Genomic DNA, 56,387 nt, shown 5'->3' on the forward strand with positions numbered 1-56,387 from the left:
CCCCTCGAGGGGGAGGGTCGACGGGCGAAGCCCGGCGGGGTGGGGTGCAGCCGGGGCCGCGTGCAATTGTGTCAGTGAGCGCTTCGCCCGGCGTCACCCCACCCCGCCGCTGCGCGGCGACCCTCCCCCTCAAGGGGAGGGTGTAGGCCGAGCCCTTCGCCAACCATCTGGATTGCTTCGCTGCGCTCGCAATGACGGGAGGGTGTCCGCACGCCCGCCGCTCGCGCCTTCTTCCCCGGAAGAAGAACAGCGCCCGACCAGCAAGGCGAGTGCCACCCGCCCCTCGCCGTCATTGCGAGCGACAGCGAAGCAATCCAGCTGATGGTGGGCGTCACGCTCGGCTCCGCCGCGTAAACATGCAGGAAAAACGCCGCAGCCCACCCTCCCCTTGAGGGGAGGGTCGACGGGCGAAGCCCGGCGGGGTGGGGTGCGGCCGGGGCAGCGCGCGATCTGCCAGGGAGCGCTTCGCCCGGCGTCACCCCGCCGCTGCGCGGCGACCCTCCCCCTCAAGGGGAGGGTGCAGACCGAGCCTCTCGCCAGCCATCTGGATTGCTTCGCTGCGCTCGCAATGACGGGAGGGTGTCCGCACGCCCGCCGCTCGCGCCTTCTTCCCCGGAAGAAGAACAGCGCCCGACCAGCAAGGCGAGTGCCACCCGCCCCTCGCCGTCATTGCGAGCGACAGCGAAGCAATCCAGCTGATGTTCGGAGGCACGCCCGGCTTTGCCGCGCAAAACATTCAGGAGAATCGCCGCAGCCCACCCTCCCCTTGGGGGGGAGGGTCGACGGGCGAAGCCCGGCGGGGTGGGGTCCAGCCGGGGCCGCGTGCAATGTGTCAGTGAGCGCTTCGCCCGGCGTCACCCCACCCCGCCGCTGCGCGGCGACCCTCCCCCTCAAGGGGAGGGTGTAGGCCGAGCCTCTCGCCAACCATCTGGATTGCTTCGCTGCGCTCGCAATGACGGGAGGGTGTCCGCACCCCCGCCGCTCGCGCCTTCTTCCCCGGAAGAAGAACAGCGCCCGACCAGCAAGGCGAGCGCCACCCGCCCCTCGCCGTCATTGCGAGCGACAGCGAAGCAATCCAGCTGATGGTAGGAGGCACGCTTGGCTCCGCCGCGTAAACATGCAGGAAAAACGCCGCAGCCCACCCTCCCCCTCAAGGGGGCGGTGTACGCCGAGCCTCTCGCCAGCCATCTGGATTGCTTCGCTGCGCTCGCAATGACGGGAGGGTGTCCGCAGCCGCCGCAACCTTCTCCCGGAGGGAGAAGGGTCCCGTTCCCCGCCCTACTCCGCCCGGCCTGTCATCTGCGCCCGGCCGGTCAGTTGCGCCCGTCCAGTCATTTGCGCGCGGCCCGTCATCTGGGCCCGGCCGGTGAGCTGGGCGCGGCCGGTCATCTGGGCGCGGGCCGAGAGGCTGTCGCCGCCGTCGGCGAGTTCGGGGGCGAGCAGGATTTCCTCGAAGGTGCCCGCCATGGCGTCGAGGCGGACCGAACGGTCCTTGGAGTCCACCGCCCACATCGAGACGTCCTTGGCGAAGACGTCGCTGGTCAGCTCCACGCCCGAGAGGCCGAGCTCGATCGGGCTCTGGCCGGCCGGAACCGCCGTTCCGGCGCCATGGACCTTGAAGATGCTGGGCGCGGCGAGCTTGTAGTATTGGCCCTCGAAGCTGAAGCCGTAGATCCGCGCCAGCACGGCGTCGGTCTCGACGGTCGGGCCGTCGAGCTTAAGGTCGGTCATCTTGCGCCCGAACAGGCGCACGACCGAGCCAGCCAGCACGGTCTCGTTCAGATCTGCCATTCGCCCCTCCTCTGGTGGTGGGTAGTCCCGCCGTTCGCCGGCCGGGCATGCTTGCAATCAACGCTCAAATCGCTGGAAGCCAGACACGCCCAAGGTTGCATGGTTGCAGTGCCCCCAATGTGAAGCGGTTCACACGAACCGCGTCGCACTCAATCCGGCCGACGATGTTCGGCGCGAATAATCTTGCCCAGCCCGAACGCCATCGCGCCCTCGTGGCGGCGCGCCGGCAGGCAGCAGGCCGCGTGCCGAAGCGCCCGGAACTGCCCGATCTGCTCCGCAAAGGGCACGCCCGCCCGAAACCGCCGCGAGGTCGCCAGCATCACGCCGGCCGTGACCCGGGCCGGAACAATCGGGTCGATCTCGCGCCAGCGCAGGTTTTCGGCCAGCATGCCGGCCGCATACGAGCCGACCAACTCGGCCGTGACCTCCAGCAGAACGCCCGCGACCTCGCCGAAGGTGAGGTCGTCGATGTCGACCCGGTCCACCATGGCGCCCAGCACGAAACCGACCGTGTCGCGCGCATCCACGAGCGCCTCGCGGAAGTCGCCGCGCAGGGTTTCGTAGCGATCGCCGAAGGTCGCCGCGAGCGTCGCCATGGCGGCGTCGACCTCGTCGCGGTCCCACCCGCGCGCGTCGTCGTCCGGCGCGATGATCCCGCGCGTCACCAGGTTGTCCTGGTAGAGATCCACCAGGAAATCAAACAGCGCGCCCGTGAGCGGCTGGGCAAGCGCATGCGCGTTGCGGCCCTGCCCGGACGGGTCGATCCAGTCCCCGCTGGCGGCGAGCCGCAGGCCGACGAGGTCGCTCATCCGGGTGATGTTGTCGGCGACGCGGATCTGCTGCGTGCTGGAGAGCTCGCCGATCTTGTTGCTGTCGTTGGCCACGTACATGTTGCCGTTGGTCTGCGTCAGCACGCGGTCGATCACGGTCTCGAAATGCAGCGCCGTAAGCAGCGCCGTCATGTCCGACAAGGATTCGTGGAAGGCCAGGAACTCGCCGGTGAGGCGGTCCTGCGCGGGCGTGCCCAGTTCGGCGAACAGCACCGTATGGCCCGTCTCGTGCGCGATAACGTCGGCGTTGAGGCAGAACAGGCGCATTTCGCCTTCATTGTTGACCTGGCAGCCCATCTCCATGAAGCCCGGCCCCGACTGGGCGTTGGCCCACTCCACCAGCGGCACGAGCTCGAGCCGCTCCCGGCCGATCAGGTCCATCCAGCGCACGGTGCGGCCGAGATATTTCTCCCAGACGTCCACCGACAGCCGCACGCAGCCATAGAGATGCGCCTGCAGGAACTGCTCCGTTTCCACCGGGATCCAGGCGAAGTCGCCGTTCTGGTCGGGCCAGGCCGGCGGCCGCACGGCGCCGCGAAACGGCGGCAGCGTCAGCGGCGGGTCATAGGGCTCCTTGTCGACCGCATCCACGACGATGAGGCGGTCGTCCGATGGTCCGGGCCCGACCGAGCCGGCGGGCCGCGACACCTCGATCAGCTCGGGCTCCGGATAGCTGTCCGTGGCCTGGGGAAACAACCTGAACAAGGTTCCGCGCATGGTCAGCCCCCGCTCCGCATGCCCTGCCCGCCCGGCCCGTCGGGACCGGCGAGGTCGAGATGGTACCTGCTCCACAGCGCCCGCGCAAAGGCGCCCTCGTCCGGATAGCAAAGCCTCTCCGCCACACGCGAAAGTGGTTCCAGCGCCAGCGCGTCGTCATCCACCAACCCGTATCGCCCGGCGATCGGCCGCATGTCGGCGGGAGGAGGCCGGCCGGCGTCCGGGATCGAGGCCAGGATGGCGGCGTTGCGCCGGGCCTGCTCCAGGGCGGCCGGAAACGCGCCCGTGAGGCGGAGATGGTCGACCACGTCGCGGGCGTCGGCGGCCGTGACATGCTGGCCGCCGCGACCGGCCACGCGCTCGAACAACGCCGCGAGCCCGGTATCGTCGAGGCCATTCGCCGCCATCCAGCGGTCGAGCGACGCGCGGGACGCCAGGCCCTGCGTGTCGCGCCAGGCGGCGAAGACGCGCCGTGTCTCTCCCGGATCGGAGGAGCCGCCCTCCCGCCCCGCCGCCCGGCAAAGCGCGGGCCAGCGTTCGAAGTCACGCTGCAGATCCGCGATGGCCAGCGCCTCGTCGGTCGTCAGGGCAGCGGCGCGACGCGCGTCCTCGGCGGCCACAAAGTTCGCCCACACGCCCGAGCGCTGGAAGGTGAAGGAGGGCGTCGGCGCGGTCTCGCCCTGCGCCAGGAAGGCGTCGACCCGGGCGATCAGCGCCAGCGCGTCGCGACGCTTCTGGGATTCGTAGGATCGCTCCCACCAGTCGCGCAGAGCCGCCGCGACAGGCGGCGCAAGGTGGGCGCTGGCCAGCAGCGCGTCGGCGCTGCGGTCCGGATAGAAGGTGGCGGCCATCTCGGCGCAGAGCGCGTCGCGAAGGGCCACGCTGATCACGCCCGCTTCCTGCGCCTCCGCGAGCCCCTGCCGCAGGTCCACCATGGCGTCGCTGAGCCTGAGGAAGTCGGTCTCCGGCGGCCCGTGCAGCACCGCGACCTCGTCGTCGTTCTCGAAATTATCCGCGAAGGGGCCGTAGCGCCCCGCCACGAAGCCCTCATAGACCCGGCCGATTCCCACCATCCCGAAGGCGTCCAGCTCGGCCGCCCGCAGCGCCCCCATGCTGGCGGCCCCGAACACCGCGACGCCCTCGCTCATCGCCCACAGGATCTCGCGGTGCCACACCGACGGGACCTGGTGGAAATAGCCGTCCACGATGCCGACCACGCTCGGCCTGTGCGCCAGCACGGCGCGATAGAGGTCGCCCTGCGCGGCCGGCGGCAGGATGGGCGTGTCCGTCAACGCCCGCGCCTCGGCGGCCGGCAGGCTGGGCCCGAGGAAGATGAGGCCGCCCGTCATGACCGCCCGCCCGCCTGGGCGCGGATTCGGGCTGCCCGCAGGCCGCCGGCGCCCCCCTCCTCGCCGGTGAGCGGGGATTCGAGCCCGGGGACCAGCACGCGCGCCACCGGGATGCCGATGTCCGGGCGCGTGAGGTCCACGCAAAGCGCCTGCCCGAGCCCGGCCGCGGCCAGGAGCCCGAGCGCGCGCCCGATGTCCGCGTCCACGCTCCCGGTCGACATGTCCGCGCGGGCGTCGGGCGAGGCCGTGGCCGCGCCCTCCATCCACACGCGGCTGATGCGGCTGCGCCTCGCGCGCGCGGCCGCGTCGTAGAGCTCGGGCGCGAAGTCGTCGCGCGAGCCCGCGATCCAGGTGGTGCGCGCCTGCGCGGCCTCGGTGAGCGCCTTCGCGATCGCGACCGCGGGCGCCGGGTGGCACGCGGCCCCGATCTCGGGGTCGGTCGCGCTCGTGCCCTCGTCCGCGGCCAGGCACAGATAGGCGGGCACGCCCACGTCCGAGGTCACGTCCCAGACGCGGATGCGCACCCCCGCGGCCGCGAAGCGCTCCAGCAGCCACGCGCAGGCGGGATCGCGGATGGCCGCGAGCGCGAGCGAGGGCTCCGTGCGCCCGTCGCGCAGGCGCCAGAGCGTGACCGCGTCGCGCTCCACGAGCTCGTACAGCGCGTGCGCGACCGCGTCCGCGAGCGTGGCGCCGGACGCGAGCCCGTTGGTGTGCGCCTCAAACACGCGCCCGAAGCGCGCCTCCGCGGCGGGCGTGTAGTCGGCGCTCACGCATTCGAGCGGGACCCAGGCGGGCGCGCCCGTCGCGAGGTCGCGCGCCTCTGCCCACGGGATGAGCGCGTCCGCGTCGAAGCGCGCGCCTTCGGCCAGGGGCAGACCCTCCCACACGCAGCGCTCGCCCGCCTCCCGCAGGTCCGCGGCGCGCGCCAGCCGGCACGGCGCCAGCACGCGCTCCGCGTGCCAGGTCTCGGCCGCCTCCATGAACGCGGACGCCTTCGCGGCCGCGAGCGTGCGCCCCTTCCCCTGGAAGACCGCGATCGAGCGCGAGTTGGGGCGCGCGGCCAGGCACACGGGGATGCCCAGCGTGTCCAGGCCCGTGAGCACGGCCACGCGGGTGATGCCCATGCGCGGGCCCAGCGGCGCGAAGCGCGCGTAGGCATCGGCCGGGGCGCTCACGCGTCGGCTCCCGCGCCGTGCAGCGCCCGCGCGGCCTGCACGTCCGCCTGCGCGAGCCACTCGGGCGCGCCCGTGAGATACGGGCGCAGGATGGCGCGCGCCTCCTCGCGGTCCCCCGCCCGCGTACGCACCCGCGCGAGGGAGAGCGCGGCCCGCACGCCCAGCGCCCGCGCGTCCTGCGCCACCGCGAGCGCCAGCGCCTCGCGCAGCGCCGCCTCCGCGTCGCGCCCGCCCGCGCCCGTCCCCGCCCGCAACTCCCCAATCCTCCTCAACACCTCCGGCATCCAGATGCGGAGGCCGGCGGCGTTGCAGACGTCGCGGACATATTCGAGCTCGACCAGGCCCTCGTCGGGGCGGCCGGCGAGCTCCAAGACTTCGGCGAGCATGCAGTAGTAGACCGGGAAATCCTCCGAGGTGCCGCTGTCCTTCTGCTGGGCGAGCCCTTCGCGCAGCATCGCGAGGCCGGCCAGCGGGTCGCCGCCGAGCGCGGCCGTCCAGCCCAGAAAAAGCCGGCCCTTGGACAGGTGGTCGGAAAAGCCCTTCTCCTCCGCCAGCCGCAGCATGGTGGCGGCCCGCTCGCGCACGGCCGGGATGTCGCGCCGATAGGCGCTGTGCATCACCGCGATGTCGATGCAGTGGCTGTAGGATCCGTCATGGCCGAGCTCGGCCGCCCACGCCATGGCGCGCCGCTCCTGCGCGAGGGCCTGCTCGGGCGCGCCCTGCAACCAGTAGACGAGAGCCCGCTCGCCGAGCGCGCAGACCTTCGCGTCATGGTTGCCATAGAGCGTGGCGTGGTGGCGGTAGTCGCCGGCCTCGTAGATCGCCAGCCCCTTGTCGATGTGCTCGCAGCAGGCGCCGAACTGCGCCAGCCCGAAATAGCTGCCCCAGCCGCAATGATGCGCCTGCAGCAGGAGCTCGGGATCGGAGCGCACCTGGGCGCGCTCCAGCAGCGCCTCGAAGCGCCGGGTTTTGTCCCGATAGTCCTCCGACATCCGCCACCAGCCCCAGAACACCGGGTAGTGGGTGCGCGATTCCGGCAGCAGCCGGCAGGTCTCGTACGCGCTGGTGTAGATGTCCTCGACCTCGCGCGAGCCAGGGCCCTTCAGCGAAATCAAGGCCGGCCCCAGCAGCACCAGCACGCGCAGCCGCTGCTCCAGGTGCTCGGGCTCGGGCGGCAGGTGGCCAAGCACCTCCAGGCACCGCCGCAGCTGCGTCACGGCCTCCGGCAGGGCCGACCGCTGCAGGTTGCGCTCGCCCGCCCGCAGCCAGAACGTCACCGCCTGGTCGTAGAGATTGGCCTCCGTCAGGTGGTGGGCCAGCATTTCGGGCTGCTCGCGCTCCACCTCGGGCGTCAGCCGACGAATCTCCTCGGCCGCGACCGCATGCAACCGCCAGCGTCGGTCCCGCAGCAGCGTCCGGTAGGCGGCGTCCTGCACCAGCGCGTGCTTGAAGGAGTAGTGCGCCTCGCCCTGTTCCTGCGTCTCGAACAGCAGCCCGGAGGCCAGCAGCGCCGCGATGCTCCCGTCGAAGCCCGCCCCTTCGCGGGCCGCCACGGCCTCGATCAGCGGCCTTGAGAACGAGCGCCCCAGCACCGCGCCGACCTGCGCCAGCGTCTTCGCCTCGCCGGCCTGGTCGAGCCGCGCCACCAGTATCTCATGCAGCGAGTCCGGGATCCGCGGCATCGCCGCCACGGCGAAGCGGTCGAGCCCGGTGGCCTGCTCCACGGCGTCCACCACCGTGCTGGTGAACTCCTCCAGGAACAGCGGATTGCCGTCCGTCTTGCTGACGATCTGCGCCGCGAAGGCGGGGTCGATGCGCCGGTCTCCGAGCACGGTCTGGATCAGCGCCCGGGCGTGCTCGGGGTCGAGCCTGCCCTGGCGCAGCACCGCCAACCCGGAGCGCTCGATCCAGTCCACCTGCTCCTCGTCCCGGCAGGTCGCGACCAGCAGGATGCGCTGGCGCTCCAGCCGCGGGATCAGTTGCTCCAGCAGCTCCAGCGAGGTGGGGTCGAGCCAGTGGATGTCCTCGACGATCAACAGCAGCGGGCTCGCGGCGGCCCGCCGCTCCATCTGGTCGATCACGAACGCGAAGGTCTGCTCGCGGATCTGCCGCGGCGAAAGCTCGCCGCTGGGGCGTTGATCGATGTCGACCGAAAGAAGCTCCGCCAGGATCGGCGTGCCGGCGCGTCGTGTCTCCTCGTCGCCCCAGACCAGGGCCTCGAGCTTGCGCCGGCGCGTGGCCGCGTCGTCGCCCCGCCGGATCGACGCCGCGCGCGTCATGAAGGCGATCAGCGGAAACAGCGGGCTCTGGGCCGAAAACGGCCCCGCCGTGTAGCGATGAACAACCGCCTCGGCGCCCTCGACGCTGTGGGCGAAGTGCTCCACGACGCGCGACTTGCCGATCCCGGCCTCGCCCACGATCACGAGGCCGCCGCCCTCCCCCACGAGGCTGCGCTTCCAGTGGGTGCGCAGCATTTCGAGCTCGGCCACGCGGTTGACCAGCGTCGCCGGGCGCCGGCCCCGGCGCGCCCGGAACCGCGTCGTCATGCGCTCGCCCTGCACGCGCCACAGCGCCGTCTCGTTCGAAAATCCGCGGAACACCCGCCGCCCAAGCGACTCGCAGGTGAACATCCCCCGCACGAGCCGATAGGTGCTTTCGGCCACCAGCACCTCGCCGGGGCGCGCGGCGGAGTGGATCCGCGCCGCCAGATTCGGGGTCGCGCCGACGATCTCCTGGCGCTCCGACCCGCCGGGCGCATAAAGGTCGCCGACGATCACCACGCCCGTGGTCAGCCCGATGCGCGCTTCCAGCACCGACCCGTCCGGCGTGGCGACGGCCCCGAGCCCGCGCGTGATTTCCAGCCCGGCCCGCACGGCCCGCTCGGCGTCGTTCTCATGGCCGATCGGGTAGCCAAAATAGCAGAGGATGCCGTCGCCGATAAACCGGGCCACGAAGCCCTCGTAGCGGTTCACGATCTGCGTGCAGAAAGCCCGGTAAGACTGTATGATCTCGAGATAATCCTCCGTGTCCATGCGGTCGGACAGTCGCGAGGACCCGACCAGGTCGCAGAACATCACGGTGAGATGGCGCCGCTCGGTGATCGTCTCGGCCTGCAGTTCCGGGTGCGGCGTCGCCACCGTCACGGCCCCGCCGAGCCGCTCGCCGATGGCCCGCATCAGCCGCTTGCGCTGGCCCAGCGTGAAGCCCAGATCCTTGAGGTCGGCCTCCGTGATGTCGCCCAGCGTGTCGAACCCGACATGCTGCGCCGCCAGCGCCGGGCCAAGCTCCGCCAGGCCGTGCAAGGCCAGCCAGTCGACAAAGCTTGTTTCGGGCTCGGACACTCGACGCGAACTCAGCGCAGCGCTCCCGCCAGAATGCCTCATCAGAGGTCCCGGCGGCAAGCGCGCGCGAGTTTTCGGCCTGAAAACAATCAGAACGCGCGATCGGTTGTTGCTGGGAGGTGTGATTCAGGTGCGCTTGGGTGACGAACCCGCGCCGTCATTGCGAGCGCAGCGAAGCAATCCAGAGGCCGGGGCCGCCCCGCTCAGGCGCCGTAATCGCGTCTCTGTAGAGGCGGTGTCGAGCCGCGCGTAACGCCCGGCGTCAGCTGGATTGCTTCGCTGCGCTCGCAATGACGGCAGGGTGGCGCCGCCGTCCCGCGTCCTCCCAGCGCGCCGCTTCGCCGCCGTCATCCCCGGCGACCTGCGCAGCCGGTCGGGACGGGCATTCGGAGCATAGGCGCTCACCCCTGGATCACCTTCCCGGCGCTGCGCGCCGCCGAGGATGACGAAAGAGTCGCGCGCGACGCGGCCGAGTTGATGACAGCAGGAAAGCTTTTTTGCCAGCGGACAACTCGATTCACCTCCAACGCCACCTGCCGGCCTCCGCGCCGTCATTGCGAGCGAAGCGAAGCAATCCAGAGGCCGGGGCCGCCCCGCTCAGCCCCACGATTTGCGCCCTGGGACAGGCAGGCGGTGTCGGCCCGTGCTTAAAGGCCGGCGTTAGCTGGATTGCTTCGCTGCGCTCGCAATGACGGCAGGGTGGCGCAGCCGTCCCGCGTCCTCCCAGCGCGCCGCTTCGCCGCCGTCATCCCCGGCGACCTACGCAGCCGGTCGGAACGGGGATCTAGAGCAAAAGCGCTCACCCCTTGGCTCCTCTTCCCGGCGCTTCGCGCCGCCGGGGATGACGGAGACTTTTGCGCCTGGAAACTGGGTTGAGGATGGTGGGCAGGTAGGACCCACCCTCACTCCGGGATGAGCTTGCCCGAGTAGATCACCGGGCCCGTGGGCCCGCCGGTGGGGGAGCCGCCGGGGGGTTCGACCGAGACCGCGAAGGTGATGGGGTTGCGGGCGTCGTTGCGCAGTTCGGCGGGGGCGGCGACCTGCTGGGCGCCGTCGTGGACGACGCCGAGGGAGCGCGGCGCGGCGCCGTCGCGGATGTACCAGAGTTCGAGGCTGCGGCCCGCGGGCGGCTCCATCGCGACGGGGCGCAGCGTCACCGCGCCGGTGGCGACGTCGACGCGCACGATCAGGGCCGGGAGGTCGCCGCTGCGGTTGATGACCGCGACGTAGCGCCCGGCCGCGGGCGGCGCGGCGGGGCGCAGCCAGGGGGCGATCGCCAGGCTTGCGGCCAGCGCGGCCGCGACGCCCGTGGCGACGCGCCAGCGCAGCACCTGGCGGCGCAGCTGCACCACAGGATCGGGGCCCATGGCCTGCGAGATGGCGCGCCAGAGGTCGGCGGTCGGGGTCACGGGCGCGACGGCCCGGTTCAGCGGCGACAGGCGGCGCTCCCAATCGGCCACCAGCGCCCGCAGCGCGGGGTCGCGCTCCAGCGCCCGCCCGAACGCCGCGCGCTCTTCGGCCCCGAGCGTGCCGAGCACATATTCGCCCGCCAGGGCGTCGGCGTCTTCGGGGGTCATGGGCATGGCGAATTCATGGGCATGGCGGATCCAGGCACACGCGCAGGGCCGCGAGGCCGCGGCGCAGCCACGTCTTGATGGTGTTCACATTGCGGCCGAAGCGGTCGGCCAGCTCCTCGCGGCTATAGCCCTCGCAATAGGCGAGCACGAGGCAGTGGCGCAGTTCGCCCTCGACCTGTCCGAGGCACTGCTGCAGCGCCTGGGCGTCGACCCGGTCTACGCCCTCCCCGGCCGGATCGGCCAGGCTTTCGAGCCAGCCGCCATCCTCGTCGCCGGCCGGAGCGGCCGCGATGGGCTCGGCTTTGCGGCTGCGGACCACGTCGATGGCGCGGTTGCGCGCGATGGTGGAGAGCCACGTCATCGGCGCGCCGGCCTCTGGCGAGTACCGGTTCGCATTGCGCCAGACGCGCAGGTAAACATCCTGAAGGATCTCCTCGGCCAAGGCCTTGTCCCTGAGGATACGCACCGCGATCCCAAGGAGTTTCGGAGACGTGGCGTCATAAAGATCGCGAAACGCGCGCCGGTCGCCGGCGGCGACGGACTGAAGCAGTACGGAAAGATCGGTCGCCGCCACTACGCGCACCCTTGCAGCCCCCCGGAGGCACATACTCCCGGAGGGCGCGCTTGGTTCACTTTCGCACGCGAATGTCGAGGGAGCGGGTTCAACCGCCCTGGATGAACGCGACCACGTCGTCAAGAACCGGCGCGCGTTCGCGCAGCGGCTTCGACAGCGCGAGCAGGATGCCCGCGTGGCTGACCCCCGGGTAAGCCCGCTCCACCACGCGCGTGCCCAGGCCGCGCAGCACCTCGGCGAGCTTGCGCGAGTTGCGCGGAAGGACGGTGGTGTCCTCGGTTCCGTAGGCGAGAAAGGCCGGCGGCGCGCCGCGCCGCGCGATCGAGACGGGCTGGGTCTCCTGCGGCCGCGGCCATTGGCCGAAAGCCTCGCGGCTCGCGCCGACGTCGAAGGGATAGAAGTCGTATGGGCCGGCGATGCCGACCAGCCCGCGATAAGGGGAGCCGCGCAGCCCTGCTTCGCGCGTGAACTGCGGGTTCAGCGCCAGCATGGCGGCGATATAGGCGCCGGCCGAGTGGCCCATGACGAAGATGCGGCCGGGATCGCCGCCATAGCGGCCGATCTCGCTCTTGACCCACCGGGTCGCGAGCGCGCCGTCCTCGACGAAGCCCGGATAGCGGACCTGCGGAACCAGCCTGTAGTCCATCACCACGGTGACGATCTCGCGAGCCGCGAGCGCCCTTCCGACAAACGCGTAGTCGGCCCGCGCGCCGCTGTTCCACGAGCCGCCATAAATGAAGAGCGCCACGGGCCGGCGCTTCACAGCGGCGGTGCTGGCGGCCTCGTCGGGCACGAACACGTCGAGCTTGTGCCGCGGGTCCGGGCCGTAGGCGACGCCTTCGGCGGCGAGCCGGGCGCCGGAATCGGCGGGCGTCACCGCGTTGAAGACGCCGAGCGCTGAGCAGGAGGACAAAACCGGGGCGATAAGGCCGGCCGTCAGGACGGCGCGGCGGGACGGCGATACGGGCATGCGGATCTCTGGCGCGATGGAACGGGAGCCGGGGGGCCACGACCAATACGCGCCAGCCCGCCGGTTGGTTGTGGCGAGGCCGGAGGAAACAGCAGCGCGCCCTTGTCGCACCCCCGGGCGGGCCGTGTGGGCGGAACACCGGCCGGGAGGCCACGTTTTCACCCGGCGGCGCACCGGCCGCGCTGGCAAACACGGAGAAGCCCCGCATGAGCGACACCCTGGACCGCCCTGCCGCTTATCGCTGGAGCCGCCGGGGATTGTTGCTGGCCGGAGGCGTCGGCGTGGGCGGCGTCGGACTGGCGGGGCTCGCCTCCCCGGTTCTCGCCCAGGCTCCCGCGCCCCGCGAGCCGCTCGATGTGGGCGGCGTGTCTGGCGGCAAGGTCCAGTTCGAGCCCATCGCGGCCGGAACCGAGCCTGCGCAGAAGCCCAAGCCCGCGCCGCTGCCTCCCGCCGAGCGCGTCGGCTTCGCGATTGCAGGGATCGGCCGCCTTGCGCTGGAGGAAGTGATCCCGGCCTTTGCGGAAACCCGCATGGCCAAGGTTATCGCGCTGGTGTCGGGCTCACCCGAGAAGGCCCGCACGGTGGGCCAGTCGCTCGGCGTCGCGGCGGGCTCGCTCTATGACTACGCCAGCTTTGACCGCATCGCGGACGACCCGGCCGTGCAGGTCGTCTACGTGATCACCCCGAATGCGCTGCACAAGGACCTGGTGATCCGCGCCGCCCGGGCCGGCAAGCACGTGCTGTGCGAAAAGCCGATGGCGGTGAACTCCGCCGAGGCGCGCGAGATGACGGAGGCCTGCGCCAGGGCCGGCGTGAAGCTGATGGTGGCGTATCGCTCGCAATACCAGAAGCACCACCGCGCGTTGCAGGACGCCATGCGCTCGGGCGTGCTGGGGACGATCCGCGGCATCGAGGCCGTGAACGTGCAGAACCAGGGCGACCCGCGCCAGTGGCGCCTGCGCAAGGCGTTGGCCGGCGGCGGATCGCTGCCTGACATCGGGCTCTACTGCCTCAACGAGGCGCGGTTCCTGCTGGGCGAGGAGCCCGTCGAGGTGACGGCGCGCATCCACACGCCGCCGGGCGACCCGCGCTTCGCCGAGGTGGAGGACAGCGTCGCGTTCACGCTGCTGTTCCCCTCCGGCGTGCTGGCCAACTGCTTCACGAGCTACAGCGCCCACAAGAGCCAGCACCTGCTGGTGAACGGCGCGGAGGGCTGGATGCGGATGGACAAGGCCTTCGCGTATCGCGGCCAGCAGCTGCATCACGGAACGCAGCAGGACGGCCAGGAGGTGCAGCGCACGCTGACGGTGGAGACCACCAACCAGTTCGCGGACGAGATCGACCACATGGCGCAATGCGTCCGCGAGAACCGCAAGCCGCGCACGCCCGGCGAGGAAGGCGTGCAGGACCACGTGCTGATGGAGGCGATCTACCAGTCCGCCGCCGCCGGCCGCACGGTGACGCTGCCGCCCTCGCAGGGGCTGGACGTCACGCGCGGTCCGGCGCTGCCGAAGGAGGGCTAGCGGCCGCGTCGGCGCGGGGGAAATACATCGACACCACGGTGCCGACGCCCGGCTGCGAGCGGGCCCGCACGAAGCCGCCGGACTGGCGCACATAGCCGAAGATCTGGCTGAGGCCGAGGCCCGTGCCCTTGCCTTCCGGCTTGGTGGTGAAGAACGGCTCGAACGCCCGCGCGAGCGTGGCCTCGTCCATGCCCGCGCCCTGGTCCTCCACCTCCACCAGCACGTGGTCGCGGTCCACCGCGCCGCCGCCCTCGGCGGGCGCGCTGCCTGCCGGCGCATTGCGGGCGCGCAGCTGGATGCGGCCGCCCTCCGGCATGGCGTCGCGCGCGTTCACGGCGAGGTTCAGCACGGCGTTCTCGAACTGGCTGCGATCGGCCAGCGTCGGCCAGACGGGCTCCGTCCGGATCTCGATCTGGAAGCGCGAGCCCAGCGTGCGGGTGAGCAATTCCTGCAGGTCCGCCAGCTCGGCCGCGAGGTCGAGCCGCTCGGGCTCCAGCGGCTGCTGGCGCGCGAAGGCGAGCAGGCGCTGGGTGAGCGCCGAGGCGCGCTTGGCGCCGTCCATCGCGCCCTCCACGAAGGCGCCAACGTCCGTGTCGCCGCGCGCCAGGCGCCGCTGCACAAGCTGCAGCCCGCTCAGCACCACGGCGAGCATGTTGTTGAAGTCGTGCGCGATGCCGCCCGCGAGCTGGCCGATGGCGTCCATCTTCTGCATCTGCCGCAGCGTGCGCTCGGCCACCATCAGCTTCTCGGTGCGGGCCTCGACCTCGCGCTCGAGCTGCGCGCGCGATTTCGCCAGCACCTCGCGGGCGTCGACGATGTCCTGGATGTCCGTGCAGGTGCCGAACCAGCGCGTGATCGCGCCCGACGCGTCGCGCACCGGCTGGGCCCGGCCGAGCACCCAGCGATACTCGCCCGAGGCATGCCGCAGCCGGTACTCGATATGGTAGGGGTCGCCCGTCGCGAGGCTGCGCTTCCAGGTGCGGGCGGCGCGGTCGCGGTCGTCGGGGTGGAACACGTTGTTCCACTTGTCCCCGTCCGTCGCCCCGCGCGGCAGGCCCGTGAAGCTGTACCAGCGGTCGTTGAAATAGTCGTGGTAGCCGTCCGGCCGGGTGGACCAGATCATCTGGTCGACCGAGTTGGCGATCGCCTGGAACCGCGCCTCGCTTTCGCGCAGCCGCTCCTCGCTCTCGCGCCGCTCGTCGATGTCGATCACCGAGCCGACATAGCCCAGAAACGTCCCGGCCGGATCGAAGCGCGGCGCCGCGGCGTCGATCACCAGGCGGTAGGCGCCGTCGCGGCGGCGCAGCCGGTATTCCACCCGAAACGGCGCCTGCGCGGCGTTGGCGCCCCGGAACGCGGCCTCGGCGGCGGCGCGGTCTTCCGGATGGATGGGATCGAGCCAGCCGAAGCCCGCCGCCTCGCCGGGGCTCTGGCCCGTGAACGCGTACCAGTTGAGGTTGAGGTACTCGCAATGGCCGGTGGGGTTCGTCACCCACACCATCACGGGCGCATGGTCCGCCATCTCGCGGAAGCGCGTCTCGCTCTCCTGCAGGCGGCGCTGGCTCAACACCCGCTCGGTGACGTCGAGCACGATCGCGAGCGCGCCGCAGAACCGGCCGTCCTCGTCCGCCACCGGCGAGTAGCGCAGGTCCATCCACACCTGCTCGGGCTCGCCGTTGCGGTTGAGCGACAGCTCCTGCTCGTCGAAGGCCAGCGGCTCGCCGGCGAGGCTGCGCTCCACCACGGAACGGTTGAAATCGCGGTAGTCCGGCCAGACATCGAGCACGGGCGCGCCCAGCGCGGCCGGGTGCCGCTTGCCGCACACGGCGGCATAGCCCGAATTGTAGATGAGAACGCCCGTCTCGCCCCACAGCAGCGTCATCGGCACGGTGGAGCGCAGCATCGTGCTCACCGTAACCTTCAGAACGGCCGGCCAGCCCGAGATCGGTCCAAGCGGGGTGCGCCCCCAGTCATGCGCCGCGATGAGGCTTCCCATGGGATCGGGAACCCGAAGAAAGAGAGGCGCGTCGACCACGTTCCAGGCGAACTCCCACGGTCGAAGACCGGCGCTGCGATGAGGCTTCTTCTCTGGGGCAAGACCCCGCCGCGGGTCAACCAGAACCATTGGTAGTAGGCGCATCACACGCCAAGGTTGCTTGCGCCCGGCGCTTGGCCAGCACGGCCGGGCCGGTCTCGCCCAGATCCCAAAACAATCCAGCCATGATCCGCAGCGCCTCCTCGGCGACCGAGCCGAGCAGGTGCTCGTCCGGCGCGTGCTGCGAACAGGCCGGGTAGGAGTGCGGAACCCAGATCGTCGGCAAACCAAGCGTTTCCGAGAAGGCGTCGTTGGGAATGGAGCCGCCCAGATTGGGCAGCAGCGCCGGCTTCTTGCCGCTGGTGCGCGCGAGAGACTGGAGCGCCCAACCCACCCAGGGGTCCTCCGGATCGAGCCGCGTTGCCGAGAACGTCTCCATCCTGCTGGCCGCGATCGTGACGGCGTCATAGCCGCTCGCATCGAAATGTCGCCGGATGGCGGCCAGCGCCTCCGTCGGGTCCGTGCCGACCACGAAACGCAGCTGCAGCGTCGCCTTGGCGAAGCCCGGCACCGCATTGGCGGGCGCGCTCGGGATGCCGGTCTCGTAAGCCAGCACCTCCAGCGCGTTCCAGCCGAAGACGCGCTCCTCCGGGGTGAGCCCGGGCTCGCCCCAGTCGCGGTCGATCGCCGGGTCGTTCGGCCCGCCGCCCACCGTCAGGTCCGCCAGCGCGGCGCGGACGGCCGGCGGGATCTCGCGCGGCCTGAGCGCGTCCAGCAGGATGCGCCCGTTGCGATCCACCAGCGACGCGATGGCGTTCGCCAGGATCGTGCCCGGATTGGCCAGCAGCCCGCCCCAGTTGCCCGAGTGATGCGCGCCGTCGCGCAGGTTCACGGTGAGGTCGAAATTCAGCGCGCCGCGCGACCCCAGGAAGATCGTCGGCCGCTCGGCGCTGAGCCTCGGCCCGTCGGAGGCGATCAGCACGTCCGCGGCGAGCGCCTGCCCGTGCGCGTCGGCGAGTTGGCGCAGGCCCGGCGAGCCGGTCTCCTCGCCCATCTCGATCAGCGCCTTGCAGTTGAAGCCCAGCGAACCGCCCCGCTCGGCCAGCACCAGCGCGAGCGCCGCGATGTTGATCGCGTGCTGGCCCTTGTTGTCCGCCGCCCCGCGCCCGTACCAGCGGTCGCCGTCCACCGTCACCGCCCAGGGGTCGCGGTTCTCGCGCCACCGCCCCTCGTGGCCGTTCACCACGTCGCCATGGCCATAGACCAGCACGGTCGGCAGGTCCGGCCCCTCATGCCGCTCGGCCAGCAGAAACGGCGGCCCGCCCGCCATGGGGTTGTCCACCACCGACGACATGAAGCCGAGCTTGGCCAGCGCCGGCGCAATCGCGTCCGTCAGGTAGCCCCGCAGCTCGGCGCCGCGCTCCCCCGACTGGCTCTCGGTGCGATGCGCCACGAGCCCCCGCAACTCGGCCAGAAACGCGCCCGACGCGAAATGCTCGGCCGCACGCCGGATGGCGCCGTCCCGGGAGGGTGTGGGTGTCATGGAAATTCTCCTGCCGGGCGCGTCCCTTCTCCCCCCGGGAGAAGGTGTCAGCGAAACTGACGGATGAGGGTCTGGCGGGCGATGAAAACGCGCTAGTCCCTCATCCGGTCCTTCGGACCACCTTCTCCCGACCGGGAGAAGGCGCCATTCCCCAACCGCCCCAGATACCTGGCCCAGGCGATCATTCCGGCTTCGTAGCTCGACAGGCGGAAGAACTCGTTGGGGGCGTGATAGTCCTCGTCCACGGTCGCGAACGAGAAGAACACCGTGTCGATGCCCAGCACGCGCTTGAAGATGTCGCCGATCGGGATCGTGGCGCCCATGCGGACGCGGACGGGGCGGCGGCCGAGGACGCCTTCGAGGACATCCTCGGAGAGCGCCAGGCCGGGGTGGTCGGCCGGGATCGCGTAGGCGGGGGCGCCGCCGGTTTCGCGCTTCACGGAGACGCGCACGCCGGGCGGGGCTGCGGCTTCGAGGTGGCGGGCGATGAGGTCGACGATGCGGGCCGGGTCCTGCCCGGGCACGAGCCGGCAGGTGATCTTGGCCGAAGCTTCCTGCGGGATCACGGTTTTCTTGCCCGCGCCCGTGTAGCCGCCATGCACGCCGTTGAACTCCAGCGTCGGGCGGATCCAGTTGCGCTGGAGCAGCGTGTAGCCCGCCTCCCCGGCCCCCTCGGGCGCGCCGACCTCCTTGAGATAGGCGGCTTCATCGAACGGGATCGCCGCGATGGCCGAGACCTCGGCGTCGCTCACCGGGTCGAGCCCGTCATAGAAGCCCGCGACCGCCACCGCGCCGCTGTCGTCATGCAGGCCGGCCATGAGCCGCGCCAACGCCTGGATGGGGTTGGCGACCGCGCCGCCGTGGCGGCCGGAATGAAGGTCCTTGCCGGGTCCGCGCACGGTGACTTCCAGCGCGCAGATGCCGCGGCTCGCCACCGTGACGCTGGGCAGGTCCGCCCGCCACTGCGCGCCGTCGGCCGAAAGGGTGAAGTCGGCTTTCAGCAGATCGCGATGCTCCGCCACGAAGGGCTCCAGATGAGCGCTCGAAACCTCCTCCTCGCCCTCGAACAGGAACACCATGTTGACCGGCAACCGACCATCCGCCTGCATGAAGGCTTCGGCGACCGCGATCGGGATCAGCATCGGGCCCTTGTCGTCGGAGGCGCCGCGCGCATAGAGCCGGCCGTCGCGGATCTCGGCCGCGAAGGGCGGCGAGCGCCAGGCCTCGGCCGGGTCCGGCGGCTGCACGTCGTAATGGCCATAGACCAGCACGGTCGGCGCGCCCGGCGCGCCGCGCCATGACGCCGTCACCACCGGGTGGCCCCCGGTGGGGTGGATCGCCACCTCCCCCATCCCGGCCTCGCGCAGGCGCTGCGCCACGAAGGCGGCCGCATCCGCGACGCCCTGCCGGTAGGCCGGGTCTGTGGAGACGCTCGGAATGGCGACGAAGCGCTTGAGGATCTCGATGTGGCGCGGCTGGTCGGCCTTCAGCTTCGCCTCGATGGCGGCGGTGTCGCTCATTTGCCGCCGTCCACCGGAAGCGTCTGGCCGGTGATCCAGGACGCTTGTTCGCTGGCCAGGAACAGCACCGCGTTGGAGATGTCCTCGACCTTGCCGAGGCGGCGGGTGGCGATGCGGCCCAGCATGGCTTTCTGCCCCTCGGCGCCGTAGCTCGCCCACTGCTTCTCGCTGCTCGGGTTGGAGCGCACGAAGCCGGGCGCGACGCTGTTCACCGTGACGCCGAACTGGCCGAGTTCATGCGCGAGCTGGCGCGTGAGCCCGATCTCGCCCGCCTTGGCGGACGCATAGGCCTGGATGCCCGTGAGGCTGACGCCGAGCCCGGCGCCGGACGAGATGAACACCATGCGGCCATAGCCCTTCGCCTTCATGGCCGGGGCGGTCGCCTGCGCGAGCAGGAAGGCGGCCTTCATGTTGATGTTGACGATGGCGTCCCAGTCCGCCTCCTCGATCTCCTCCAGCGGCCGGCCGACCTGCCCGCAGACGCCGCCGGCGCTGTGCACCAGGATGTCGAATGGGCCGTGCTGCGCGCTCAGCGCCTGGATGTCGGCCTTGCGGCTCAAATCCGCGACCGCGGTGGCGATCCGCCCGGACGCATGCGAGGCGACGGGGGCGAGCTCGGCGGCCAGGATGTCGGCCGCGACTACAGTGGCGCCAGCCTCCGCCAGGGCTTCCGCGATGGCGCGCCCGATGCCGTGGGCCGCGCCGGTGACGAGCGCCCGGCGCCCTTCGAACAGGATCTGCATGGGGGTTCTCTCAGGCTTTGGGGGGCAATGCGGCTTCGAGCTCGGCAAGGTTCTCCCAGGCAAGCGGGCGCTTCCCGTCCTCGATCTCGTGGATCATCGCGATGACGCCCTGCGTGGCGGGGGTCGGCACGCCGACCTCGGCGCCGAAGCTCACGATGGGGCCGAGCTGGGCGTCCGCCTCGGTCTTGCGCTTGCGCACCGCAAGGTCGCGCCAGATGCCCGAATGCGTTTTCGCCGACTTGGCGTTGTGCGCCACCATGGCGTCGAACGAGGCGTCCGCCGCCGCATCCGGCGCGCCCGGCGCGAAGGCCTCGGGCGTGTAGCCGTTGAAGCCGAGCGCGTTGACGCCGAGCTTCATCGCGACCTCCGTCGCCTCCCCGGCCACGCGCCGGAAGAGTTCGCGCGGCTCGCGTGCGTCCAGCGCCTCGCAGATGGACGCGTTTGTGAGCGCTGTGCCGAACAGCAGCGCGCCATAGCCGAGCTTGCCCCAGAGGTAGCCCATGATGTTGTCGGTGATCACGGCGTTGGGCTCGAACAGCAGCATGGTCTCGTGCAGCGCCTTGGCGCGCGGCGTGAGGGCGCCGTCGATCTCGCCGATCACCACGGCGCCGCGGCCGCTGTATTGCACGAGGCCCGGCGCCATGTAGTCGGCGCCGAAATTCACGAAAGCCCCGACCGTGTTCTCGCGCCCGACCACGTCCGCGATCTCGAGTTCGTTGAGCCCGTTCTGGAAGGAGGCGACATAGCCGCCCGGCGCCAGATGCGGCTTCAGCTGCTCGGCCGCGCCGCGCGTGTGGTGCGCCTTCACGCACAGGAGGATGCAGCCGAACTGGCCCTGCACGGCGTCCGGCGTGAAGGCCTTGGCCTGCACGGTGAACTGCTCGATCGGCCCCTCGATCTCAAGCCCACGGCTGTTGATGGCCTCCACATGGGCGGCGTCGATATCGACGAAGACCACCGGCAGGCCGGCGCGGATGAGATAGGCCCCGACCACGCCGCCGATCGCGCCGGCGCCCCAGATCAGGATGGATCCCTGGACGCCGCTCACGCTCCGAGCCCTTCGATCAGCGCGCGCGTTTCCGCGACCGCGATGTCCCAGATGGCCTGCATGTCCGCGTCCGAGCGGTGGTAGAGGCCGCCGAAATTTCCGTCGCCCAGGATCTCGCGCACGCCGGCCGGGTTCTTGGTGCGCATGCGGTCGAGATCCGCCATGGGCTTCTGCTCCTCCGGGCCGCGGATGTTGGCGAGCCGCGTCCAGGGGAAGTTCTCCATCCAGGACGCATGCGAGGCGACCGTGTCGGTCTCCTGCACCTTGGCGAAGGTCTTCGGCGCGTTCCACCAATTGTGGAAGCAGACGGAGACATCCGGGTTGTCGCCCATCCATTCGACGCTGACGGTCTGGGCCGGCGAGTTGCCGCCATGGCCGTTGCACAGAAGGATGCGTTTGAATCCCGCGATCTTCAGCGAATCCAGGATGTCGCGGATCACCGCCGCGTAGGTGGTCGCCCGCAGCGACACGGTGCCCGGATAGGCCATGAAATAGGGCGTGATGCCGTAGGCCTGCACGGGAAACACCGGCACGCCCAGCGGCTCGGCGGCCTCCAGGGCGACGCGCTCGGACAGGATCGAGTCCACCGACAGGCTCAGATAGGCGTGCTGCTCGGTGGAGCCGAGCGGCACCACGGCGCGGTCGTCGCCCTTGAGGTAGTCCTCGACCTGCATCCAGTTCATGTCGCTGATCCTCATGGGACAGCCTCCTTGAGCATCGGGCGCACCGGGGCGCCGTTTCGTAGGGTTTCGATGAGCGGCAGCAGGGAGCCCTGCACCGCGTGGGGATCGGGCGTGTGGCGATACTCGATCGCGTTGGCGGAGCCTTCCGGCGGCGCGCCGGCGGCCGTGAGCGCGGCCTCCGCGCCGGTGGCGTACACCACCACGTCGACGCGCTGCAGGAAGGCCGGCAGCTCGGCGTCGTCCGCCACGATGGCGTCCACCGCGCGCACATGCGGGGCGAAGCGCAGCACGCCGGGCTTCATCAGCGCCAGGAACTCGGGGAACACGGAGACCAGCCCGACATGCGCCAGCGGATCCAGCGCGGCGAGCCGGGCGCGGGTCGCCTCCGCGGGGAGGAAGCTGACGCTCGCCACCGGGGCGACGCCGGCCGCGATCTGCTCGGCCTCGCTCTTGCGGTTGGCCAACGTGACGATGAGGTCCGGCGGCGCGCCGGGCCAGCCCTTGGCCGCGAGTTCCTCGAAGGTGAGCGGCGCGATGCTGTCGCCAGGCTTCAGCTGCCGGGCGATCTCCCCCGCATAGGCCTTTGTGGCCTCGGGGAAAACGCCCAGCATCACCAGCCGCATCGGCCGGCCGTCGCGGACGCGGCCGCGCGTGATCGCGGCGGTGAGCAGCGAGGCGACCTGCGCGGTGGAGAGCCCGGCCGCCTCGGCGGCGGCCAGCGCGGCGTCGAGATGCGCCTGCACTCGGGCCAGCGCCTCCGGGCTCTCGGCCCGGGCGTCGTCCGCCACATAGGTGCCGGCGCCGGGACGCGTCGCGATGAGCCCGCTCGCCTGCAGCTCGCGATACACCGCCACGGCCGTCATGGGGGCGATGCCGCCCGCCTCGGCGAGCTCGCGCACGGAGGGCAAGCGCGTGCCGGGCGGCAGCTCCCCGCAGGTGATGCCGTATTCAATCAGCCCCTTGAGTTGCACGCTGAGCGGCACCGGAAGCGTCCGGTCCAGCGCGGCGGCAAGGTTGCTGAGAAGAGAGGCGCCTGGCATCTGTTCTAGGCAGTTAGCACAAAGGACGGGCGCGTCATCGGAATCTGCAACTCCAGAGCCTCTTTCCGAGACGTTCCTGTTGACGTCCGATTGTCGACCCTTCTAGCATCCTAGGACAGAACACCAGACGGCGTGAAGCCGCTGAGGGGAGAAAAAGATGAGAAGGACGTTTCTGAAGGCGAGCGCCGCCGCGCTCGCGCTCGCCGCCGGCCTGATCCACCTGCCCTCCGCCGCCGATGCGGCGACGCGTGGCGGCAAGATGATCTACGCCCGCTACGCCGACAGCCTGTTCCTCGACCCGGTGCTGAACGACGCCAACGTGGACATCTGGGTTCTGACGAACCTCTATGACACGCTGCTCGCCCCCACGGCCGACGGCGTCGGCGTGCAGCCGGGCCTCGCCACCAAATGGGACATGGCGGCCGACGGCAAGTCGCTCGCCGTGACGCTGCGCCCGGGCGTGAAGTTCGCGGACGGCTCGGCGCTTACCGCCGAGGACGTGAAGTGGTCGCTGGACCGCGCCCGCGATCCCAAGGCCGGCGCGTGGTCGTCCTCGCTCGCCTCAATCGAGTCGATCGCGGTAACGTCCCCCGAGGTCGTGACGCTGACGCTGAAGCATCCCGACCCGACGCTGATCCCGGCGCTCGCGACCTTCAACGCCGCCATCCTGCCGCAAAAGCTGTTCGAGGCCTCGGCCGGCGCCACGCCGGAGGAGAAGGCCAAGGCCTTCGCCGAGAAGCCGATCGGCACCGGCCCGTTCATCATGACGGCCTGGAAGCGCGGCGTCTCGATGACGCTGAAGCGCAACCCCTATTACTGGAAGCAGGGCGAGGACGGGAAGGCGCTGCCTTACCTCGACGAGCTCGAGTTCCAGATCATCCCGGACGACGCCACGCGCCTCCTGAAGCTCAAGGCCGGCGAGATCGACGGCACCGAGTTCATCCCGTATTCGCGGGTGAAGGAGCTGCAGGGCGACGCGAACCTGCGCATGGAGCTCTGGCCCGCCACGCGCGTGCGCTACCTCACCTTCTACAGCGGCCCGACCATGAAGGACGGCAAGCCGAACCCCTTCAGCAACCCGAAGGTCCGGCAGGCGCTGAACTACGCCGTCAACAAGGACGCGATCATCCAGATCACCACGCTCGGCCTCGGCAAGCCGATGCGCTCCTACATGTCGTCCACGACGCCGCTCTTCTATGGCCAGGACCTGTACAAATACGATCTCGCCAAGGCCAAGGCGCTGCTCGCCGAGGCCGGCTTCGCCAACGGCTTCGAGACCTCCATCTACTCGCTCTCCGGCAATGGCGACGACGCCAACGACCTCGCGGCCGTGCAGCAGATGTGGGGCCAGGTCGGCGTGAAGCTGCGCATCGACCAGGTCGACAACGCCACCCGCACGGCCCGCTACCGCGAGGAGAACTTCGCCATGCGGACGTCGGCGTGGACCAACGACATCTCCGACCCGAGCCAGATCACGTCGTATTTCGCCTATTGGCCGAACATCCACTCCCTCCATTCCAACTGGCAGGACAAGCGGGTGGACGAGCTCTTCGAGAAGAGCCAGCAGGAGATCGACCCCAAGGAACGCGCCGAGCAGTACAAGGAAATCCAGCAGCGCTACACGGAGGCCGCCCCCATCCTGTTCCTGTACGAGACGCCCTACCCGGTCGCCTTCCGCAAGAACGCCAAGGGCTTCGTGCAGATCCCGCTGGGCAACAACCTGTTCGAGGCGGCCTACAAGGACAAGTGAGGCTGGCTTTTCTTGTAGTGACGCGGGGTCGTCGTACCCCACCCCGTCATTGCGAGCGCAGCGAAGCAATCCAGAGGCCGGGCCTGGAGCGCAGCGCCCAGCCTCAGACTGGATTGCTTCGCCTCCGGCTCGCAATGACGGCGAGGCGCTCCACGGTGGCTACACCCTCCCGTCATTGCGAGCGGAGCGAAGCAATCCAGAGGCCGGGCTTGGAGCGCAGCGCCCAGCCTCTAGACTGGATTGCTTCGCCTTCGGCTCGCAATGACGGCGAGGCGCTCTGGCTTTCCGCCCGCCCAGGGCTCCCACCCCTCCCCGACAAAGGACACGCATGAGCAAGGCCGGACTGATCGCCGCGCGGTTGCTGCAGATCCTGCCGACCTTTCTGCTGATTGGCGTGGTGGTGTTCGTGCTGGCGCGGCTGCTGCCGGGCGACCCCGTGAGCGCCGCGCTGGGCGATCGCGCCACCGACGAGGCCGTGAACCGGCTGCGCGAGCAGATGGGGCTCGACCGCTCCATCCTGGAGCAGTTCCTCCTCTTTCTGCGCAGCGCCCTGCAGGGCGATTTCGGCCAGTCCATCGCGTTCCGCACGCCAGTCACGACCGTGATCGCCGAACGCCTGCCCGTGACGCTGGTGCTGACAGGTCTCGCCACCCTGATCGCGCTGGCGCTCGCCGTGCCGCTCGCCTTCGTGGCGGCCGTGAACGCCAATCGCTGGCCGGATTTCCTGATTCGCGGCGTGTTCCAGGTCGGGCTGTCGTCGCCGGTGTTCTATGTCGGGCTGATCCTCCTAACCGTGTTTGCCGCCTGGTTCCGCTGGTTTCCGGTAGGCGGCTATGGCGAGGGCTTCGCCGACATCCTGTGGCACCTGCTGCTGCCCTCCACCACGCTGGCGCTGAGCTTCTCGGCCGTGATCATGCGCAACCTGCGCGCCTCCATCCTCGAGGTGCTGAACGCCGAATTCGTCGACTTCGCCCGCGCCAAGGGGCTGTCCCGCCGGGTGGTGATGATCCGCCACGTGCTGCGCAACGCGCTGATCTCCACCGTCACGCTGGTCGGCCTCCATGCCGGCTCGCTGCTGGGCGGCGCGGTGATCACCGAGAGCGTCTTCGCGGTGCCGGGCGTCGGCCGGCTCATGGTCGACAGCATCTTCGCCCGCGACTACCCGATGATCCAGGCGCTGACGCTCATCCTCGCGGTCGTGGTGTCGCTGGCCTTCCTCGTCACCGACCTGATCCAGATGGCGCTCGACCCGCGGGTGGCCCGATGACGGCCCTCGCGCTCACTTTCCGCCGCGCCCCGGCTTCGCTAATCGCTGGCGCGGCCGTGCTGCTCGTGGTGCTGCTGTGCGCCGTCGCGCCCGGCCTGATCGCCCCCTACGACCCGCTGGCCTTCGACTACGGCGCGCTGCTGCAGCCGCCCTCGGCCGCGCATCCCTTCGGCACCGACCAGTTCGGCCGCGACATTCTCTCGCGCACCATCGCGGCCTCCACCATCGACCTCCAGATTGCGATCTTCGCCACCGTCGGCACGCTCGTCATCGGCACGATTATCGGCCTGCTGGTCGGCTACTACGGCGGGATCGCGGATGCGATCTTCGGGCGGCTGGTGGACCTCGTCGTCACCTTCCCGTTTCTGGTGCTGGTGATCGCCATCGTGGCGGTGCTCGGGCCCGGGCTCTCCAACATGTATATCGCTATCGGGGTGGTCGGCTGGGTGTTCTACGCCCGGCTGATGCGAGGCGAGGTGCAGGTGCTGCGGGGCCAGGACTACGTGTCGGCCGCCAAGGTGCTGGGCTATGGCGAGGCGCGCATTCTCCTGCGCCACATCCTCCCCAACGCGGCGCGGCCGATCCTGGTCTACTGGATGACCGACATGGCGCTCGCCATCCTGCTTGGCTCCAGCCTCGGCTATCTCGGCCTCGGCGCACAGCCGCCGGCGGCCGAATGGGGCGTCTTGATCGCGGACGGCAAGAACTTCTTCTCGCAGGCCTGGTGGATCACGGTGTTTCCGGGCTTCGCCATCGTGTTCTGCGGCATCGGCTTCAGCCTGTTCGGCGATGGCCTCGCCGACCTCATGGATGTGAGGCGCTGATGGCCGCCCCCGCTCCCGCGCCCTCCTCCGCCCTGCTGGACGTTCGCGACCTCCATGTCCGCTTCGCCACCAAGCGCGGCCAGATCCGCGCCGTGGACGGCGTCAATCTCTCGGTCGCGCCTGGCGAGACGCTGGGGCTCGTCGGCGAATCCGGCTCCGGCAAGAGCGTGACGCTGCGCGCCATCCTGCGGCTGCTGCGCTCCAACGCCACCATCACCGGAGAGGTGCGCTGGCAGGGCGAGAACCTGCTCGCTCTTCCCGAGAAGCGCCTGCGCGACATCCGCGGCAAGGACATCGCGGTGATTTTCCAGGAGCCCATGTCGGCCCTGAACCCGGTGATTTCCATCGGCCGCCAGATCGACGAGAGCCTCGTCGCCCACACGACGCTGGACGCCGCCGGGCGCCGGCGCCGCGCTGTCGAGCTGCTCGATCTCGTCGGCATCGCGTCGCCCGAGCAGCGGCTCGCCGGCTTCCCGCACGAGTTCTCGGGCGGCATGCGCCAGCGCGCCATGATCGCCATCGCGCTCGCGGCCGAGCCGAAGCTACTGCTGGCCGACGAGCCCACCACGGCGCTGGACGTCACCATCCAGGACCAGATCCTCAAGCTGCTGCTGCGGCTCAACCGCGAGCTCGGCATGGGGCTGATCCTGGTGACGCACGACCTCGGCGTCGTCGCCGAAACCTGCGACCGCGTCAGCGTCATGTATGCCGGGCGCGTGGTGGAGAGCGGCCCGGTGGACCAGGTTTTCACCGCGCCGCGCCATGCCTATACGGATGCGCTGCTGCGCAGCATGCCGCATGGCGGCGCGGCGCGCGCGCCCTTGCGGCCCATCCCCGGCCAGCCGCCCCGGCTCGACCGCGCCATCGCGGGTTGCCCCTTCGCGCCGCGCTGCGCCTATGTGGAGGACCGCTGCACCGTGGAGGCGCCGCCCTTCGCGCCCGTCGCGCCGGACCAGCGCGCCGCCTGCTGGGCGAGCGACCGCCTTGCCGCGCGGGAGGGCGTCGCGTGAGCGAAACCATCCTGACACCCGCGCCGATGGCCGGCGCCCCCATCATGACCGTGGACGGGCTGGTGAAGACCTTCCCGCTCGGCCGCGGCCTCGCCGACATCCTCGCCCGCCGCCCGGTGCGGGCCGTCCAGGCGCTGAGCGGCGTGTCGCTCACGGTGCGCAAGGGCGAGACCCTGGGCGTGGTGGGTGAATCCGGCTGCGGCAAGTCCACCCTGGCGCGCTGCCTCGTGCGGCTGCACGAGCCGGACGCCGGCGCGGTGCGGTTCGAGGGCGCAAACGTGCTCGAACTCTCGGGCGACGCGCGCCGGGCCTATAACCGCAGCGTCCAGATGGTGTTCCAGGACCCCTACGGTTCGTTGAACCCGCGCCTGTCGGTGGGCGACGCGCTGGCCGAGGCGCTGACCGTGCACCGCATCGTCGAAGGCGGCGCGGTGCGCGACCGGGTCGGCGAGTTGTTGGATCTCGTCCACCTCCCCCGCGACGCCGCCGACCGATACCCGCATGAATTCTCGGGCGGCCAGCGCCAGCGCATCGGCATCGCGCGGGCGCTCGCGGTGGAGCCCTCCGTGATCATCGCGGACGAGCCCGTCTCGGCGCTGGACGTGTCCGTGCAGGCGCAGGTCGTGAACCTGTTTCTGGAGCTGCAGGAGCGGCTCGGCCTCACGCTCATATTCATAACGCACGACCTGCGGCTGGTGCGGCACATCTCGCACCGCATCGCCGTTATGTATCTCGGCAAGGTGGTGGAGACCGGCGACACCGAGGCGGTGTTCACCGCGCCGCGTCACCCCTACACGCGCGCGCTGATCGCCGCGGTGCCGCAGGTGGACCCGCATGCGCGCTCGGCCCGCGAGGCGGTGCGCGGCGAGCTGCCGAGCCCCATCGCGCCGCCGCCCGGCTGCCCCTTCCACCCGCGCTGCCCCATTGCGGAGCCGCAATGCCGGACCGTCGTTCCCGCGCTCGTTCCGCGCGGCGGGCCATGGCCGGTCGCCTGTCACCTCGCCGGCCCGGCCGACGCGCCCGCAGCCTGATCGCCAGCAAGAAAGCCCCCTCATGAGCCTCTCCGCCCTGCGCCAGCGGATCGCGACCGTGTCCGACCTGCTTTGCACCCTGAACCTCATCGTCTGGGACAGCCGCACCATGATGCCGCCCGGCGGCGCCACCGCGCGCGGCCATCAGATCGCGACGCTCACCCGCATGGCGCGCGACACGCTGGCGGCCGACGCGACGGTGGACCTCCTCGCCCGCGCCGAGGACGAGGCCGCCGGCCTGCCGGCTGGCGACCTCGCGCATGAGGAGCTGCGCCAGATCCGCCGCGCCGCCGAGCTGCACCGGCGCGTGCCCGCCGCCTTGATCGAGCGCCGCGCCGCCGTGCGGGCCGCCGCCAACGCGGCCTGGATCGAGGCCCGCGCCAAAAGCGACTTCAGCCTGTTCGCGCCGCTGCTGGAGGAGACGGTCGCCAACACCCGCGCCTATGCGGACGCGATCGGCTGGGAGGCGCACCCCTATGACGCGATGATCGGCCTCTACGAGCCCGGCGAAACGCTGGCGAGCCTGCAGCGGCTCTTTGGCGCGCTGCGCGACGGCTTCCGGCCCATCCTGGACGCCGCCTTGGCGCGCCCGCAGGCGCCGGCGGCCTTCGTGCCCGGCGCGTATCCGGCGGAACGGCAATGGGAGGCAGCCAAGGTCTTCTCGGCGCGCTTCGGCTTCGATTTCAAGCGTGGGCGACTGGACACGACCGTCCACCCCTTCGAGATCTCGTTCACGCGCGATGATGTCCGCATCACAACCCGCTACAACCCCGTCGACCTGCGCCCTGCCCTGTTCGGCGCCTTTCACGAGACCGGCCACGGCCTCTACGAGCAGAACGTCGACCCGGCCTTCACCCGCACGGTCTTCGCGAGCGATCTCGTCGGGCTCTACGCGGTGGGCGGGACGAGCTTCGGCGCGCATGAATCGCAGTCGCGGCTGTGGGAGAACCATGTCGGCCGCAGCCGCCGCTTCTGGGAGCTGAACTTCGCCGAGCTGCAGGGCTTCTTCCCGGACGCGCTGGCGGGCGTGACGCCCGAAGCCTTCTACGCCGGCGTCACTGGCGTGCGCCCCAGCCTGATCCGCGTGGAGGCCGACGAGCTCACCTACGACCTCCACATCATGCTGCGCGTGGAGCTCGAGGCCGCGCTGATGGATGGCAGCCTCAAGGTCGCCGACCTCCCCGCCGCCTGGGCGGACGCGATGCAGCGCCATCTCGGCTTGACGCCGCCCGGCGACCGCGAGGGCGTGCTGCAGGACATCCACTGGTCCTCAGGCATGATCGGCTCGTTCTGCACCTACACGGTGGGCAACGTCATGGCGGCGCAGCTCTACGCAGCCGCCAAGGCCGACCCCGTCGTGGCGGCCGGCGTCGCGGCGGGCGATTACGCCCCCCTCGCCGACTGGCTGCGGGCTCATTGCTGGACGCACGGGCGGAGCAAGACGCGCGACGCCATTTTGCAGGACGCGTGCGGGAGCGGCCTGGACGCGGGCGCCTACCTCGCGCATCTGCGCGAGAGGTATGTCGGCTGATGAAGTCCTGCCGTCATTGCGAGGAGCGCAGCGACGAAGCAATCCAGAAGCCGGGCGAAGGCTCGGGGCCCACTGGCCCGGCATCAGCTGGATTGCTTCGCTGTCGCTCGCAATGACGAGAGGGCAGCCCGGGCGTTCGAACGAACGTTTCCAGTGTAGCGTCACCTCTCAGCCGTCATCCCCGGCGACCTGCGAAGCAGGTCGGGAAGGGGATCCAGAGCAAAGGCGCTCACCCCTGGGTCCTCTTCCCGGCGCTATGCGCCGCCGGGGATGACGGAGAGAGTCGAGGCTGCTGGCCTGAGGCGAAAAAGCCGCCGCGCCCACGAGACGCGGCGGCGATGCCTCAGCCCTTGATGAAGGCCAGCAGGTCGGCGTTGATCACGTCGGCATGCGTGGTCGCCATGCCGTGCGGGAAGCCCGGATAGGTCTTCAGCACGCCGTTCTTCAGGAGCTTGATCGCCAGCCGGGCCGAGTCGTCGATCGGCACGATCTGGTCGTCCTCGCCATGCATCACCAGGGTGGGGACCTCGATGGCCTTAAGGTCCTCGGTGAAATCGGTTTCCGAGAACACCTTGATGCACTCGTAGTGGTCCAGCGCCGAGCCCATCATGCCCTGGCGCCACCAGTTGTCGATGGTTCCCTGCGAGACCTTCGCGCCCGGGCGGTTGAAGCCGAAGAACGGTCCTGCCGGCACGTCGACATAGAACTGCGCGCGGTTCGCCGCGAGCGCCTGGCGGAAGCCGTCGAACACCTCCATCGGCAGGCCGCCCGGGTTGGCGTCGGTCTTCAGCATGATCGGCGGCACGGCGCCCAGCAGCGCCGCCTTGGCGACCCGCCCCTTGCCGTGCTTGGCGACATAGCGCGCCACCTCGCCGCCGCCGGTGGAATGGCCCACATGCACGGCGTCCCGCAGGTCGAGATGCGCCGCCAGCGCGGCGACGTCGGCCGCGTAGGTGTCCATGTCGTTGCCCTTGCCGGGCTGGCTGGAGCGGCCATGCCCGCGCCGGTCATGCGCGATGACGCGGAAGCCATGCCGGGCGAAGAACAGCATCTGGGCGTCCCAGTCGTCCGCCGACAGCGGCCAGCCATGGTGAAACACGATCGGCTGCCCGTGGCCCCAATCCTTGTAGAAAATGTCGACGCCGTCGGGGGTCTTGATGAATGCCATGGTGATGTCTCCTTGGGGGTGGGAGGAGGATTGCGGCCTGCACGCACGCGTAAGCGCGGGGTGTGACGGGCGCGTGTCTATAATCAAGGTTGCGCGCCCGGCCGTCGAGCCCGAGAAAAAGGCGCCACTCTTTTGAGTTGCGTACCTCAGAAACTGAGTTAAGTTCGTCCCACAGGTGGGGTAACGCCACCACGAGGGAGGAACCGGATGAGCATTCTGAAGCGCGCTGCGCTGGCCGCGGCGGCACTCGCGATGACGGCCGGCATGGCCGCCGCGCAAACCACCGTGAAGTGGCTCCACATCGAGGTGAACCCCAACCAGGTGAAGATCTGGGAGGAGGTCGCGCGCGACTTCGAGGCCAAGAATCCCGGCGTCAAGATCGAGATGCAGTTCCTCGAGAACGAGGCCTACAAGGCCAAGCTGCCGACCATCCTGCAGTCCAAGGACCGCCCGCACATCATCTACAGCTGGGCCGGCGGCGTGCTGAAGTCGCAGGTCGAGGCCGGCGTGCTGGAAGACCTCACCCCGGCGATGCAGGGCTACAAGGACAACCTCGCCCCGGCGGCGGTCGCGGCCTTCACGGTGGATGGCAAGATCTACGGCGTGCCGCATGCGCAGTCGCAGGTCGGCTTCATGGTCAACAAGGAGTTGATGGCTAAGGGCGGCGTCGACCCGGCCTCGGTCAAGACCTGGGACGACCTGCTGGGCGCCGTGAAGAAGCTCAAGGCCGCGGGCGTCACCCCGATCGTGGCGGGCGGCGCGGACAAGTGGCCGCTGCATTTCTACTGGACCAACCTCGCCGTCCGCCTCGGCGGCAAGCCGGCCTTCCAGGCCGCGCTGAAGGGCGAGAACGGCGGCTTCGCCGGGCCGGTGTTCCTGAAGTCGGGCGAGCTCTTCAAGCAGCTCGTCGACCTGCAGCCCTTCCAGAACGGCTTCCTGGGCTTCAAGAACCCGCAGGCGGTCGGCGCCTTCGGCGACGGCAAGGCCGCGATGATCCTGGCGATCAGCTCGTTCTACCACACGCAAAAGGCGCTCGCGGCCGACAAGAAGGGCATCGCGGACGACAATATCGGCTGGTTCGACTTCCCCGTAGTGCCGGGCGGCCAGGGCGACCCCTCCGATACGCTCGGCGGCATCAACGGCTGGCTCGTCACCAAGGGCGCGCCCAAGGAGGCGTCCGCCTTCCTGAAGCACTTCGTCTCGCTCGACGTGCAGAAGCGCCTCGCGGCCGGCAACTTCCTGATCCCGACTTACAAGGGCGCCGAGGAAGGGCTCGCCAGCCCGTTCATGCGCCAGATCGCCGCGAACCTGGCCAAGTCGAAGTACCACCAGAACTTCTATGACCAGGACCTCGGGCCCAACGTGGGACGCGTCGTGAACGACGCCACCACCGAAATGGCCGGCGGCTCCATGGACGCCAAGCAGGTCGCGCAGGCGATCCAGGACGCCGTGAAGCAGGGCAATTGAGCGCGTCGTGGGAGGCGCTGCCTCCCGAGGAGGCGGCGACCCCGCCAACACGGGCGACCCCTCCCCGGGAGGCTCCGCCTCCTCGCCTCCCACGACAACTGCCAGGGACCAAACCCATGCTCGCCACCGCGGCGCGCCGTTCCATGCGGTCCGGCAAGCTCACCGCCATCGCGCTGTTCCTCCCTCCGGCGCTGCTGCTGTTCACGATCTTCGTGGTGCTGCCGATCGCCGAGGCGGCCTGGTACAGCGGCTACAACTGGAACGGCTTCGGCAGCCCGAAGAACTGGGTCGGCTGGGACAACTACCGCTTCGTGTTCGAGACGCGCGCCTTCGGGCTCGCGTTGCGCAACAACCTGCTGATCATCGCCGTGTCGCTGATCATCCAGCTGCCGCTCGCGCTCACGCTGGCGCTGCTGCTGGCGGAGAAATTTCGCGGCGCGGTGGCGCTGCGCATGCTGTTCTTCATGCCCTACATCCTGGCCGAGATCGCCACGGGCCTGATCTTCAGCTTCGTCTATGACGGCGACTACGGCTTGCTGGCCGCCATCTACCGCCAGTTCGGGGCCGAGGCGCCGCATCTGCTGGCGAGCCCGCAGACCTCCATGCTGGCCGTGCTGATCGTGGTGGTGTGGAAGTATTTCGGCTTCCACATGATGCTGTTCATCGCCGCCCTCCAGGGCATGGACCGCAACCTCATCGAGGCCGCGCGCATCGACGGCGCCACGCGCTGGCAAACCGTGCGGCTGATCATCATCCCGCTGCTCTATCCCACCATCCGCCTCTCGGCCTTTTTCGCCGTGGTGGGCTCGCTGCAGCTCTTCGATCTCGTGATGCCGCTGACGCGCGGCGGCCCGGCCGACTCGTCGCAGACGCTGGTGAGCTTTCTCTACAGCTTCGGAGTGATGCGCATGCGGGTGGGCTTCGGCAGCGCGGTGGGCGTCATTCTCTTCGTGATCTGCGTCACCTTCGCGTTCACGTACAAGCGTTGGTTCATGCGCGATGAATAGCTCCTCGCCGGTCGTCGGAAAGGGTTTCGATCCCGCCGCGCTCTACAAGGGCCTGTTCCTGGCCGTCGTGGTGGTTTTCGTCGCCACGCCGCTGGTCGCCACGCTGCTCGGCGGCTTCAAGTCGCTCGGCGAGTTGCGCACCAACCCGTTCGGCCTGCCGCAGGTGTGGGAGTGGGAGAACTACGCCGGCATTCTGCGCTCGCCGCGCTACTGGATCCTGCTGCGCAACTCGCTGGTGATCTCCAGCCTCACGGTGGTGCTCACCCTGATCGTCGCCTCCATGGCGGCCTTCGTGTTCGCGCATATCCGCTTCTTCGGAAGCGCCATGCTGCTGAACTACATCACGCTCGGGCTGCTGTTTCCCGCCGCCACCGCGATCCTGCCGCTGTTCATCAAGGTGCGGGATCTCGGCCTGCTCGACAGCTATTTCGGCGTCGTGCTGCCGCAGGTCGCCTTCGCGCTGGCGATGAGCATCCTGCTGCTGCGGCGCTTTTTCCGCGACCTGCCGGTGGAGCTGCTGGAGGCCGCGCTCGTGGATGGCTGCAGCTACATCAACTACTTCCGCTACGTCACGCTGCCGCTGTCCCGGCCCATCCTGGCCACCGTCGGCACCATCGCGTTTGTGAATTCCTGGAACGCCTACCTGGTGCCGCTCGTAATGCTGAACAGCGACGAGCGCTATCCCTGGCCGCTCGGCATCATGATCTACCAGGGCGAATACTCGTCCGAGTGGCACCTGATCCTGGCCTTCATCACCCTCACGATCCTGCCCACCATCCTGCTGTTCCTGCTCGCCCAAAAGCACATCGTCGCCGGTCTCACGGCCGGCGCGGTGAAGGGCTGAGCGGGCGCCGCGATACGAGAAACCAACCGGAGCGACCCATGAGCAAGACCGGGATCGGCGTCATCGGCTGTGGCAACATCAGCCAGAAATACATGACCGCCATGCAGCAATTCCCCAATATCGAGCTGCGCGCCGTGGCCGACATGCGCCAGTCCGTGGCGGATGTCCGCGGCCGCGAGTTCAATGTGCCCGCGATGCGGGTCGACCAGCTCCTGAAGCGCGACGACGTCGAGATCGTCGTGAACCTCACGGTGCCGCTGGCCCACACGGACGTCAGCCTCGCGGTGCTGAACGCCGGCAAGCACGTGCACTCGGAAAAGCCGCTCGGCGTGAACGTCGCCGAAGCCCGCAAGGTCATGGACCTCGCGGCGCAAAAGAACCTGCGCGTCGGCTGCGCGCCCGACACCTTTTTGGGCGGCGGCCACCAGACGGCCCGCAAGCTCATCGACGACGGCGCCATCGGGACGCCGGTGGCGGGCTCGGCCTTCTTCATGTGCCCCGGCCATGAGCGCTGGCACCCGGCGCCGGGCTTCTACTACCTGCGCGGCGGCGGCCCGATGCTCGACATGGGGCCCTACTACATCACCGACCTGATCCAGCTGCTCGGCCCCATCGCGTCCGTGATGGGCTCGGTGTCGACGCCCCGCAAGGAGCGGCTCGTCACCAGCGAGCCCATGAATGGCGAGATGATCCCCGTGGAGGTCGCCACCCACGTGGCCGGCACGCTGGAGTTCGCCTCGGGCGCGCTCGTCACCATCGCGATGAGCTTCGACGTGCCCAAGCACCGGCACACGCCCATCGAGATCTACGGCACAAAGGGCAGCATCCTGGTGCCCGACCCCAACCGCTTCGGCGGCGAGGTCATGGTCGCCAAGCTCGGCGGCGACTTCGAGGCCATGCCGACCACGCACGGCAATGCGGAAGGCGAATACCGCTCCATCGGCGTCGCCGACATGGCGGCCGCCATCCAGAACAACCGCCCCCACCGCGCCAGCGGCGCGCTCGCCTTGCACGCGCTGGAAGCCATGGAGGCGTTTCAGACCTCGTCCGACGAGGGACGGCGCGTGAAGCTCGAAACCACCGTGGAGCGCCCGGCCATGCTGCCGCCGGGCCTGCCCACCGGCCAGCTCGACTGAGGACATGACCATGCGGACTGCAATGATCGTCTGGGGCGGATGGGCCGGGCATGATCCCGACCTCTGCGCCTCCATGATCCGGGGCTGGCTGAAGCGCGAAGGCTTCGATGTGCGGGTCGAGACCAAGACCGACGTCTTTCTCGACCCGGCCATCAAGGACTACTCGCTGATCGTCCCGATCTACACGATGGCGAAGATCGAGAAGCCCGAGGCGGCCGCGCTGTGCGAGGCCGTGAAGGGTGGCGTTGGGCTCGCCGGCCACCATGGCGGCATGGGCGACGCCTTCCGGGACGCCGTGGATTATCAGTTCATGTGCGGCGGCCAGTGGGTCGCGCATCCGGGCAACATCATCGACTACAAGGTCGACGTGACCCGGCCGGACGATCCCATCATGGCCGGCATCGAGAGCTTCGAGCACCGCTCGGAGCAATATTACATGCATGTCGACCCGGCGAACGAAGTGCTGGCGACCACCACCTTCACGGGCGAGCATGCGCCCTGGATCGACGGCGTCGTGATGCCGGTGGTCTGGAAGAAGCGCTTCGGCCAGGGCCGCGTGTTCTATTCAGCGCTCGGCCACCGGGCCTATGAACTTGACGTGCCGGAGATTCGCACGCTCATGACGCGCGGTTTCCTGTGGGCCGCACGCTGACGCCATGACCGAACACCGCCTTCTCCGTCGATCGACCCTCGAAGACGTCGCCCGCGAGGCCGGCGTCTCGCTGGCGACGGCCGACCGGGTGGTGCATCGGCGCGACGGCGTGCGTGAGAAGACGATCCGCCGCGTCGAGGCCGCGATCGCCAAGCTGGGCTACCGGCCCAACGCGGCGGCCGCGAGCCTGTCGCGCAACAAGACCTGGCGTTTCGCGTTCATGCTGCCGGCCAATTCCAACGCCTTCATCGCCAACCTAGCCGAGCAGGTGGAGCGCACCTCGGATTGGCTGACCCAGCAGAACGGCTTCATCGACGTGATGCGGGTCGACGTGTTCGATCCCGTCACGCTCGCCAGGGCGCTGTGGGACCTGCCGGCCGTCTACGAGGGCGTCGCCGTGGTGGCGCTAGACGACGCCCGGGTGCGGGCCGCCATGGACGACCTCGTGGCGCGCGGCGTCCACGTCGTCACGCTGGTGTCGGATGCGCCGGGATCGCGCCGGGCGAACTATGTGGGGATCGACAACCCCGCCGCCGGACGCACCGCCGGCTCGCTAATGGGAAGATTCCTGCGCGGTCAGAAGGGCTCCGTCGGCATCATCACCGGCTCGCTCTCACTGCGCGACCATGCCGAGCGGCACTTCGGCTTCCGGCAGGTGCTCTCGGCCGAATACCCGGACCTCGTCGGCCTGGCGCCCACCGAAGGGCGCGACGACAGCGCCCGCAACCACGAGATCGCCCGCGCCATGCTGGCGCAACATCCGGACCTCGTCGGAATCTACAACGCCGGCGCGGGCAACGAGGGCATCGCGGCGGCGCTGCGGGAAGCTGGCGCGGGCCGCAACATCGTCTGGATCGCGCACGAGCTCACGGCCGACACCCGCCGGCTGCTGCTGGAGGGCACGATCGCGGCCATCATCAACCAGGATCCCGGCCACGAGGCCCGCTCGGCCGCCCGCATCCTGCTGGCCCTGTGCACCGGGCAACTGATCTATCCCGACCAGGAACGCATCCGGATCGAGATCTTCCTCCGGGACAATTTGAACTGACGTTTTGCCGTTTTTCGGAACGCGCCTGAATTCAACAACACCTCATCCTGAGGAGCGTCGCCTCTTGGCGATGCGTCTCGAAGGACGAGGGACTCCAGAGCGCCCGACCGTGCGGCCTGCTGGATCCCTCGTCCTTCGAGACGCAGGCCCAAGCGGGCCTGCTCCTCAGGATGAGGGATGTTGGAGGTTTGGCCCTGCGCTTTTCCCTCCCTGCGCTGTCATTGCGAGCCCGAAGGCGAAGCAATCCAGCCTAAAAGGCTGGCGTTAGGCTGGATTGCTTCGCTGCGCTCGCAATGACGGGGACGATGGCCCCAACCGATGGGCGTTCGGAGGCTCGGCTATACCGCCGGCGCCGTTGGAGCCGCGCCCGGCCCGGCCAGCGCGGCTGAAATCTCCGCCATGGTGGCCTTTTCGGCGTCGCTCACCTTCACGCCGCCAAAGCCCAGGAAACCGCCTTCGTTGCCGGCTTCCGCCGCCTTCTGGGCGACGTGGTTCAGCCAGGCCTTGAACGCGGGCGCGTCCTCCGGGGCCTTGGCGTCGAGGATCTGGGCGACCGAGCGGATCTCCTGAAGCGCCCTGTTCTTGTAGTCGGCCATTTGCGCGCCCTTGAACTGCGCCTGCAGCCAGTCGCGCGCCGCCGTCCGCGTGTCGGAATTCGCGATGTCGTCCGCCACCGCCTTCACGAGCGGGTTGGCGTTGGCGTCCTGCTTGGCTTCCAGCAGCGCCCAGCCGCCGGACATGGCCTCCTTCAGGAGCCCCCAAAGCCCGCTCGGCTCGGCCGCCGTGATTGCGAGGCCGGTCAGCATCGGGCTGGCGACGACGCGGGCCCATTCCTCAGGTGTGAAGCTTGCCTTGCTGGCCATGACGTCCTCCCTCGAACCCGCCTCAATGGCCCGATCGCGGCATGGTTCCACGCGGGCCGGTCACGGGCGACGCGGAGGGAAGCGACGCCTTAGTGGACCGTCTGAGCCGGCTGGGCGCTGGCCATCGGGCCGGCGGTCGTCGCGGCGTCCGCGATCACGCCCGCCAGCTTCTGCGCCAGGCAGGCGTAGCCGGCGTCGTTCATGTGGAAGCGATCAGGCGCAAGGGCGGCGTCGAGGCGCTCCTCGCCGCCGGCGTCCACCCAGGCCTGCATCATGTCGTGGCGATGAAACACAGGCACGCGCGCGGCGGCGGCCTCTTCGCGCACGGCGGCCACGAAGGCGCGGTAGCGGCGGCCGTCCTTGATGGCGGGGAAATATTGTTGGTCGATGATCATCAGCCCGAGCCCGGCGCTGCGCACGGTCGCGATGCCGTCGCGCAGCATGTCGCGGAACGGGGCGACGTCGCCGCCCGCGAGGGCGTCGTTGGTGCCGACCTGCCAGAGCACGAGATCGTAGCCGCCATCGGCCACGGCCGACCGAAGCCGCGCCAGCGTGGCGTCGGCCTTCTCGCCGCCGATACCGGCGTTCACGACCGTGACAGGCGCGCCCGGGATGCGGCGCGCGAGCTCGGCCTGGAGCTGCGCTGGATAGCTGAACTGCGGCGACGTCGCGCCGACGCCCTCCGTCGAGGAGGAGCCGATGGCCAGCACGCGCAGGGGGGAGCCGGCGGCGCGATCGGCCTGCACGCGGGAGAGCCGCAACGGATCGGAGAAGTTCTGCGCGCCGCAGGGAATCGACCCGGCCTCGGCCGCTCCGCAGAGCGCCAGGCACATCAGAACCACCGTCGTCGCGAGCTTCAAAACTGCGCCCCCAGCCGTTTAACCGAGTGTGACTTAAACACACGGACCTGAACGCCTGCTGAACAAAGCGCCGGGCCTTAGGGAATCGGTAACCACCCTATGACGAGGAATTGATCGCACGGGCCGCAAGCCCGACGCAATTTTCACGCACTCATACGTTGAGCCGCGTCGCCCCCTCGAACGGCCCGCCCGGACAGGCACGAAGATGCAGAGCCCCGACCGTTTCCTCGCCATCGACGCCCTGCGCGGCTTCGCGCTGGTGACGATCTTCATCAACCACGTGCCGGGGACGATCTTCGAGCGGTTGACGCACAAGAATTTCGGGCTTTCGGATTCCGCCGAGGTGTTCGTGCTGCTGGCCGGCGTGGGCGCCGCGCTGGCCTATCTGCGCCCGTTCCGGGCCGGCGACGCTGCGCGCCAGATGTTCCGGATGGTGGTGCGGGCCGTGCAGATCTACGCCGCGCATCTCGTGGTGCTGGTGGTCTGCGGCGCGATCGTGGCGGCGGCGGCGCTCTCCTACCATGACCCGCGCATCCTCGAGGCCATGAACTTCGAGACCGTGGCGTCCGCCCCGATCGAGAGCCTGCTCGGCATCGCCACCTTGGGTCTGCAACCGTCCTACCTCAACATCCTGCCGCTCTACGTGGTGCTGCTGCTGATGGCCCCGGCCCTGATCGCCCTGGTGGCGCACAGGCCGCGCCTCGCTCTGCTGTTCTCGGCGGGCGTCTATTTGGCGGCCCAGTTCGGCGCGGTTCCGCCGAGCTACCCGCAGGAGAACGCCTGGTTCTTCAACCCCTTCGCGTGGCAATTGCTGTTCGTGATCGGCCTGTGCGCCGGCGCGGCGCTGGTCGAGCGCCGGCCCATCCGCCGCCCCGCCTGGGTGCTGCCGCTCTGCGTGGCCTATCTGGCCGCCGGCCTAGCCTGGAAGCAGCTGGAGTTTTATCCGGAAGGCGTGCCCGGCCTGCCGCGCTTCCTGTGGGACGACGACAAGCACCTCCTCTCGGTCCCGCGCCTCGTGCATGTGCTCGCGCTGGCCTGGGTGGTGACCGCCCTGCCGCTGGAGCGCTGGCTGCGCCAGGCCCCTGCGCTGGCCCCCCTCGGATGGATGGGCCGCAATTCTTTGGTTGTTTTCTCGATCGGCACTATCCTGGCCATCGGCGGGCAGGTCCTGCGCATCATCGGCGCCGGCGACCCCAGCCTCGACGTGGCGATCATCGGCCTGGGCCTCGCGCTGCAGGTTGGTTTGGCATGGGCTCTGGAATGGAACCGTTCGGGTCTGAAGCCGCAACGCGAGCGCGCGGAAGCCGGCGCGCCGGTCTCGGCGCAGCGCTAGCCGCCGCGGCGCTCGCCGCCGCGTTGCTGCTCGGCGGCGCTTCCGCGCGGGCCGAGGTTTCGCCCCGGTGCCGCGTGCCGGACGTCTACCTGTCCATGGCGGCCGACCTGAAGCGCACCGAGCGCCTGATCGACCGCGCCACGCCGGTGCGCGTCATGGTGCTGGGCCCCGAGATCGGCGGCGCGGCCATGCCGGAACGCCGCCGCGCCCGCCTGCATCAGGAACTGGCGCGCCGGTTGCCGGCCACGAACTTCGAGTTCGTTGACGACAGCGCCCCCTCCGGCCTCGTGGAGGACGACTTCAACGCCATCCGGTCGGCCGCCGCCCGGGTGGAGCCCGACCTCGTGATCTGGCAGGTCGGCGGCGCCGACGCGCTCGCGTCCACGGACGCCGAGGAATTCGGCAAGCGCCTCGCCGACGCCGCCAAGTGGATGAAGGAGCGCAACATCGACCTGATCCTGGTCGATCCGCCCTTCGTGCCCCGCGTGCGCCACGAGCAGCTCTACTGGCGCATCGTCGGCAAGATCCGCGAAGTGACGGACCGCGCCCGCCTCAACCTGTTCCAGCGCTACGCGGCCATGCAGTTCCTCGATTTCGAGCGCCAGAAGCTCAAGGAAGAGCCCAGCGACGCCAATTCCCGCCGGGTCTGCATGGCCGAACTCGTCGCCGAAGCCATCGCCAAGGCGGCGACGCGCTAGGGCGGCCACCGCTCAGGCGCGCCGGATCACCACTTCGAGATACTCGGACTCCACCACCACCGTGCCGTCCGTGGCGCGGTTGAACGTCCCGATCAGCGCCATGATGTCGGCCGCCAGCGCCTCCTGGCCGGCCGCGTCCAGCGCCCCGAAGGCCTTCAGCACCGGCCCGTACCAGGTGCGGAACACCTCCAGCCAATGGGCCGGCGAGCGGTAGCGGAACGCAAAGGTCCGGGGCGTGGCCCGGATCTCGGCCGCGCCGGCGCCGAACTGCTCTTCCAGCCACGCGACCCGGCCCCAGTTCACCGGCGGGCGCGACCCGGGCGGCGGCGCGACGCGCTTGCCGACCGTCGAGAACAGGCGCCCGATGAACCCGTCGGGCGTCCAGTTGGCCATGCCGATCCGCCCGCCGGGGCGAACGACGCGCAGGAGCTCCGCGGCCGCGGCGGCGTGGTCGGCCGTGAACATCACCCCGAAGGTGGACAGGACGACATCGAACGAGGCGTCGTCGAACGGCAGCGCCTCGGCGTCGGCGGTCTCGACGCGCAGCGCAAGCCCATCCGCAGCCGCGCGGGCCTGGGCGCGTTGGAGCAGGGCCGGCACGTAGTCGGTCGCGGTCACGTCCGCGAAGCGGCGCGCCGCCGCCAGCGAGGCGTTGCCGTTGCCGGCCGCCACGTCCAGCACGCGCTCGCCGGCGCGCAGGTCCACGGCTTCGCAGAGCGTCTCGCCGACGATCTGCAGGGTGGTTCCGACGATCGCGTAATCGCCCGAAGCCCAGGTCGCCTGCTGCCGCGCCTTCAAGGCCGAAAGGTCAACCGGCGGAGCCGCGGGGGTCATCGCCGGAGTGGGAGCTGTGAGCGTCGACATGAAGACCTCCTGTGGTGAAAGCCTCCCAAGCGTGCCTTTCGCCACAGCGCGGCGCCATCGGGCCGGTGCAGTATTCTGCATCCTGCAATTGATGTAGTTTGGGCCTGCAACGACGGTCGGAACGGAGAGCGATGGACGCGCTGAGCCGACGTGAGGCTGAAATCGCCCGCGCCTATGCGGACGGGGCGAGCCATCGAGCGATCGGCGAGAAGCTGTTCATCGCGCCCTCGACGGTGCGGACCCACGTTGCGACGATCTACCAGAAGCTGGGCGTTTCCTCGAAGCTCGAGCTCGCCCGGGCGCTTGGCTCACTGGGCGGAGCCGCCCCGGCGGACGCGCCGGCAGCCGCCGGCGAGCACCGGCGCGCACTCGCGATCATGCCCTTCCGGGCGCAGCAGCCGGCCGAGCGCACGGTGGCGGCCGGCCTCGTGCAGGACGTGATCACGCGCATCTCCAAGCTGCGCTGCATCCACGTCATCGCGCGCGGGACATGCTTCGCCCTGGACGAACGAGGCGTGCGCGGCCGCGAGGCCGCCGAACTGCTGGGGGTTGACTACCTCGCGTCCGGCGAACTCACGCGGGTGGGAGGCGCGCTGCGGGTGTCGGTGGAGCTCAGCGACTGCTCGCGCGACGAGGCGATCTGGGCCGAAAGCTTCGAATTCCCGGCCGACGAGACGCTGCTCGCGCTGGAGCGGATCGGCGACAGCATCGTCGGCGCCGTCACGGCCGGCATCGAGATGGCCGAGCGCAACCGGGCGCTGCTGAAGAGCCCCCAGTCGCTCGACGCGTGGGAGAGCTTCCACCGCGGCGTCTGGCACATGTTCCGCTTCACGGCGGCGCACAATGCCCGCGCGCAGGAGCTGTTTCGCCGATCGGTGACGCTCGACCCCACCTTCGCGCGCGCCCATGCGGGCCTCTCCTTCACGCATTTCCAGAACGCGTTCCTGCTGCGGCCCGAGCACCGCGAGGACGAGGTCGCCCGCGCGCTGGAAGCCGCCGGCGAAAGCATCATCGCGGACAACCGCGATCCCACCGCGCATTGGGCCCTTGGCCGGGCGCTCTGGCTGAAAGGCGAGAACGGCGAGGCCGCGGCTGCGCTCGACGCCTCCGTCGAGCTCAGCCCCAACTTCGCCATGGGGCACTACTCGCTCGCCTTCGTGAACAGCCAGTCCGGGAACCCCGAGGACGCGATCCGGTCAGCCGACCAATCGCACCGGCTCAGCCCGTTCGACCCGCTGCTGTTCGGCTTCCTGGGCGCACGCGCAATGGCGCTGTTTCGCCTCGGCGACTACGGGCAGGCCGCCGACGCGGCGCTGCGGGCCGCGGCCAGGCCGAACGCCCATGTGCACATCCAGGCGATCGCGGCGCTGTGCCTCGCGGGGGCCGGACGCCTCGAGGAAGGCCGCCGCAAGGTGGCGGACATCCGGGCCGTGTCACCCTCCTATGGGTGCGACGATTTCCTGGTCGCGTTCCGCTTCCCGCCGGCCGACGGCGTCGCGTTCAGCCGCGCCGCGGCCCGCATCGCGTTCACGTGACGCGCCGGCGTCCCGTCACCACCCCTGCGTGCCTGGCCCGCCCTTGAACGGCCCGACCACGTCGTCCGTGATCCAGCCGCCATAGAAGCCGCCCTCCTGAGGCCGCACGGGGGCTCCGTCAATCGTGCAGCTGTCCATGCGGCCGGGATACACCGCGATGAACCCCGCGATGGGCGCGAAGCCGGGCGTGGGCCGCGGATAGCACCAGGCGGCCGAGCGCGCCACCGCGCCGGCTCGCCCCTCCCCGGCAGGAACCACGATGTCGAAATAGCTCGCCGGGCCCTTCCACTCGCACACGCTGCCGACGCCCGGCAGCGAGACCAGCCAGTCCATCCGCACGTCCTCGGGCGGCAGGTACCAGGTGGGCGGATGGCTCGTTTCCAGCGCCCGCCAGGCCCGCCGCGTATCGGCCAGCACGCCGCCGCCGAAGCGCACCACGACGTGCCGGTCGGACGGGCGCAGAATTGCGGGCCTTGGATAGTCCCAGACCGACTCCTGGCCGGGGCCGGGCGGCAAGGGTTGGGGACGTAACGCCATGGCGTGCTCCGTGATGAACCGGCTTGGCCGCCGCCCTGCGTGCAACGATCAGGCAGCAGCCACGTTCGCAGTATGAGCCAGATGGGCCGGAAGGCCCGCTGTTCATTCCGTCGCAGGCCTGCGCGTCAACGTCGCGATCCGGTTACCGGGCGGGCGTTCTGGCGCGCGCTTGTGCAAGGTGAACGGTCTTTGTTCGGCCTTTCGACGCAATCGACATGGCGTTGCCTGTCATTACCCGCGAGGATGGACGCCGACGCAAAGTCTGGCGCCCCGCCCCCGCCCGAGGAGTTCACCATGCGCCTGCACGTTGGCTGTGACCTGGGATACGAGTTCGTGCAGCCGACGCCGCTGATCGCGATGCTGAACGTGCACGCGTCGCGGGTTTCGGATCTCGAGCAGCCCGACCTCCTGATCACCGATCCGCCCGTTCCCGTGGAGGGCTACCGCGACACGTTCGGCAATTGGTGCAACCGCATGGTTGCGCCCGCCGGGGCGTTCAAGCTCAGCATCCGGGGGATCATCCGGGACGACGGGCAGTGGGACGAGGTTTCACCGGACGCCCAGCAAGCCGAGGTGCAGCTGCTGCCGCATGACGCGTTGCTGTTTCTGCTCGGCAGCCGCTACTGCGAGACGGACGTGATGTCCGGCGTCGCGTGGGAGTTGTTCGGCCAGACCCAGCCGGGCTGGACCCGCGTCAAGGCGATCGTGGACTATGTGCACAACCACCTCACCTTCAGCTATCCGCAGTCGCGCCCGACGCGCACGGCCGCGGAGGCCTATCGCGAGCAGATCGGCGTGTGCCGCGACTTCGCTCACCTCGCGATCACGTTCTGCCGCAGCCTCAACATCCCGGCGCGCTACTGCACGGGTTACATCAGCGATGTCGGCCTGCCGCCGCCACATGCGCCGCAGGATTTCGCCGCCTGGATGGAAGTCTATCTCGACGGCCGCTGGCACGTGTTCGACCCGCGCAATAACGACCCGCGCATCGGCCGTATTCTGGTCGCCTATGGCCGTGACGCCGCGGACGTGCCCATGACGATGACGTTCGGGCCGAACATCCTGACCTCGTTCGAAGTCATCACCGAAGAGCTTGCGCCGTTACCGGCCTAGTAGAACCGCCGACAGCGGCTTTGCCGTCGCGGTCCGATCTTTCCTCACCCCCGAACACCGCTCTCTGTTTCACAATGGGACAGAAAGCGCGCGCCTGAACTTTGCAACCTCCGATTGTAACGCGAGCGACCAGTGTCGCTCCGGGACATTCGGAGCCCAAAGATGCGCGCACTCACACCGATCGGCCTCTTCATCGTGGCGCTTGGCGCGTCCGCGACCACGGCCTCTGCCGACACCTGCGATCCTTTCTCGAGCGGCTTCGTCCAGCTGTGCCAGCTCTATGAGCTGAACACCGGCACGCTCGCCAATGCCGGCCCGATCTCCTTCGGCTCGTCCCCTGCGCGAAGCGGCATCCGCAGCGGCGGCGCCGGCCAGGGCTCCGTCAGCAAGGCAGCAGCGCGGTCGGGCGGCGCGGGAGCCGCCGCGGGCGTCGGCGGCTCTGAGGGCGGCACAGGCGGCGCGGGCGCAGGAGCGGGAGTCGGCGCTGGAACGGGCGCAGGGGCAGGAGCAGGTGCGGGCGCCGGAACTGGCGCAGGAGCCGGCGACGGCGGCACGGGCCCGGCGGCCGGCGGCGGCAAGGGCAAGAACGGCCTCGGTCACCAGGGCGGCCCTGGCCAGAAGGGTGGCGGCAAGGATGGCCCCGGCAACGGCAACGGCAATGGCCCGAACGCCGGCAACGGCGGCGGCAACACCAACGGCTCGGGACCCGGCACGGGAGCGAGCGGCTCGGATAACGGCCAGGGTGCGGGCCAGGGCGGCTCCGGCAAAGGCAAGGGCGGCGACGGCCAGAAGGGTGGCGGCAAGGACGGCCCGGGCAATGGCAACGGCAACAGCCCGAACGCCGGCAATGGCGGCGGCAACACCAACGGCTCCGGCCCGGGCACGGGCAACAATGGCTCCAACAACGGCAAGGGTTCGGGCCAGGGAAGCTCGGGTCAAGGGAACTCGGGTCAAGGCGGCGCCGGCGGCAAGGGCGGTGATTCAGGCGGCGGCTCGGGCGCAGGCGGCGCGGGCGGCTCCGGCGGACAGGGCGCATCGGGCGGGGCCGGCAATGCGGGCGGCTCCGGAAACGCGGGCGGACAAGGCGCATCGGGCGGCGCTGGCGCATCCGGCGGTACCGGCAGCGCCGGCGGCGGCTCCGGCCAGGGCGGCGCCGGCGGCAAGGGCTCGGCTGGCGCGGGCGGCTCCGGCTCGTCGGGCGGCGGCTCGGGCGGTGCGGGTGGCGGATCCGGCGGCGCAGGTGGATCTGGCGGAGCGGGCGGAGCCGGTGGCAATTCCGGTGGTGCGGGCGGAGCCGGTGGCGGCTCAGGCGGCGCTGGCGGCAACTCGGGCGCCGGCGGCAATTCGGGCGCTGGCGGCTCGGGCGGCGCCGGCGGCTCCAAGAAGTAACGCTTAGCCGACCTCTGGCGGTCGCCGCTTACCGCGGCGGCCGTTCATGCGTGCGGCAGCCAAGAGGCTGCCGCGATCTCGTCGCTTTCAGGCCAGCCGGGATTCAGCCTGCGGCGAAGCCCGCCACGCCGCCACCAGGAGCCGAGCGGCCGCAGCCGCGGCCGTCGCCGCATTGGCGCCGATGAAAACGCCGAGCGCGATCCAGCCGGCGCCGCCCGCCATCATGGCGAGCACGGCCCCCAGCACAGCGCCCAGAAATGCAAATCCAGCCAGACCGATCGCCATCGCACCCTCGTGTTCCGACGAACACGCTAGGACGCAAAGGTAAACGGCGTGTTGAGCAGGCCCCTCGCATGCGAGCGACCGGGGCGCTCAGTAGCCGACGACGCGCAGGCAAATCCACGTGATCGCGAACGCGACCACGAAGGACAGCACGGCCCCGCCGATGGCGCGCGGGCTGCGCAACCCGGCCGCCCTGCCCGGCCCTGCGAACACGAACCAGAACGCCACGATGAGCCCGATGATGGCGGCGATGTCGTTGCGCGGCATGAAAGCCCCTCCGGTTGCGGCGGCTCAGCCGCCGAGTTTCGTCAGAATAAACGCGAGGAGAAACCCCGCGACGGTGATCAGGCCCGAAAATTCGTGGGTCGACTCGAAGGCTTCCGGGATCATGGTGTCGGCCAGCATGGCCAGGATCGCGCCGGCCGCGACCGCCGTGGTGGCCGCGATGATCTCCGGATTGGCCCCTTCCAGCGCCACGTTGCCGAGCATCGCCGCGATGCCGGACACGACCGCGATGCCTCCCCAGACGCCGAACACATAACCCGCGCCCCGCCCCGCCCGCCGCATGCCGGCCGCGCTGGAGAGACCCTCCGGCACGTTGGACAGAAACACCGCCGCCACCGTGACGAGGCTGACGCCCTTGCCGGCAAGCAGGCCGACGCCGATCACCACCGATTCAGGGATACCGTCCAGCAACGCCCCGACCGCGATGGCGAGACCCGACGAGCCGGAGTCAGCCTGGCTTTCGTCCGGGTTGTGCCCCGACCGCTTGCGATGCTTCGCGCCCCGCCGCGTGATGTAGATGTTGGCCGCCGTGTAGATCGCCGCGCCGCCCAGGAAGCCGAGCGATGTCGAGTCGAACCCGCCTAGCCGGTAGGCCTCGTCCATCAGGTCGAACGCGACGGCCGAGATCAGCACGCCGGACCCGATCGCCATCACGGACGCGATGGCCCGCTGCGACAACGACGTAAACCACGCGATCGCCGCGCCCAGGACCAGCGCCGATCCGCCGACGAGCCCCCAGAACCCGGCTTGAAGCCACAACGGCATGTGCATGCATCGACCTCTGCCGCCCGTTCACGAACGAAGGTTCGGGCGAGCGGTTCCGTCGTGGCGCACTGTCCTTGGGCTCCGCGTGGATGGCCCGGACGAGCCCGGCCATGACGGAGAGAGCGCGAAGGAGGTCATCCCCTCTCGTCATTGCGAGCGCAGCGAAGCAATCCAGTCTAAAAACCGGGCGCTAGACTGGATTGCTTCGCCTCCGGCTCGCAATGACGGCGAGGCAGGTTGCCTCAGCCCCGAACGTCGCAGCCGAACTCGGCCGCCGAGGCCGCCAGCCACGACCAGAAGCTGCCCGCCATGCTGCGCGGCGCGAGCAGCGTGAATGTCTCGCCCTCGCGCCAGATCATGACGTTGATGTGCGAAACCGCCGTGAGCGCGACCGCGCCGTCCTGGAAGGCGGAGGGATGAAGGTCCAGCATGACGCCCTTGGCGAGCATGCGCCGCACGTTCGGGCCGCTGACCCGCAGGGCCGCCCAGCCGTCGCTCTGGTCCGATACCGCCGCCAGCGCGCCGAGCCCGTCGCAGGCGGATGCGAGATCCGCGTGCGCGTCGGTGATCAGCATCCAGCGGTCGGGGCCGGCCCACGCCAGCGCGCGGCTGGCGGAGCGCCGGATCAGCGGCGTCGCCGGCGGCGCGATCCCGAGCCGGTCGCGAAGGGCGGCGGCCAGAGCCGGCCCGCCGCCATCGGCGACGATCAGCGTCGCGATCCCGAGCCCGTCCAGGAGCTCCACCACGACGCCGGTGCGGTTCTCCGCGCCAATGCGGCCGGCTCGCGCTGCGTCGGCCCAGGCGCTGCGCCGGGTCCAACCCGCCATTGCGGTCTCAACCATGGAGGCGCGCCCCTTCCGGATCAATGAACACGGGACTGCAGACCTCCACTTCGATGTCGCCGTTCCGCACGGGATCCACGGCCCGCACGCGCCCGCCGATCCGCTTCTGCCCGTCGGCCAGCAGGCCGAGCCCGATCCAGCATCCGAGGTTTGGCGAGAAGGCCACCGAGGTCATGTGGCCAAGGTCGTTCGCCATGGTGGCGGCGGCGTCGACCGCGACGAAATGCGCCCCGGCCCGCAGCCGCTGCGCCGGATCGACAGGCCTCAGCCCGACCAGGATTGGCCGCTCGGGCGCGACCAGCGCCTCGCGGCCGGCCATCACGCGGCCGATATAGTCCTTCTTGGATGACATCATGCGCCCGAGACCGAGGTCGCGCGCGGTGGTCTGGCCGTTGAGCTCACCGCCGGCCGCGTGGCCCTTCTCGATGCGCATCACCGCCATGGCCTCGAGCCCGTAGGGCGTGACGCCGAACGGCCGGCCGGCCTCGGTCAGCGCGGTCGCGAGCGCGTGGCCGTAGCCGGCCGGGACCGCGATCTCGTAGGCGAGCTCGCCCGAGAAGGAGATGCGGAACAGCCGCGCCGGCACGCCGCCGCCCACCGTGATGGCGCGGGCGGCCAGATAGGGCGTCGCCTCGTTCGAGAGATCGTGCCCGGCATCCACCACGGCCCGCAGCAGGTCGCGCGAGCGTGGCCCCGCGACGGCCATCTGGGCCCATTGCTCGGACACCGAAACCAGCCGCAAATCGAGCTCGGGCCACAGCACCTCGTGGCAGAATTCGAGATGCTGCATCACCGCGCCCGCGTTGGCGGTGGTGGTGGTGAGCAGATAGTGGCTCTCGCCCAGCCGCGACGTGGTGCCGTCGTCCATGACGAAGCCGTCCTCCCGCAGCATCACGCCATAGCGCGCCTTGCCGACGGGCAGCGACTTCCAATGGTTGATGTAGACGCGCTCCAGGAATTCGGCCGCGTCCGCGCCCTGCACGTCGATCTTGCCCAGCGTGGAGACGTCGCAGATGCCGACGCCGCCGCGCACGGCCAGCACCTCGCGGTTCACGGTTTCGAGCCAGTCCGCCTCGCCGGGACGCGGGTAGTATTGCGCCCGCATCCACAACCCGCTCTCGACGAACACCGCGCCCTGCTCGCGCGACCATTCATGCGTGGGGCTGAGCCGCAGCGGCCGGAAATCCTTGCCGCGGTGGTGGCCGGCCAGCGCGCCGATCGCGATCGGGGTGAAGGGCGGGCGGAAGATTGTGGTCCCGGTTTCCGGGATGGTCCGCCCGGTCTGCTCGGCCAGCAGCGCGAGGCCAGGCAGGTTGGAGGTCTTGCCCTGGTCGGTCGCCATGCCGAGCGTGGTGTAGCGCTTCAGGTGCTCCACCGAGCGGTAGCCCTCGCGGGCCGAGAGCTCGATGTCGGAATCCGTGACGTCGTTCTGGAAATCCACGAAAGCCTTGCCCCTGCCGCCCGGCACGCGCCAGAGCGGGGCGGAACCGGGCGCCTCGGGATCGGCATCCAGAGCCTGAGCGACCGGTGCGGCGAACCCGCAGGCGGAGGCCGCCTCAGCGCCGAGCCGCGCGCCTTCGGCGAGGATGTCGGCAAGCGCGAACACGCCCGCCGCCGCGCCCGCGACGCTCATGCCGGGTGGCAGCTTGTCGGGCACGAAGGCGTCGATCGCCGGATTCCAGGCCGGCTTGTTGTTCTGGTGCGAGGTGAGATGCAGCGTCGGGTTCCAGCCATTGGACACGGCCAGGAGATCGCACGCGACGGCCTGCTCGCGCCCTTGCGCGTCCCGGAGCGTCACGGCGCTCAAGGCGCGTCCGCCAGATGCGGCGCTCACCACGGAGCCCGAATGCAGCGTGGCCCCGATCTCCCGCGCCAGCGCGGCGAGCGCCGGATCGGGCTCCGGCCGCGGGTCGACCAGCGCGGACACGCGGGCGCCGGCGGCAGCGAGGTCGCGGCCGGTGGACCAGGCCTCGCCGGCGGTGGCGAACACCACGGCGTCACGCCCCGGCAGCGCCGCGAAGCGGTTCACATAAGTGCGAACCGAGCCGGCCAGCATCACGCCGGGCGTGTCGTTGCCGGCGAACACCACCGGCCGCTCGATGGAGCCGGCCGCCAGCACGCTGCGTCTGGCGACGATGCGCCAGGCCCGCTGCCGCGGCTGGTGCGGCGGCGGAACCGGCAAGTGGTCGGCCACGCGCTCCACCGCCCCGAACGTGCCGCCATCGAAGGCGCCGTACACGGTGGTGCGCCGCATGATGGTGACGTCGGGCAGGCTCTCGAGCTCCGCCACCGCGTCGCGCAGCCACTCGCCCGCAGGCCGCCCGTCGATCTCGCGCCGGTCCGACAGCAGCCGCCCGCCCAATTCAAAATCCTGCTCGCACAGGACCACGCGCGCGCCGGACCGGCCCGCCGCCAACGCGGCCGCCAGACCGGCCGGGCCGGCGCCGATCACCAGCACGTCGCAAAACGCGTGCGCCTTCTCGTAATGGTCGGGGTCGGGCGCCCCGGCGGCGCGGCCGAGGCCCGCGGCGCGGCGGATCAGCGGCTCGTAGAGCTTCTCCCAGAAGGCCGCCGGCCACATGAAGGTCTTGTAGTAGAAACCCGCGCTAAACAGCGGGCCCGCAAGGCCATTCACGGCCAGGAGGTCGAAGGCGAGCGACGGCCAGCGGTTCTGGCTGCGCGCCTCCAGCCCGTCGAAAAGCTCGGCCGTGGTGGCGCGCGTGTTGGGCTCGCGGCGTGCGCCCGTGCGCAGCTCGACGATGCCGTTGGGCTCCTCCGGCCCCGCCGACAGGAAGCCGCGCGGGCGATGGTACTTGAACGAGCGCCCGACGAGGCGCACGCCGTTGGCCAGCAGCGCCGACGCGAGCGTGTCGCCCGCATGGCCGGCATAGTCCCGGCCGTCGAAGCGGAACCGCAGCGTCCGGCTCCGGTCGATCAGGCCGCCCTGCGGCGCCCGGTTCGGCTGCTCGATCATGCGGCCGCTCCCCGCCGGGCGGGCCGGACGTCCGAGATCGCATGGGTGCGCGTTTCGCGCGTCACCACCAGCCAGGCGTGGCAGCCGGCGCTGTGGCGCCAGTATTCACGGTGCGGCCCGGCCGGATTGTCCCGCAGGTAGACGTAATCGAACATCGCCTCGGCGGGCGCGTCGGCGGCGGGACGGCGCACGGTGGCGTCTCCCAGATAGGTGAACTCCCCCGAGTCACGGTCCCCGCAGTGCGGACAGGCGATTCTCATGGACGCGGCCCCTGCCCGTTCAGTGAAGGTTCGGCTGCGCGCCGGCGCCCGATTCATCGATCAGCTGGCCCGTGGCGAAGCGATCGAGCCGCAGCTGCGCGGCGACCTCGTGCGGCTCGTCGCGGGCGATCAGGTGCGCAAAGCAGAAGCCCGACGCCGGCGTCGCCTTGAACCCGCCATAGCACCAGCCGCAATTGAGGTAGAGCCCCTGCACGGGCGTGTGGTCGATGATGGGCGAACCGTCCATGGTCATGTCCATGACGCCGCCCCACTGCCGGAGCGTGCGCAGCCTGCCGAGGCCGGGCCACATCGCCATGCCGGCCTCCATCACGTGCTCCACGGTCGGCAGGTTTCCGCGCTGGGCGTAGGAATTATACATGTCGATGTCGCCGCCGAACACGAGCCCGCCCTTGTCGGACTGGCTGATGTAGAAGTGGCCGACCCCGAACGTGATCACGGTGTCGATCAGCGGCTTCACGCCCTCGGACACGAAGGCCTGCAGAACGTGGCTCTCGATCGGCAGCCTCAACCCCGCCATGGCGGCGACGCGCGAGGAGTTGCCGGCGGCCGCCAGCGCCACCTTCCTGGCCCGGATCGGGCCGCGCGTGGTCTCGACGCCTGTCACCCGGCCGTTCTGCACCGAGATGCCCGTCACCTCGCAATGCTGGATGATGTCGACGCCGCGCCGGTCGGCCGCGCGGGCGTAACCCCACGCCACCGCGTCGTGCCGCACCGTGCCGCCGCGCCGCTGGAGAAGCCCGCCCTGGATGGGGAAGCGCCCATTGTCGAAATCCAGGAACGGCGCCATCGCGCGCACCTGCTCGCGGTCGAGCAGTTCGCCGTCCACGCCGGCGAGCCGCATGGCGTTGCCGCGCCGCGCATAGGCGTCGCGCTGGCCATCCGAGTGGTAGAGGTTCAGCACGCCGCGCTGGCTCACCATGGCGTTGAAGTTGATGTCCTGCTCCAGCCCCTCCCAGAGCTTCAGCGACAGTTCGTAGAACGGCGTGTTGCCGGGCAGCAGGTAGTTGGAGCGGATGATGGTGGTGTTGCGCCCCACATTGCCGGAGCCGACATAGCCCTTCTCGACGACGGCCACATTGGTGATCCCGTGGCGGCTCGCGAGATAATGCGCGGTCGCGAGGCCATGCCCGCCGCCGCCCACGATCACGACGTCGTATTCGGCCTTGGGCGCGGCGTCGCGCCAGGCCGGGCCCCAGCCGCGATTGCCCTTCAGGGCCTGCGCGGCCAGGGAGAAGATCGAATAGCGCATGCGCGAGAAAGGTCCGGGTGCGGAAGCTTCGGGATCAGAGCGCCAAACTAGCACAGCCGCCATGGCCGCCAACGACTAGTGCTTGGCTGGACGCGACGAGCGGTGGATGGCGGCTCAGCGTCCCACGCGCAGCAGGCTGACGAGCCCGCCCGCCAGCGCCAGCGCGGCGCCGATCGCCAGGCCGATGCGCGGCGCGCTCTCGGCCGCCGCCACGGTGAACAGCAGCCCCATGATCACCGCGCCGCTCGTCTGCCCGACGAGGCGCGCGGTGCCCTGCATCCCGCCCGCCGCGCCGGCGCGTTCGCGCGGGGCGGACAGGAGCATGTTGCGGTTGTTGGGCGTCTGGAAGAACCCGAAGCCGAGCCCGCACAGCACCGTGAACGGGATCAGCGCCGCCAATTGGGCATGCAGCGGCCATACCGAGATCAGCAGCAGGCCGAGGCTCAGGGTCGCGCCCCCGATGGCGCACAGCCACGCCGTGGAAACGCGGTTGGACATCCGGGCCGACAGCGGCGCGGCCACCGCGACGGCGAGCGGCCATGGCGTCATGTAGAGGCCGGTCATGAAGGCGTTCTGCCCCAGCCCGTGCTGCAGGTAGAAGGGCAGCGCCACATAGCTCACCATCTGGGCCGTAAAGCAGCAGACGGACGCGATCACCGAGATCCGGAAAGGCCCGCCGCGCAGCAGGTCGAGCGGGATCAGCGGCGCCTCCCGCGGCATCTCGCGGCGGATCAGCACCACGAGGCTCACCGCCGCGAGCGCGATCAGCCCCGCCGCGAGGCCGGGGCGGCTCGTGATCAGGTCGACGCCGATCACGAGCGGCCCGAACACGGCGGCGTTCAGCGCGACGCTGACGAGATCGAGCGAGCGGCCCGTGCCCTTGGTTTCCGGCAAAGCCCGCGAGGCCAGAAGCACCACGATCCCGACCGGTATGTTGACCGCGAAGAGCCAAGGCCAGCTTGCGACCGACAGGATGGCGGCGCCGATGGCAGGCCCGGCGGCCGAGGCCAGCGCGACCACGAGCGCGTTCCAGCCGAGCGCCGAGCCGAGCAGCCGGTGCGGATAGGTGAAGCGCAGCAGCGCCGCCATCAGGGCCATGATGGGCGCGCTGCCGAGCCCCTGGAGAAACCGCGCCGCCACGAGCCAGGGCAGCGACGGCGCGAAGGTGCAGAGCGCCGATGCGGCCGTGAACAGCACCACGCCGGCCACGAACACGACCCGGTAGCCGAGGCTCTCGCCCAGCGCCGCGCAGGGCAGCAGAGCCATCACGAGGGCGAGCTGGTAGCCGCTGACCACCCAGATCGCGTCGGCCGGGCTGACCTGCAGCACGGACGCGATGGTGGGCAGCGCCACATTGGCGATGGCCCCGTCCAGCACGGCGAGCACGATGGCGGCCATCAGGGCGCCGACAGCGTAGATGCGCCGGGGCTGCGGGAGGCCGTCCGTTTCCGCGGCGGGGGAAGCGTTCATGCGGCGCGCCTGCTCACCGCGAACGCGGATCGAGCGCGTCCCGCAGGCCGTCGCCGAGCAGGTTGAACGACAGAACGGTGGCGAAGATGGCGATGCCGGGCCACAGCGCCATCCAGGGCGCGTTACCGAGAAAGCGCTGGGCGCTGTTCAGCATCGAGCCCCAGGACGGCGCAGGAGGCTGCAGGCCGAGCCCGAGGAAGCTCATGCTGGCCTCCGCGATGATCGCGGACGCGATGGTGAGCGTCGCCTGCACCATCAGTTGCGGCAGGATGTTGGGCAGGATGTGCCGCACCGCGATGCGCCATTGCGGGTTGCCGACCGCGCTGGCGGCCTCGATGTAGTCCTCGGCCTTGATGGACAGCACCTGGCCGCGCGTCAGCCGGATGAACAGCGGCGTCGCCGTGATGCCGATCGCCAGCATGGCGTTGAAGAGGCTCGGCCCGAAGAAGGCCGCGAACGCGATGGCGAGGATCAGAAACGGGCAGGCCAGCATGGCGTCCGTGAAGCGGCTGATCAGCCCGTCCACGAGGCCGCCCAGGAAGCCGGCCGCGAGCCCGAGCGGAACGCCGATCGCCATCGCGATGCCGACCGACGTCAGGCCGGCCATCAGCGACGCGCGTGCGCCCCAGATGATGCGCGACAGCAGATCCCTCCCCGCCTCGTCGGTGCCCAGCCAGTGCGCGGCCGACGGCGCCTTGCGCACCGCCGTCCAGCTCTGCGCGATGGGATCATAGGGCGCGAGCAGCGGCGCGAACGCCGCCACGAACACCACCAGGAGCACCACCGCGAGGCCGACCAGCGCGCTCTTGCGTCGGGCGAGCCGACGCCAGAGCCGGCTCTGGAACAGCCCGGTCCGGGCGGCGGGTGCGGCGGCCGGCGTCGCGAGGGTTTGCGAAGTCCCCACCGTCAGCTCCTCAGACGCGGGTTGACGAGGATGTAGCCGATGTCGGCCAGGAGGTTCAGGGTGATGTAGAACAGCGACGTGACCAGCACCACGCCCTGCACCACCGGGTAGTCGCGGGTGAACACCGCGTCCACGATCAGCTTGCCGAAACCCGGGATCGTGAAAATCTGCTCGGTCAGCACCGCGCCGGACAGCAGCGCGCCGAACTCCAGCGCGCCCAGCGTGATGATCGGCGTTAGCGCGTTGCGCATGGCGTGCTTGAACACCACCACCCACTCGCTCAGGCCCTTGGCGCGGGCCGTGCGCACATAGTCGCTCTCCAGCGCCTGCAGCATGGCGCTGCGAGTGTGGCGCATGATGACGCCCGCGATGGCGGTGCCGAGCACAAAGGCCGGCATCACCGTGGTGGCGAGGTTCATCCGCCAGTCCTCCCACGGGCTGACGAAGCCCGAGGCCGGAAGCCAGTTGAGATGCACCGAGAAGAACAGGATCAGCATGATCCCAAGCCAGAAGTTCGGCACCGAGATGCCTGCCAGCGACACGATATTGGCCGCGTAGTCGACGGGCGTGTTCTGCCGCAACGCCGAGATCACGCCGCCCGCGATGCCGAGCACCAGCGCGACGATGATGCCCATCACGGCGAGCTGCAGCGTCACCGGCAGCTTGAGCAGAATGAGGGCGAGAACCGGCCGGTTGTGGCGCATGGACTCGCCGAGATCGCCGGTGAGCACGCCTTTCACCCAGTACAGGTACTGCACCACGATGGGCTGATCGAGGTGGTACTGCGACCGGATGGCCGCCAGCGTCGCCTCGTCGGGGTTCTCGCCCGCCAGCACGAGCGCCGGGTCGCCCGGCAGCATGTGCTGCAGCGAGAAGATGATCAGCGACAGGATCACGATGGTGGGGACCAGCTGCAGCAGCCGGCGCAGGAGAAGGGAGCCCATCCGTC

General features: G+C 70.2%; 49 protein-coding genes (1 of these 49 running past the window's edge). 18 read left to right on the top strand and 31 right to left on the bottom strand.

What is annotated here, in order from left to right; translation table 11 throughout:
* Positions 1-1,278: 1,278 nt before the first annotated feature.
* The 8 genes from AC1DSZ_RS16560 to AC1DSZ_RS16595 all read right to left on the bottom strand — a co-directional run bounded on the left by AC1DSZ_RS16560 (position 1,279) and on the right by AC1DSZ_RS16595 (position 12,324).
* Positions 1,279-1,791 carry a hypothetical protein gene (locus AC1DSZ_RS16560; RefSeq protein ID WP_476839450.1) on the bottom strand — a complete coding sequence of 171 codons (513 nt, stop codon included), beginning with the start codon at positions 1,789-1,791 and terminating at the stop codon, positions 1,279-1,281.
* Between the two features lie 149 nt (positions 1,792-1,940).
* A complete protein-coding gene (locus AC1DSZ_RS16565) occupies positions 1,941-3,338 on the bottom strand; it encodes a gluzincin family metallopeptidase (RefSeq protein ID WP_476839451.1) in 1,398 nt (465 codons plus the stop codon).
* A 2-nt stretch (positions 3,339-3,340) separates the two neighbouring features.
* Positions 3,341-4,687 (bottom strand): TfuA-like protein, encoded by a 1,347-nt coding sequence (locus AC1DSZ_RS16570; protein WP_476839452.1) that lies wholly within the window; start codon positions 4,685-4,687, stop codon positions 3,341-3,343.
* Positions 4,684-5,862 carry a YcaO-like family protein gene (locus tag AC1DSZ_RS16575; RefSeq protein ID WP_476839453.1) on the bottom strand — a complete coding sequence of 393 codons (1,179 nt, stop codon included), beginning with the start codon at positions 5,860-5,862 and terminating at the stop codon, positions 4,684-4,686. The genes AC1DSZ_RS16570 and AC1DSZ_RS16575 overlap by 4 nt, the downstream gene beginning before the upstream one ends.
* Positions 5,859-9,203, bottom strand: a complete 3,345-nt coding sequence (locus AC1DSZ_RS16580; protein ID WP_476839454.1) for an AAA family ATPase — start codon at positions 9,201-9,203, stop codon at positions 5,859-5,861. Before AC1DSZ_RS16580 ends, AC1DSZ_RS16575 begins: the two co-directional genes overlap by 4 nt.
* Before the next feature lie 902 nt (positions 9,204-10,105).
* Positions 10,106-10,786, bottom strand: a complete 681-nt coding sequence (locus tag AC1DSZ_RS16585) for an anti-sigma factor (RefSeq protein ID WP_476839455.1) — start codon at positions 10,784-10,786, stop codon at positions 10,106-10,108.
* 7 nt (positions 10,787-10,793) lie between these two features.
* The gene (locus tag AC1DSZ_RS16590) at positions 10,794-11,387 is read right to left on the bottom strand and encodes a sigma-70 family RNA polymerase sigma factor (protein ID WP_476839456.1); all 594 of its coding nucleotides are present in this window, start codon (positions 11,385-11,387) and stop codon (positions 10,794-10,796) included.
* A gap of 55 nt (positions 11,388-11,442) precedes the next feature.
* Positions 11,443-12,324, bottom strand: a complete 882-nt coding sequence (locus AC1DSZ_RS16595; protein ID WP_476839457.1) for an alpha/beta hydrolase — start codon at positions 12,322-12,324, stop codon at positions 11,443-11,445.
* Positions 12,325-12,530: 206 nt separating this feature from the next.
* Here AC1DSZ_RS16595 and AC1DSZ_RS16600 point away from each other — a divergent pair, with 206 nt between their 5' ends.
* Positions 12,531-13,847, top strand: coding sequence for a Gfo/Idh/MocA family protein (locus AC1DSZ_RS16600; protein ID WP_476839458.1), 1,317 nt, complete (start codon positions 12,531-12,533; stop codon positions 13,845-13,847).
* Here the strand turns inward: AC1DSZ_RS16600 and AC1DSZ_RS16605 are convergent.
* From AC1DSZ_RS16605 to AC1DSZ_RS16635, 7 genes are all read right to left on the bottom strand, one after another.
* Positions 13,813-15,843 (bottom strand): PAS domain S-box protein, encoded by a 2,031-nt coding sequence (locus AC1DSZ_RS16605; RefSeq protein WP_476839459.1) that lies wholly within the window; start codon positions 15,841-15,843, stop codon positions 13,813-13,815. The genes AC1DSZ_RS16600 and AC1DSZ_RS16605 overlap by 35 nt on opposite strands.
* Before the next feature lie 115 nt (positions 15,844-15,958).
* The gene (locus AC1DSZ_RS16610; protein WP_476839460.1) at positions 15,959-17,425 is read right to left on the bottom strand and encodes a M20 family metallopeptidase; all 1,467 of its coding nucleotides are present in this window, start codon (positions 17,423-17,425) and stop codon (positions 15,959-15,961) included.
* A 92-nt stretch (positions 17,426-17,517) separates the two neighbouring features.
* Entirely contained in the window at positions 17,518-18,945 is a 1,428-nt protein-coding gene (locus AC1DSZ_RS16615) for a dipeptidase (RefSeq protein ID WP_476839461.1), read from the bottom strand.
* Complete coding sequence (locus tag AC1DSZ_RS16620) at positions 18,942-19,688, bottom strand: SDR family NAD(P)-dependent oxidoreductase (RefSeq protein WP_476839462.1); 747 nt, start codon at positions 19,686-19,688, stop codon at positions 18,942-18,944. The genes AC1DSZ_RS16615 and AC1DSZ_RS16620 overlap by 4 nt, the downstream gene beginning before the upstream one ends.
* A 10-nt stretch (positions 19,689-19,698) precedes the next feature.
* Positions 19,699-20,736 (bottom strand): ketopantoate reductase family protein, encoded by a 1,038-nt coding sequence (locus tag AC1DSZ_RS16625; protein WP_476839463.1) that lies wholly within the window; start codon positions 20,734-20,736, stop codon positions 19,699-19,701.
* The gene (locus tag AC1DSZ_RS16630; RefSeq protein ID WP_476839464.1) at positions 20,733-21,434 is read right to left on the bottom strand and encodes a creatininase family protein; all 702 of its coding nucleotides are present in this window, start codon (positions 21,432-21,434) and stop codon (positions 20,733-20,735) included. The genes AC1DSZ_RS16625 and AC1DSZ_RS16630 overlap by 4 nt, the downstream gene beginning before the upstream one ends.
* A complete protein-coding gene (locus tag AC1DSZ_RS16635; RefSeq protein WP_476839465.1) occupies positions 21,431-22,402 on the bottom strand; it encodes a GntR family transcriptional regulator in 972 nt (323 codons plus the stop codon). The genes AC1DSZ_RS16630 and AC1DSZ_RS16635 overlap by 4 nt, the downstream gene beginning before the upstream one ends.
* 214 nt (positions 22,403-22,616) lie before the next feature.
* Here AC1DSZ_RS16635 and AC1DSZ_RS16640 point away from each other — a divergent pair, with 214 nt between their 5' ends.
* From AC1DSZ_RS16640 to AC1DSZ_RS16665, 6 genes are all read left to right on the top strand, one after another.
* Positions 22,617-24,209: an ABC transporter substrate-binding protein gene (locus AC1DSZ_RS16640; protein ID WP_476839466.1), complete on the top strand. Its 1,593-nt coding sequence runs from the start codon at positions 22,617-22,619 to the stop codon at positions 24,207-24,209.
* Between the two features lie 328 nt (positions 24,210-24,537).
* A complete protein-coding gene (locus AC1DSZ_RS16645; protein ID WP_476839467.1) occupies positions 24,538-25,476 on the top strand; it encodes an ABC transporter permease in 939 nt (312 codons plus the stop codon).
* Positions 25,473-26,300, top strand: a complete 828-nt coding sequence (locus AC1DSZ_RS16650; RefSeq protein WP_476839468.1) for an ABC transporter permease — start codon at positions 25,473-25,475, stop codon at positions 26,298-26,300. Before AC1DSZ_RS16645 ends, AC1DSZ_RS16650 begins: the two co-directional genes overlap by 4 nt.
* Positions 26,300-27,310: an ABC transporter ATP-binding protein gene (locus AC1DSZ_RS16655; RefSeq protein ID WP_476839469.1), complete on the top strand. Its 1,011-nt coding sequence runs from the start codon at positions 26,300-26,302 to the stop codon at positions 27,308-27,310. Before AC1DSZ_RS16650 ends, AC1DSZ_RS16655 begins: the two co-directional genes overlap by 1 nt.
* Positions 27,307-28,341 carry an ABC transporter ATP-binding protein gene (locus AC1DSZ_RS16660; RefSeq protein ID WP_476839470.1) on the top strand — a complete coding sequence of 345 codons (1,035 nt, stop codon included), beginning with the start codon at positions 27,307-27,309 and terminating at the stop codon, positions 28,339-28,341. Before AC1DSZ_RS16655 ends, AC1DSZ_RS16660 begins: the two co-directional genes overlap by 4 nt.
* A gap of 22 nt (positions 28,342-28,363) precedes the next feature.
* A complete protein-coding gene (locus AC1DSZ_RS16665; RefSeq protein WP_476839471.1) occupies positions 28,364-29,872 on the top strand; it encodes a carboxypeptidase M32 in 1,509 nt (502 codons plus the stop codon).
* A gap of 343 nt (positions 29,873-30,215) precedes the next feature.
* On the opposite strand, the gene AC1DSZ_RS16670 is transcribed toward AC1DSZ_RS16665, so the two are convergent.
* Positions 30,216-31,040 (bottom strand): alpha/beta fold hydrolase, encoded by an 825-nt coding sequence (locus AC1DSZ_RS16670; RefSeq protein ID WP_476839472.1) that lies wholly within the window; start codon positions 31,038-31,040, stop codon positions 30,216-30,218.
* Positions 31,041-31,247: 207 nt separating this feature from the next.
* Here AC1DSZ_RS16670 and AC1DSZ_RS16675 point away from each other — a divergent pair, with 207 nt between their 5' ends.
* The 6 genes from AC1DSZ_RS16675 (at position 31,248) to AC1DSZ_RS16700 (ending at position 37,194) form a co-directional block, all read left to right on the top strand.
* Positions 31,248-32,507 (top strand): extracellular solute-binding protein, encoded by a 1,260-nt coding sequence (locus tag AC1DSZ_RS16675; protein ID WP_476839473.1) that lies wholly within the window; start codon positions 31,248-31,250, stop codon positions 32,505-32,507.
* 116 nt (positions 32,508-32,623) lie between these two features.
* Positions 32,624-33,514, top strand: coding sequence for a carbohydrate ABC transporter permease (locus AC1DSZ_RS16680; protein ID WP_476839474.1), 891 nt, complete (start codon positions 32,624-32,626; stop codon positions 33,512-33,514).
* Positions 33,507-34,358: a carbohydrate ABC transporter permease gene (locus AC1DSZ_RS16685; protein WP_476839475.1), complete on the top strand. Its 852-nt coding sequence runs from the start codon at positions 33,507-33,509 to the stop codon at positions 34,356-34,358. Before AC1DSZ_RS16680 ends, AC1DSZ_RS16685 begins: the two co-directional genes overlap by 8 nt.
* A 38-nt stretch (positions 34,359-34,396) precedes the next feature.
* Positions 34,397-35,494, top strand: coding sequence for a Gfo/Idh/MocA family protein (locus tag AC1DSZ_RS16690; RefSeq protein ID WP_476839476.1), 1,098 nt, complete (start codon positions 34,397-34,399; stop codon positions 35,492-35,494).
* Between the two features lie 10 nt (positions 35,495-35,504).
* Positions 35,505-36,146 (top strand): ThuA domain-containing protein, encoded by a 642-nt coding sequence (locus AC1DSZ_RS16695; protein ID WP_476839477.1) that lies wholly within the window; start codon positions 35,505-35,507, stop codon positions 36,144-36,146.
* Positions 36,147-36,150: 4 nt separating this feature from the next.
* On the top strand, positions 36,151-37,194 hold the full coding sequence (locus tag AC1DSZ_RS16700; protein ID WP_476839478.1) for a LacI family DNA-binding transcriptional regulator: 1,044 nt from the start codon (positions 36,151-36,153) through the stop codon (positions 37,192-37,194).
* 338 nt (positions 37,195-37,532) lie between these two features.
* Here the strand turns inward: AC1DSZ_RS16700 and AC1DSZ_RS16705 are convergent, their stop codons facing one another.
* Both AC1DSZ_RS16705 and AC1DSZ_RS16710 read right to left on the bottom strand, forming a co-directional pair.
* A complete protein-coding gene (locus tag AC1DSZ_RS16705) occupies positions 37,533-38,057 on the bottom strand; it encodes a hypothetical protein (protein ID WP_476839479.1) in 525 nt (174 codons plus the stop codon).
* Between the two features lie 89 nt (positions 38,058-38,146).
* Positions 38,147-38,917: an SGNH/GDSL hydrolase family protein gene (locus AC1DSZ_RS16710; protein WP_476839480.1), complete on the bottom strand. Its 771-nt coding sequence runs from the start codon at positions 38,915-38,917 to the stop codon at positions 38,147-38,149.
* Between the two features lie 205 nt (positions 38,918-39,122).
* Between AC1DSZ_RS16710 and AC1DSZ_RS16715 the strand changes: the two genes are divergently transcribed.
* Both AC1DSZ_RS16715 and AC1DSZ_RS16720 read left to right on the top strand, forming a co-directional pair.
* On the top strand, positions 39,123-40,250 hold the full coding sequence (locus AC1DSZ_RS16715; protein WP_476839481.1) for an OpgC family protein: 1,128 nt from the start codon (positions 39,123-39,125) through the stop codon (positions 40,248-40,250).
* A gap of 74 nt (positions 40,251-40,324) precedes the next feature.
* The gene (locus AC1DSZ_RS16720) at positions 40,325-40,948 is read left to right on the top strand and encodes a hypothetical protein (protein WP_476839482.1); all 624 of its coding nucleotides are present in this window, start codon (positions 40,325-40,327) and stop codon (positions 40,946-40,948) included.
* A gap of 12 nt (positions 40,949-40,960) precedes the next feature.
* Here the strand turns inward: AC1DSZ_RS16720 and AC1DSZ_RS16725 are convergent, their stop codons facing one another.
* The gene (locus AC1DSZ_RS16725; protein ID WP_476839483.1) at positions 40,961-41,812 is read right to left on the bottom strand and encodes a class I SAM-dependent methyltransferase; all 852 of its coding nucleotides are present in this window, start codon (positions 41,810-41,812) and stop codon (positions 40,961-40,963) included.
* 131 nt (positions 41,813-41,943) lie between these two features.
* Here AC1DSZ_RS16725 and AC1DSZ_RS16730 point away from each other — a divergent pair, with 131 nt between their 5' ends.
* Positions 41,944-43,347 (top strand): LuxR C-terminal-related transcriptional regulator, encoded by a 1,404-nt coding sequence (locus AC1DSZ_RS16730; RefSeq protein ID WP_476839484.1) that lies wholly within the window; start codon positions 41,944-41,946, stop codon positions 43,345-43,347.
* A 15-nt stretch (positions 43,348-43,362) separates the two neighbouring features.
* Here the strand turns inward: AC1DSZ_RS16730 and AC1DSZ_RS16735 are convergent, their stop codons facing one another.
* Entirely contained in the window at positions 43,363-43,884 is a 522-nt protein-coding gene (locus AC1DSZ_RS16735; RefSeq protein ID WP_476839485.1) for a DUF427 domain-containing protein, read from the bottom strand.
* Between the two features lie 294 nt (positions 43,885-44,178).
* Here AC1DSZ_RS16735 and AC1DSZ_RS16740 point away from each other — a divergent pair, with 294 nt between their 5' ends.
* Entirely contained in the window at positions 44,179-44,997 is an 819-nt protein-coding gene (locus AC1DSZ_RS16740; RefSeq protein WP_476839486.1) for a transglutaminase-like domain-containing protein, read from the top strand.
* Positions 44,998-45,159: 162 nt separating this feature from the next.
* Complete coding sequence (locus AC1DSZ_RS16745) at positions 45,160-46,386, top strand: hypothetical protein (RefSeq protein WP_476839487.1); 1,227 nt, start codon at positions 45,160-45,162, stop codon at positions 46,384-46,386.
* A gap of 87 nt (positions 46,387-46,473) precedes the next feature.
* On the opposite strand, the gene AC1DSZ_RS16750 is transcribed toward AC1DSZ_RS16745, so the two are convergent.
* The 11 genes from AC1DSZ_RS16750 to AC1DSZ_RS16800 all read right to left on the bottom strand — a co-directional run.
* Positions 46,474-46,671, bottom strand: a complete 198-nt coding sequence (locus tag AC1DSZ_RS16750) for a hypothetical protein (RefSeq protein ID WP_476839488.1) — start codon at positions 46,669-46,671, stop codon at positions 46,474-46,476.
* Positions 46,672-46,758: 87 nt separating this feature from the next.
* Positions 46,759-46,935, bottom strand: coding sequence for a hypothetical protein (locus AC1DSZ_RS16755; RefSeq protein WP_476839489.1), 177 nt, complete (start codon positions 46,933-46,935; stop codon positions 46,759-46,761).
* A 24-nt stretch (positions 46,936-46,959) separates the two neighbouring features.
* Positions 46,960-47,724 (bottom strand): ZIP family metal transporter, encoded by a 765-nt coding sequence (locus AC1DSZ_RS16760; protein ID WP_476839490.1) that lies wholly within the window; start codon positions 47,722-47,724, stop codon positions 46,960-46,962.
* A gap of 236 nt (positions 47,725-47,960) precedes the next feature.
* Complete coding sequence (locus tag AC1DSZ_RS16765; protein ID WP_476839491.1) at positions 47,961-48,560, bottom strand: sarcosine oxidase subunit gamma; 600 nt, start codon at positions 48,558-48,560, stop codon at positions 47,961-47,963.
* Entirely contained in the window at positions 48,553-51,534 is a 2,982-nt protein-coding gene (locus AC1DSZ_RS16770) for a sarcosine oxidase subunit alpha family protein (protein ID WP_476839492.1), read from the bottom strand. The genes AC1DSZ_RS16765 and AC1DSZ_RS16770 overlap by 8 nt, the downstream gene beginning before the upstream one ends.
* Entirely contained in the window at positions 51,531-51,794 is a 264-nt protein-coding gene (locus tag AC1DSZ_RS16775; RefSeq protein ID WP_476839493.1) for a sarcosine oxidase subunit delta, read from the bottom strand. Before AC1DSZ_RS16775 ends, AC1DSZ_RS16770 begins: the two co-directional genes overlap by 4 nt.
* 19 nt (positions 51,795-51,813) lie before the next feature.
* Positions 51,814-53,064, bottom strand: coding sequence for a sarcosine oxidase subunit beta family protein (locus AC1DSZ_RS16780; RefSeq protein WP_476839494.1), 1,251 nt, complete (start codon positions 53,062-53,064; stop codon positions 51,814-51,816).
* A gap of 114 nt (positions 53,065-53,178) precedes the next feature.
* On the bottom strand, positions 53,179-54,534 hold the full coding sequence (locus tag AC1DSZ_RS16785; protein WP_476839495.1) for an MFS transporter: 1,356 nt from the start codon (positions 54,532-54,534) through the stop codon (positions 53,179-53,181).
* Between the two features lie 13 nt (positions 54,535-54,547).
* Entirely contained in the window at positions 54,548-55,381 is an 834-nt protein-coding gene (locus AC1DSZ_RS16790) for an ABC transporter permease (RefSeq protein WP_188519685.1), read from the bottom strand.
* A 59-nt stretch (positions 55,382-55,440) separates the two neighbouring features.
* Positions 55,441-56,382 (bottom strand): ABC transporter permease, encoded by a 942-nt coding sequence (locus AC1DSZ_RS16795; RefSeq protein ID WP_476839496.1) that lies wholly within the window; start codon positions 56,380-56,382, stop codon positions 55,441-55,443.
* A gap of 3 nt (positions 56,383-56,385) precedes the next feature.
* Positions 56,386-56,387 carry a 2-nt sliver of an ABC transporter ATP-binding protein gene (locus AC1DSZ_RS16800; protein WP_476839497.1) on the bottom strand. It continues 1,147 nt past the right edge of the window, so a 2-nt sliver of its 1,149-nt coding sequence is all that appears in the window; the start codon falls outside the window, past its right edge; its stop codon straddles the right edge of the window (only 2 of its three bases are visible, at positions 56,386-56,387).

This window comes from Alsobacter sp. P4_H11 (assembly GCF_056400925.1).

What these genes read in the sequence shown, in the direction of transcription:
- AC1DSZ_RS16640 (WP_476839466.1), top strand. Translation starts at nt 22,617, where the DNA reads ATGAGAAGGACGTTTCTGAAGGCGAGCGCCGCCGCGCTCGCGCTCGCC.
- AC1DSZ_RS16645 (WP_476839467.1), top strand. Translation starts at nt 24,538, where the DNA reads ATGAGCAAGGCCGGACTGATCGCCGCGCGGTTGCTGCAGATCCTGCCG.
- AC1DSZ_RS16630 (WP_476839464.1), bottom strand. Translation starts at nt 21,434, where the DNA reads ATGAGGATCAGCGACATGAACTGGATGCAGGTCGAGGACTACCTCAAG.
- AC1DSZ_RS16750 (WP_476839488.1), bottom strand. Translation starts at nt 46,671, where the DNA reads ATGGCGATCGGTCTGGCTGGATTTGCATTTCTGGGCGCTGTGCTGGGG.
- AC1DSZ_RS16740 (WP_476839486.1), top strand. Translation starts at nt 44,179, where the DNA reads ATGCGCCTGCACGTTGGCTGTGACCTGGGATACGAGTTCGTGCAGCCG.
- AC1DSZ_RS16595 (WP_476839457.1), bottom strand. Translation starts at nt 12,324, where the DNA reads ATGCCCGTATCGCCGTCCCGCCGCGCCGTCCTGACGGCCGGCCTTATC.
- AC1DSZ_RS16650 (WP_476839468.1), top strand. Translation starts at nt 25,473, where the DNA reads ATGACGGCCCTCGCGCTCACTTTCCGCCGCGCCCCGGCTTCGCTAATC.
- AC1DSZ_RS16785 (WP_476839495.1), bottom strand. Translation starts at nt 54,534, where the DNA reads ATGAACGCTTCCCCCGCCGCGGAAACGGACGGCCTCCCGCAGCCCCGG.
- AC1DSZ_RS16730 (WP_476839484.1), top strand. Translation starts at nt 41,944, where the DNA reads ATGGACGCGCTGAGCCGACGTGAGGCTGAAATCGCCCGCGCCTATGCG.
- AC1DSZ_RS16700 (WP_476839478.1), top strand. Translation starts at nt 36,151, where the DNA reads ATGACCGAACACCGCCTTCTCCGTCGATCGACCCTCGAAGACGTCGCC.
- AC1DSZ_RS16755 (WP_476839489.1), bottom strand. Translation starts at nt 46,935, where the DNA reads ATGCCGCGCAACGACATCGCCGCCATCATCGGGCTCATCGTGGCGTTC.
- AC1DSZ_RS16685 (WP_476839475.1), top strand. Translation starts at nt 33,507, where the DNA reads ATGAATAGCTCCTCGCCGGTCGTCGGAAAGGGTTTCGATCCCGCCGCG.
- AC1DSZ_RS16585 (WP_476839455.1), bottom strand. Translation starts at nt 10,786, where the DNA reads ATGCCCATGACCCCCGAAGACGCCGACGCCCTGGCGGGCGAATATGTG.
- AC1DSZ_RS16745 (WP_476839487.1), top strand. Translation starts at nt 45,160, where the DNA reads ATGCGCGCACTCACACCGATCGGCCTCTTCATCGTGGCGCTTGGCGCG.
- AC1DSZ_RS16775 (WP_476839493.1), bottom strand. Translation starts at nt 51,794, where the DNA reads ATGAGAATCGCCTGTCCGCACTGCGGGGACCGTGACTCGGGGGAGTTC.
- AC1DSZ_RS16695 (WP_476839477.1), top strand. Translation starts at nt 35,505, where the DNA reads ATGCGGACTGCAATGATCGTCTGGGGCGGATGGGCCGGGCATGATCCC.
- AC1DSZ_RS16670 (WP_476839472.1), bottom strand. Translation starts at nt 31,040, where the DNA reads ATGGCATTCATCAAGACCCCCGACGGCGTCGACATTTTCTACAAGGAT.
- AC1DSZ_RS16605 (WP_476839459.1), bottom strand. Translation starts at nt 15,843, where the DNA reads ATGGGAAGCCTCATCGCGGCGCATGACTGGGGGCGCACCCCGCTTGGA.
- AC1DSZ_RS16615 (WP_476839461.1), bottom strand. Translation starts at nt 18,945, where the DNA reads ATGAGCGACACCGCCGCCATCGAGGCGAAGCTGAAGGCCGACCAGCCG.
- AC1DSZ_RS16590 (WP_476839456.1), bottom strand. Translation starts at nt 11,387, where the DNA reads ATGTGCCTCCGGGGGGCTGCAAGGGTGCGCGTAGTGGCGGCGACCGAT.
- AC1DSZ_RS16715 (WP_476839481.1), top strand. Translation starts at nt 39,123, where the DNA reads ATGCAGAGCCCCGACCGTTTCCTCGCCATCGACGCCCTGCGCGGCTTC.
- AC1DSZ_RS16675 (WP_476839473.1), top strand. Translation starts at nt 31,248, where the DNA reads ATGAGCATTCTGAAGCGCGCTGCGCTGGCCGCGGCGGCACTCGCGATG.
- AC1DSZ_RS16725 (WP_476839483.1), bottom strand. Translation starts at nt 41,812, where the DNA reads ATGTCGACGCTCACAGCTCCCACTCCGGCGATGACCCCCGCGGCTCCG.
- AC1DSZ_RS16735 (WP_476839485.1), bottom strand. Translation starts at nt 43,884, where the DNA reads ATGGCGTTACGTCCCCAACCCTTGCCGCCCGGCCCCGGCCAGGAGTCG.
- AC1DSZ_RS16770 (WP_476839492.1), bottom strand. Translation starts at nt 51,534, where the DNA reads ATGATCGAGCAGCCGAACCGGGCGCCGCAGGGCGGCCTGATCGACCGG.
- AC1DSZ_RS16565 (WP_476839451.1), bottom strand. Translation starts at nt 3,338, where the DNA reads ATGCGCGGAACCTTGTTCAGGTTGTTTCCCCAGGCCACGGACAGCTAT.
- AC1DSZ_RS16560 (WP_476839450.1), bottom strand. Translation starts at nt 1,791, where the DNA reads ATGGCAGATCTGAACGAGACCGTGCTGGCTGGCTCGGTCGTGCGCCTG.
- AC1DSZ_RS16680 (WP_476839474.1), top strand. Translation starts at nt 32,624, where the DNA reads ATGCTCGCCACCGCGGCGCGCCGTTCCATGCGGTCCGGCAAGCTCACC.
- AC1DSZ_RS16570 (WP_476839452.1), bottom strand. Translation starts at nt 4,687, where the DNA reads ATGACGGGCGGCCTCATCTTCCTCGGGCCCAGCCTGCCGGCCGCCGAG.
- AC1DSZ_RS16610 (WP_476839460.1), bottom strand. Translation starts at nt 17,425, where the DNA reads ATGACACCCACACCCTCCCGGGACGGCGCCATCCGGCGTGCGGCCGAG.
- AC1DSZ_RS16705 (WP_476839479.1), bottom strand. Translation starts at nt 38,057, where the DNA reads ATGGCCAGCAAGGCAAGCTTCACACCTGAGGAATGGGCCCGCGTCGTC.
- AC1DSZ_RS16760 (WP_476839490.1), bottom strand. Translation starts at nt 47,724, where the DNA reads ATGCACATGCCGTTGTGGCTTCAAGCCGGGTTCTGGGGGCTCGTCGGC.
- AC1DSZ_RS16765 (WP_476839491.1), bottom strand. Translation starts at nt 48,560, where the DNA reads ATGGTTGAGACCGCAATGGCGGGTTGGACCCGGCGCAGCGCCTGGGCC.
- AC1DSZ_RS16665 (WP_476839471.1), top strand. Translation starts at nt 28,364, where the DNA reads ATGAGCCTCTCCGCCCTGCGCCAGCGGATCGCGACCGTGTCCGACCTG.
- AC1DSZ_RS16620 (WP_476839462.1), bottom strand. Translation starts at nt 19,688, where the DNA reads ATGCAGATCCTGTTCGAAGGGCGCCGGGCGCTCGTCACCGGCGCGGCC.
- AC1DSZ_RS16655 (WP_476839469.1), top strand. Translation starts at nt 26,300, where the DNA reads ATGGCCGCCCCCGCTCCCGCGCCCTCCTCCGCCCTGCTGGACGTTCGC.
- AC1DSZ_RS16690 (WP_476839476.1), top strand. Translation starts at nt 34,397, where the DNA reads ATGAGCAAGACCGGGATCGGCGTCATCGGCTGTGGCAACATCAGCCAG.
- AC1DSZ_RS16780 (WP_476839494.1), bottom strand. Translation starts at nt 53,064, where the DNA reads ATGCGCTATTCGATCTTCTCCCTGGCCGCGCAGGCCCTGAAGGGCAAT.
- AC1DSZ_RS16795 (WP_476839496.1), bottom strand. Translation starts at nt 56,382, where the DNA reads ATGGGCTCCCTTCTCCTGCGCCGGCTGCTGCAGCTGGTCCCCACCATC.
- AC1DSZ_RS16600 (WP_476839458.1), top strand. Translation starts at nt 12,531, where the DNA reads ATGAGCGACACCCTGGACCGCCCTGCCGCTTATCGCTGGAGCCGCCGG.